This is a genomic window from Streptomyces sp. 3214.6, assembly GCF_900129855.1.
In the GTDB taxonomy this organism is placed as follows: Bacteria; Actinomycetota; Actinomycetes; order Streptomycetales; family Streptomycetaceae; genus Streptomyces; species Streptomyces soliscabiei.
Window position 1 is genome coordinate 2457798 of the sequence record NZ_LT670819.1, and the last position, 57671, is coordinate 2515468.

Genomic DNA, 57671 nt, shown 5'->3' on the forward strand with positions numbered 1-57671 from the left:
CTGGAGATCGAGCTGGCGGTCCTGGAGGAGATGGGGCTCGACCACGACCGTACGCCGGAGTACCCGGCCGACAACGGCCGCACCCGGCTGGTGGACCTCACCGTCCGGCCCTCCAAGCTGGAGGCGCCGATCGACAAGATCCACCCGATGCCGTTCCCCGGCCTGAACATCGACAACGTCCCGTTCTTCGCGGCCATCGCGGCCGTCGCGCAGGGCAAGACCCTCATCCACGACTGGGTCTACGACAACCGCGCGATCTACCTGACGGACCTGAACCGGCTCGGTGGACGGCTCCAACTCCTCGACCCGCACCGGGTGTTGGTCGAAGGCCCGACGCGCTGGCGTGCCGCGGAGATGATGTGCCCGCCGGCCCTGCGTCCGGCGGTGGTCGTCCTGCTGGCGATGATGGCCGCGGAGGGCACATCGGTGCTGCGCAACGTGTACGTCATCAACCGCGGCTACGAGGACCTGGCCGAGCGGCTGAACTCCATCGGGGCGCAGATCGAGATCTTCCGGGACATCTGAAGGTCCTAAGAAAAAGTACCGGAAAACCCCTCCTGACCTGCGCAAATGCAAGGAAGGAGGGAACTCGTAGGTACCTCTGGGACTTTCCTGGGACTTTCCTGGGACTTCTGGCCAACCACAACTGCCGCCGATCGAAGCAAACGGCCCCAGCAGCCGCTGATCCATCCGACCGGAAATCGGCGCTATGAGCGCATCCATGACTGGGTACGTCAGTTGGAGCAGCTCGGGACCCAGCCAGGCCCGGCGTCCCTGACTCGCCCGCCGTCGGCGGGTGACGCGGCAGTGACGCCGGAGTAACGCGAGGTCGGCCACGATCGCGCAATGCGGACAGACAACGGCATGCGCCGATGACCGGGCGTACGGACGCGGTCCGGACTCCCCGCGGCGCGCTGGTCGGGGTCGACCCGGCCAACCCGCTGGCCGGCCTGGTGGTGTTCCAGTACAACCCCGACGAGATGACCCGGCGACTGGTTGCCCGGACACCGGAGGGCGACGAAGGGGCCGGTGGTGCCCGCAGTGAGGCGCTGCGTCTCACCGGGGCCCCGATCGAGACGATCAGCCTGGCGGTCGAGGTGGACGCCACCGACCAGTTGGCGGACGGTGATCCGCAGGCCGTACTCCTCGGTATCCACCCCCAGCTGGCAGCGCTCGAAATGCTGCTCTACCCCAAGAGCTCGGTGGTCCTGGAGAACATGGCGCTGACGGCGGTCGGCACCATCGAACTGGTACCGATGGAGGCACCGCTCACCCTCCTGGTCTGGGGAGCCGGCCGGGTCCTCCCGGTGCGGCTGACCTCCTTCTCGATCACCGAGCAGGCGTACGACGCCCAGCTCAACCCGATCCGGGCCCGGGCGGACCTGGAACTGCGGGTGCTCTCCTACAGCGATCTGTCGGTCACCAGTCCGGGACACCATCTCTTCCTGGCCCACCAGATCGCCAAGGAGGCCATGGCCACGCTCTCCGCCCGGTCGGCGGTGGGCCGGGCCGTGACCGGCGGCATCGGAGGGGTGTTCCGTTGACCGATCCGACCAGCCGGTACGCCTCGTTGGACGTGGTGACGGCCACCGTCCCGGACGGCACCGGCGGCAGCCGCGAGGTCCGCTGCCTGAGCCGCAGGCTGCTCCCCATGCCGGGCAGTGCGCACACCCTCACCGAGCACACGGTCGCCCCCGGGGACCGACCGGACACGATCGCCGCCGCCGCTCTGGGCGACCCCACCCAGTTCTGGCGGATCTGCGACGCCCATCCGGTGATCCATCCGGACGAGCTCACCGCCGCCGACCGGATCGGGACCCGGATCCGCGTCCCGTTCCCCCTGCCGTGACCGCGCCCCTGCCGCCGTACCGGCCCGTGGAAGGAGGGCGAGCATGGCCCTGCTGAGCTCCTACCTCACCGTGCTCCTCGGCCCCACGGTGCCCGTACCCGCGCCGCCACGGCTGGTGGAGAACCTCCAGCAGGTGCAGGTCACCACGTCCGACAGTGCCAGATCCGGATTCCAGCTGGTCATCGCCGCCGGACGCGGCGGGCCGGCGGGTGCGCTCGACCAGCCGCTGCTCACCGGGCGGTATCTGCAGCCGTTCGATCGCGTGGTGCTCGTCCTGACGCTGCACGGCACGCCCACGGTGCTGATGGACGGGGTCATCACCCATCGGGAGCTCACCCCGGGCTCGACCTCGGGTTCCGCCACCTTCACCGTCACCGGGGAGGACCTCGGCGTACTGATGGACCTGGAGGAGCGGACCGCGGAGTATCCGGCGCAGGACGAGGCCGCCATCGCCGCCCGGCTGATCCTGAGGTACGCACGCTATGGGCTGGTGCCCAGAGTAATCCCGCCGCCGGTGACCGACTTGTCGCTCCCGATCGAGCACATCCCGGTCCAGCGGGGCACGGACCTCGCCCAACTCACCGCGATGGCCAGGCGCTTCGGCTATGTCTTCCACATCACCCCGGGCCCGCTACCGCTCACCAGTACCGCCTACTGGGGTCCGCCGACCCGGGTGGGCAGACCGGCACCGGCGCTCTCGGTCGACTTCGGGCCGGCGACCAATGTCGAGCAGCTCGCCTTCAGGTCCGACGCCCTGGCCGCCACCCAGGTCCGCGGGCGGGTCCAGGACCGGCTCACCGACGCGGTGATCCCGGTCCGCAGTGTCGGCAGCACCCGGCCGCCGCTGGCGGCGGAACCCGACTGGCTGGTCAACCGGCATGTGCGCACCACCCTGCTGGACGGGAGCGGTATGACCGCCCCGCAGGCGTTCAGCCAGGCTCAGGGCAGGGCCGAGGCGTCCAACGACGGCTCGCTCACGGTCACCGGCCGACTCGACACCGGGCGCTACGGTGCACTGCTCCCGGCCAGGGGCCTGGTGGGCGTACGGGGGGCGGGCTGGTCGCATGACGGTCTGTACTACGTCAAGCAGGTCACCCACTCGATCGCCCGCGGGCGGCACACCCAGGAGTTCACGCTGACCAGGGAAGGCGCCGGCTCCACGACTCCGGTGGTGCGGCCGTGAAGCACCAGGAGCGAGTGAACGGGTCCGGACCGACCGGACAGGGCAACGGAGGAGCATCATGAGCCAGTACTTCGGCAAGTACCGGGGCAAGGTCAGCAACAACGCCGACCCGATGTTGCGGGGCCGCGTCCAGGTCAGCTGCCCCGATGTGCTCGGCGACGCGGCAGCCCTGTGGGCGATGCCCAGCGTGCCGTACGCCGGGCCGGGCGTCGGTCTGCTCGCCGTCCCCCCGATCGGGGCCGATGTCTGGGTCGAGTTCGAGGGCGGCAACCCGGCTCTGCCGATCTGGGGCGGCTGCTTCTGGGGAAGCGGCCAGGCACCCGGCGCCGGCCCCACCACCAAGGTGTTCAAGACCGACGGACTGAGCCTCACGGTCAACGACCTGCCGGGATCGGGCGGTGTGACCCTGGAGGTGGGACCGCCCGCGGTCTCCACGCCGCTGTCCATCTCCCTGACGGCCGCCGGAATCGAACTGTCCAACGGAGCCGCGAGCGTCAAGCTGACCGCGGCCTCCGTGTCGGTCAACGACGGTGCTCTGGAGGTCATCTGATGCCAGGTCAGCTACTGCATCTCGGCGCGACGGTCATGTGTGCGCACTCCGGCCCCGCGCAGCCCACCAAGACCGAGCCCCGGGTGCTGATCAACGGCATGCCGGCGGTGACAGCGGTGGCACCGTACACGGTCGCGGGCTGCACACTGCTACAACCCCCCGGTCCCTGCCTCACCGCCCAGTGGGTGTCCACCGCCACCCGGGTGCGGATCGGCGGGGCGCCTGCCCTGCTGTCCGACGGGAGGGCCCAGTGCACACCCACCGGCACCCCGCTGACCGTGTCGGCCACCCAGACCAGGGTGAAGGGGACCTGAGGTGAACATCGGCTTCCCCTTCCGGATCGGCCCCGGCGGCAGGACCGCCCTGGTGGACGAGGAGCAGTACATTCGCGACCTGATCGAACAGGTGCTCTTCACCGCCCCCGGCGAACGGGTCAACCGTCCCACCTTCGGCAGCGGCCTCCACCGACTCGTCTTCGAACCCACCGGCGGCGAACTGGCGACCGCGACCCGGCTCATGGCGCACGGTGCGCTCCAGCAGTGGCTGGGCGACCTCGTCGAGGTACAGGCCGTGGACATCACCGCGGAGGAGGCCACCCTCCGGGTGACGGTGCGCTACCGGACCCGCGCCATGGACCGGCCCACCGCCGCTGTGTTCACCCGGAGGCTGCCCCAGTGACGGCAGCCGACGTCCCGAACGACTCCGATCCCCGCCCACCGCGCCCCCTGCCGACCGACTCCGATCCTCGCCCGCCGCGTCCCCTGCCGACCGCACCCGTCTCCACCCCGCCGACCGACTACCTCCAGCGGGACTACGCGGGGCTGCGCCGGTTGCTGCTCGACCGGCTGTCGCTGCTGCTGCCCGGCTGGACCGACCGCGGGCCCGCCGACCCGGCGGTGACCCTCATCGAGCTCTTCGCCTACCTCGGCGACCAACTCGCCTACGCACAGGACGCCGTGGCCACCGAGGCCTACCTCGGCACCGCCCGGCGCCGGGTCTCGGTGCGCCGCCACGCCCGGCTGCTCGACTACCCGATGCACGAAGGCGCCGCGGCCAGGACCTGGCTGGCGGTCCAGGTCGACGGAGCCACGGCCGAGCCGGTGCTGGACAGCGGCACCGAGGTCGCCGCCGAGGACGGCAGCGTGGTCTTCCACACCCTGCACCCGGTCGAACTCCGGGCCGCCCGCAACACCATCGAGATCTACACCGCGGACGAGGAACGCAGCATCCTGCCCGCCGGAGCCACCACCACACTCCTGGTCGGCACCGACACAACGCTCCAACTGCGCGCCGGGGACGTGCTGCTGTTCGAGGAGGTGCTCGGCAGCGCCGGCGACCAGGCAGGCGCCGATCCGGCCCACCGGTGGGCCGTACGTCTCAACGCCGACCCGCTGCCCCAGCAGGACTCCGGCACCGATCTGCTGCGGGTGAGCTGGCACCAGGAGGACGCACCGCCCTTCCCCCTGCGGCTGTGGCGGTTCCCCGGCGAGGGCGACACCACGGTCGGGGCCACCGTGGTCCGCGGCAACGTCGTACTGGCCGAGCACGGCGCTCGGGTCGGTCCCGAACCGCTGACCCCCGCCGAGGTGCCGACCCGGGGCCGGTACCGCCCCCGGCTGGTCCACACCGGGCTGACCCATGCTGTGCCCTACGACCACGGGCAGGCCACCGCACGGCCCGCCACGGACGCACTCACGATCCGCCCCGCCGAGGCGGTGCCCGTGATGGTCAAGCTGCACGACGGCGCCACCTCCTGGACCGTGGTGCCCGATCTGCTCTCCGGCAGCCGCTTCGCACCGGAGTGCACCGTGGAGACCGACGACGACGGCTGGGCCCACCTGCGCTTCGGCGACGGGGTGCATGGCCGCGCCCCCACACCCGGGACCACGTTCACGGCGGTCTACCGGACCGGCGGGGGACGGGCGGGCAACGTCGGCCGCGACACCCTCACCCGGCTGGCGCAACCCCTCCGCGGCGTCACCGTCCGCAACCCGATGCCCGCCCGGGGCGGAGCCGACCCCGAGCCGGTGGAACAGGTGCGGCAGTGGGCACCGCAGGCGTTCCGGGTCCAGCAACGGGCGGTCACCGACGACGACTACGCGCAGGTCGCCGGACAGCATCCGCAGGTCCTGCAGGCGGTCGCCAGCCGGCGCTGGACCGGCTCCTGGTACACCGAGACCGTCACCGTCGACCGCACCGGCGGCCTTACCCCCGACCAGTACTTCCGCCGGCAGGTCGGCAGCCATCTGGAGCGCTACCGGATGGCCGGGGAGGACGTCCGGGTGACCGCTGCCGTCCCGGTGGCGCTGGACATCGTGATCACCGTACGGGTCGCTGTCGGCCACCCCTGCGGCGAGGTCAAACGGGCACTGCAGGACGTCTTCACCGCCGGACAGCGATCCGACGGCACACCCGGCTTCTTCCACCCCGACCGCTTCGCCCTCGGTGCGCCGGTCCACCTCAGCCAGGTGGTGGAGGCAGCCATGGGCGTGCACGGGGTGCTGTGGATCGACCCCGACCGCTTCGGGCGCTGGGGACACCCGCCCGCCGGGGAACTGAGGCAGGGCCGGATCCCGATCGGGCCGCGCGAGGTGGCTCGCTGCCTCAGTGACCCGAACCTGCCGGAGCACGGCCGGATCGACTTCATCATGGAAGGCGGCTCATGAGCACCCCCGTACCCGGCGGGGCTCCCGGGGTGCCCAACTCCCCGGGGCGCCCGGCCCTCTCGTACCGGATCACCACCCACGGGGACACCCTCGCACGGAGCCTGGCCGAGGTGTCGCAACGGCTGCCCGGACTCACCACGCACAGCACGGACGACCCCGCCGTCGCCCTGCTGGACGCCTGGGCCTCGGTCGCCGACATCGTGGCCTTCTACCAGGAGCGGATCGCCAACGAGGGCTTTCTGCGCACCGCCACCGAACGCAGATCGGTGCTGGAACTCGCCCGCTCGATCGGCTACGAGCTGCGGCCCGGATCGGCAGCCTCCGCTTACCTCTCGTTCACCGTGGAGGACACCCCGGGGGCGCCCGGCCACGCCGTCGTCCCCGCAGGCACACCGGTGCAGAGCATCCCCGGCCAGGGAGAACTGCCGCAGACGTTCGAGACCGGGGCGGAACTCCAGGCCGTCGCCGAGCACAACGCGATCCGCCTGCTGCTGCGCCGCCCGCAGCGGGTCAGCAGGGGCACCACCCGGTTCCACCTGGCCGGAACCAACACCGGACTGCGCCCCGGCGACGCTCTGCTGATCCGCTCCGCCGTAGAGCCGCAAGTCTGGCAGTTCCGCATCCTGCACACCGTCGAGCCGCTGCCCACCGACCCGACCGGACGCCCGCCGACCACGGTGGTCGGCTGGGACCAGGGCCTCGACCTGCCGCCCTCCTCGCAGCTCATCAAGGTGCACGCCCTACGGCTGCGGGCCTCGATATTCGGCCACAACGCCCCCGACTGGCGGACCATGCCCGCCCCGGTCCGGGAGAGCTACCTCGCGGCAGCCGGCCAGCCGGTTACGGCCACATTCGACCAGGCCCAGTTCGACCAGGCCCAGTTCGCCCCGGCCACACAGTGGCCCGGCTTCGCTCTCACCGACCCGCCCGAAGGGGAAGACCCGGTGATCGAACTCGATGCCGCTCATCCCGCGCTGCTTCCGGGCTCCTGGCTGGTGCTCCGGGCACCCGGAATGCAGGAGCAGCTGTACCAGGTCGTCAAGGCCGACCAGTCCGCCGCAGCGGACTTCACCCTGACCTCCACCACCACCCGGCTGCAGCTGCGCGGCACCGCCACCGGGACGGTGTCACAGTTCGACCGCCGCGCCACCGTGGTCCACGCCCAGTCCGAGCAACTGGAGCTCGCCGTCGAACCCCTTACGGCCCCGGTGACCGGAAGCACACTTCGGCTCGAACGGCCGGTGACACTGAAACCCGGGGCACCCGTCGTGGTGACCGGCACCACCGACCAGGGTGTCCAGTCCACCGCAGTCCACCTGATCGACGCCGTGACGGACGCCGGCACCTCGATCGTCCTCGACCGGCCCCTGGAGCACCCACTCGACCCGGCCTCGGTCCTGCTGCTCGGCAATGTCGTCGCCGCGACCGCCGGGCAGACCACCGAAGAGGTGCTCGGCAGCGGCGACGGCAGGGCCACCCACCAGCGGTTCACCCTGTTGCACAAGGACCTCACCCATGTCCCCGCGCCGACCGCGAGCGGGGTGCGCGACACCCTGGCCGTCCAGGTCGACGGCGTCACCTGGACCGAGGCCCCCTCCCTGTTCCCCCTCGGCCCGCACGATCGGTCCTATGTGGTGCGGATCCAGGACGACGCCACCGCGACCGTCGTCTTCGGCGACGGTGAACGCGGCGCCCGGCTGCCGTCCGGACAGGAGAACGTTCGCGCCACCTACCGCACCGGCATTGGCCCCCAGGGCAACGTCGGGGCCGGCTCCCTCTCCTTGCTCGTGAAACGGCCACTGGGCATCCGCGCTGTCGACAACCCCCTGGCGGCGACCGGCGGTACGGCCCCCGAGCGGCCGGACGACGTACGAATCCGGGCGCCGCTGACCGTCCGCACCTTCGACCGGGTCGTCTCCCTGGACGACCACGAGGCCTTCGCCCGGAACTTCACCGGGATCGCCAAGGCCAGGGCGACCGTGCTGCGCCCGGCTCCGATGCCCTTCCTCCACCTCACCGTGGCGGCCCCGGACGGTGCCGTCCCCGACGGCACCCTGACGGCCCTGCGGGCCGCCCTCGAAACCGACGGCCTCCCCGGCTGCCGACTCGGCCTGGACACCTACCGAGAGCTGCCCTTCATCCTGGGTATCGCGATCCTGCCCACCCCGGACCGTGAACCGGACACCGTGTCCAGCGCGGTCGAGCACGCCCTGGCACAGCTGTACTCCTTCGAGCGACGCGACTTCGCCCAGCCCGTGACCGCCTCCGAAGCGATCGCCATCGCCCAGCGGGTCCCCGGGGTGGTGGCGGCCAACCTGACCGAACTCCACCTGGCGGGCGGGCCGGTCGCAGTGGCATCCCTGCTGCTCGCCCGCGGAGCCCGCCTCGGCGCCGGGGGCACAGCCGTCCCCGCTGAACTGCTGGTCCTGAAGAGGCTTTCCGTGAAGGTGATGACGTCATGAGCGAGGACCGGCCGGTGTACGACCTGCTGCCCGCCGTGCACCGCAACCGCGACGCCGAACTCGGCCACCCGCTGCGCGCGCTGCTCGAACCGGTCGAGGAGGAACTGCGCAGGCTGCAGGAGGACATCGACGGCCTCTACGACAACTGGTTCGTGGAGACCTGCGCCGAATGGGTGCTGCCCTATCTCGGCGACCTGCTCGGCGTCGAACCCGTGGCCGCATCACCGGACAGAGCAGCGCCCAGACGGGCCTTCATCGCCAACACCCTCCGCCACCGGCGGCGCAAGGGCACCCCCGCCACCCTGGAACAGCTGGCCCAGGACATCACCGGGTTGCCCGCCAAGGTCGTGGAGTACTTCCAACTGCTCGGCACCACCCAGCACGTCAACCATCCACGCCTCGGCAATCTGCGCACCCCCGACCTGCGGGACTCCGGGCGGCTCCAGCTGCTCGGCACCCCCTTCGACCAGGTGGCCCGCACCGCCGACGTCCGCCATGTCGACCACGGGCGCGGCCGGTACAACCTCGGAGCGGTCGGGCTCCATCTGTGGCGGCTCAGCTCCCACCCGTTCACCGACGTCGACGCCCGCGTCGTGGACGCCGCCGCGGGCCGCTGGACCTTCGACCCGGCAGGCCGCGACCTGCCGCTGTTCACCCGGCCGCGCGGCGGCCTAACCCGGCAGACGGAGATTCCGGCGCCACTGCACCGCCTGACGCTCCATCAACACATGGAGCAACTCCTCTCCGGACCCGACCCCGTGTTCCGGATCGACCTGCCCGGATCCCACCGCCTGATCGCCGCCGACCTCAGCGAATGGACCCGGCCGCCCGCAACCACCGACGGCCCCCCATGGGTCGCCGTCGACCCGCTGCTGGGCAGATTCACCCTGCCGCCCGGGATGGAACGGGACCGGGTGCGGGTCGACTTCAACCAGGGGAGCCCCGGCGACATCGGCGCCGGTCCCCACGACCGGCGGGCAACCCTCGGCAGCGCGCTCTCGGCCGCCGGAACACCCTGGCCGGACACCGTCGACTGGCAGATCGGAGTGAGCCGCAACCACGCCCAGGCCCCGTCCGAGCCCTCCGACGGGCGGGTGGTCGCCACCCTCGGCGAGGCCGTGCAGGCCTGGAACACCCGGCCGAATCAGGCACCGGGACAGACCGGGGTCATCGTGGTGATGGACAGCGCCACCTACCACGAGAACCTCACGGGCAAGCGGGCGATCGAGATCCCCCCGGGCAACCGGTTGCTGCTGGTCGCCGCCCACTGGCCGTCCGGCCTCACCCCTCAGCCACCGGACACACCCGCCTCCGCCCCGGGCCCCTTCGCGGCCGCCGGACCCCGGCCGCACCTGGTCGGCTCGCTGGAGGTGGTCGCCCCCCGCGGACGGGCCGCCCGCCCGGGCGAACTGGTCCTGGACGGCCTGTCGGTCGAAGGAGGGCTCACTGCCAGGCCCGGCGAGCTGGACAGCCTGGTGGTGTCCGACTGCACCCTCATCGGTCAACTGCGGGCCACCGACAACCCCCGGCTGACCGTACGACTGATCCGTACCGTCTGCGCCGGGGTGTGGCTGCGCGGCACACTGCACGGCCTCCGCCTGTCGGACAGCATCCTGCAGGCGGCGGTGAACGCTGTGCCCGCAGACGTCGAGATCGAGGCCTGCACGATCCTCGGCGCAACGCGCGCCCGCACCCTGACGGCCAGTGACAGCATCCTGCGCGGCGGCATCAAGGTCCGCGAGCACGGGCAGGGCTATCTGCGGTACAGCTACGCCCCGCTCGAGTCCAACGTCTCCCGGCGCTACCGCTGCCACCCCGCCGACCAGGCGGCCGCTGTCCGGGTGGCCCCGAGCTTCACCTCCGAACGGCCGGGAGCCCCCGGTTTCTGCCGACTGGCTGCGGACTGCCCGAGCGAAATCGCGACAGGCGCGGAGGACGGCGGCGAACTGGGGGCCTTCCACTTTCTGCACCAACCATGGTCGATGGCCGACCTCACCGCGCAGCTCGACCACTATCTCCGCTTCGGTCTGGAAGCGGGTGTCTTCTTCGCCGACCCGACTGACCCGACTGACGCCTTTTTGGAAGGACAGCAATGAAGGGCGACTTCACCCGGCGGACGTTCCGCAGCGGGAACCACTACCGCGGCGTGCTCATGCAGCAGGGCCGGGTGCAGCTCGACGCCGACTGGAACGAGCAGCTGGACATCCAGCTCCACCACGATGAGACCACCGCGCGGGACGCCATCGGCGCCCATGGCGGACCGAAGGGCGCAGCCGGATTCGCGATCACCGACCCCAACGGCGGCGAACCCCGTGACTGCCTTCCGACGGACCTGCTGCTGTCTCCAGGCCGCTACTACGTCGACGGCATACTCTGCGAGAACGACGAGCTGGTGGGGTTGGCGAACCAGCCCGACCCGCCGGAGCTGGAGCTACCAGGGGACGACGGCCGGTACGTCGCCTATCTGGACGTCTGGCGGGAGCACCTCACCGCCCTGGAGCGGCCCGAACTGCGCGAGGTCGCCCTCGGCGGCCCGGACACGGGCACCAGAAGCCGTACGGTGTGGCAGGTTCGCCTGGAGCGGTTGGCCAACCCCGAGGCCACCCCCGACAAAGTCGCCCCACCCTGGAAACCGCGCGACAGTGGATCTTGCGGGCGGCTCCGCGCGCGGGCGCAGCCGCCGGAGGCCGGCCCCACGCCGGGCGTCGTCCCGCCGCACGCGGGCTACCGCCGGGTGGAGAACCAGCTGTACCGGGTGGAGATCCACGAGGGCAGTGACGGCAGCCCGTCCTTTGTATGGTCCCGGGACAACGGCACGGTCGCCGCACGGCTGATCCACGTCTCCGACTCATGGATCACTGTCCACTCCCCCGGCCGGGACGAGGCGCTCGGCTTCTCCAGGGGACAGTGGGTGGAAGTGAACGACCAGGCCCGCACCCGCAGGGGCCTACACGGCGTCCTGGCCCAACTGGGCGAGGTGTCCGGTACCAAGCTGCAGGTTCAATGGGCGGGCTTCCCGGCCGGGCTGCTCGGCTCCGATGCTGTGGTACGCCGTTGGGACTCCCCGGGCGCGGTGCCGATCACCGGCGACTGGATCGAGCTGGAGGACGGCGTACAGGTCCAGTTCGAGCCGGGCGCCTTCCACCGCACCGGCGACTACTGGCTCATCCCGGCCAGGACCGCCGCCGTCTCCCTGACCGACCTCGACTCCGACCTCCCCGGAGACGTCGAATGGCCCCGCGAGGAGGGAGGCGCCCCGATCTTCCAGGGGCCGGACGGCATCGAGCACCACACCGCCGCCATCGCCCTGCTCGACCGCGTCGGCGGTTTGTGGACCCGGGTGTCCGACTACCGTGCGCTGTTCGTTCCACTCGCCGAGGCCAGACCGGATCCCAAGCCGGTGCGCGCACCGGCCCTCCACGTGCAGTACGTCCGCCTGCGGGCGCGCGTCGATCAGGAACTGGGCAACGACACCAACGTCGCCGCGGACGACTTTTTCAACAGCGGTATCGTCGTGGGCCTCGACGGCGTCCCGGCCCCCCTGCCCTCCGGCAGACAATCCGTGCTCACCGTCACCCTCGACCTGCCCTACCCCTTCTCCCCGGCCGAGCGGGACACCTGGAAGTTGCAACCCGGCCAAGTCCTGGGCACCCAGCCGCTCGACCTCGCTGGCGTCTTGAAGATCGACGGTAGCGAATTGGTCTGGAGACCGGACCGTTTTCTTGGCGACTCCCTGGCGACACGCCTGTTCAAGAAGGAGCTGCCCGACCGCCTCCGCTGCCGCCTCACCCTCAACGGCCGCGCCCTCACCGCTGATAACCACCCCGATCGCCTTCTCAACGGCCTCGCCCTCACCCGCCCCCGCCCCGACGGCACCACCGAAGTGATCCTCCCCACCGTCGACGACGTCCGCGGCGCCGACTTCACCTTCTGGTTCTGGATCATCCGACCCCATCTCGAGGGTTCCTTCGACGCCTCGATATTCGACAAGAACGTTTTCAACTAAGGAAATAGCCATGTCCCTCGACAAGAACCTCACGCAAAAGATCCCCGGCGACCCGATCAAGTCCTCCGACTGGAACGCCCTCGCTGCCGAGACGGTCCGCCTCGACGCCGCCACCAAACTCAACAGCCAGTCGATCGGTTTCCAGATGCTGCAGGGGAACAGCTGGGATAACTGGACGGCACCCGGGGATTGGATGCCAGTGATCAATAAGACGCTGGATTTCGACACTCCAACGTCGCTCCTGCTGATCGGACAGGGCCATGGTCACTCGGATAGCCGGGAACTGTCCTTGCGGGTGGCCATCAGGGTCAACGACACGCTCCTGGGGCTGGATAAGGAATCCCGCATCTGGGGCGGGGGTTTCCTTTCACCATTTACCGATACCCAGGACGTCTGGTTTCCGATCACGGCAATCGCGGGGTGCCCGGTACCGAAGGGGAAGAGCAAGGTCGAGCTCGTCATACGATGTGAAGGGCAAGACAACGGCTCGGTGGCACTGAACGCCCCCACCCTCTGGCTGATCCAACTCGGCGCGAGCTGACCGGAGGAAGGCCTGCCATTGCCATGCGCAGATCCCAGGCTCTGCGGCGCGAACACAAGTCGGCCTCGGTGCCCAACAGCCCCGAGGAATCACGCGCCCCCGGGCCGCCCCCTGCCGCCTCGGGGCTCCGGTACTCCTTCGCGAACACGGAGGTTGCCCCCAGAACACAGATCGCTACGGTGGCGCCGCCGACAGGGGCGCCCTCCGGCGGGGCGCCGGGTGGGCTGGGGACGGGGCTGACGCCCGGGACGAAGGTCGTCCGGCTCGACGAGGCCGGGGACTCCACGCACTGGGAGATCGTGGCGACGGACAGATTCGGCCGATACAGGATCAAGAACACGCTCGAGGAGGGCATCACGGGGGGTGTCCCGCAGATCGTCTCCAGCAGCAGCCGTGCCTGGGCCACGGAGGCGAATGCCGCCGCATCACGGTCGGCGTTCCTCGCGGAACAGGCCAAGGAGCAAGCGGAGAAGCAGAAGAACGATGACCTGGCACAGGGCGGGATTTATCTGAGTTCGGGGTACCGGCAGATCAATTCGCTGCTCGCCGCCTTCGAGAAGACGGGATACACGCCTGCGCAGGTACGGGACGCGAATTTCAACTTCTCGGGCCGGGCCAACCTCGTTCTGGAGACCTGGAAGCAGGTGGCCACGGAACGCCGGTACGCGACGCGGGAGGAGACGGAGTCCTGGGACATGCAGGACCTGGACAAGTGGCATGACAAGATCAAGGCCATCCACCGGGTGTGGGACGCCTTCAAAAAAGACCCGGAGATCCCGGGCAACACCGTGGTGCGCGGCGACAGCGAGCAGATCTTCTCGTCGTTTGGCGGGATCCTGGATCCGGCGCGCTACCCGAAAGGCGGGTACTACGACCTCGGGAGGACCATCTCCTGGCCGGGGATCCTGTCCACGACCATGGGTATTGCCACCACGCACAACTTCGTGAAGTCGAAGACCGTGATCTGGAAGTTCGACGTGTCGGAGCAGGGTCATCCGGGCCGGGTGCTGGGCTCGGAGAACCAGGCCGAGGCAGAAGTGACGTTCCCGGTCAGTACCCGGATCAAGATCAAACGGGTGCTGGTGCGGAACGGCCGCTTCGCGCAGGAACTGACCGGCGAGTTCGGCGACAAGGCCAAGGTCATCGTGTTCGCCGACATCCTGGCCCTCGACGAATTCGGCGGCCCGCCGTCCGAGCGGTACCCGCTGCACTCCATCCCCGAGAACGACCCCCTGGACGGCGCCGCGACCGACCTGCCAGGGATCGAGTGACCCGGTGCCAATACGCGGGCCGGCGCGCGGGCGGTTTACGTCGCGCCGCCCGCCGACCTGCCCCTCACGCGCCTGACGGGGTTCCAGGACGTGCCGCTGTCCGGCGTAGGCGACCTGGCCGGCCTGGAGTTGCGGATCGTCGGCCAGACCACCGCCGACGGCGTGCCCGGTACCGTCCGGCTGGATGTCACCCAGGCCGCCCCGACACGCCACGGGGCGGGGCCGCAGCCGCGGTTCACGGTGGAGCGCCTGGACAGCGGCGCGTTCCGCGTCACCGACCCGGCCGGCACCACCCGCTGGGAGTTCAGCGCCGGGGCCCGTCGCCGGAACCGACACCGTGGGCGGGCTGCGCCTCAGTGATCCGTCGGATGCGTTCGAGCGGGCAGCGGAGGCCAACGCCCGGCGCGTGGGGCCGTAGACCGATCAGGCCCGATGGGATCACGCCGCACCACGCCGCACCATGACGCACCATGACGCACCATGACGCAAGGGGGTTGCATGCACGACCACGGGCAGGAACCGAAGGCCAGGGCCGACGCGCGAGGGCCGGTGCGCGACGGGCGGACCGCCGGATCGCAGACGGCCGCGCAGGCGCAGGCCGCGCGTACGGGGGGGACGCTGACCCCGCAGAGCGTCCTGGCCCTGCAACGCGGCATCGGCAACGCGGAGATCGGCCGGCTGCTGGAACTCCAGCGCCACACAGACAACGGCGGCTGCTGCGGCGGCCCGGAACCGGAGGACCGGCACTCGGGGAATGCCCCGATACAGCGCTCCACCGTGCACGACGTGCTGCGTTCCCCGGGAAAGCCCCTGCCCGAGGCGCTGCGCTCGGAGATGGAGGCACGGATGGGCGCGAACTTCCGCGACGTGGTCATCCACGACAACGCGGCCGCCGCCCGCTCCGCCGTCGAGGTGAACGCCGATGCCTACACCGCCAACAAGAACCACATCGTCGTCGGACCCCGCGGCCTCAACAAGCGCACCCTCGCCCACGAACTCACACACGTCGAACAGCAGCGCGCGGGCGCGGTCGCGGGCACCGACAACGGAAACGGCCTGCGCGTGAGCGACCCGTCGGACCGCTTCGAACGCGCGGCGGAGGCGAACGCGGCGCGGGTGATGGCGAGAACCCCTCGGGCTCCTGAGATGCCGGAGACCCATGAGGCCGACCTGGGGCCGGAAGCTGTCTCTGAACCCCATACGAGCTTGCAGCGGTCGTCGGCGTACGGACGGAACGCGGCGTGGTCGGGCACACGAGGGCCCTTCGTGCAGAGGGGCAAGCGCGCGGGCGGGGCCGCCGCGGCCACGGTTGCCGACAAAGCTCGTACCAAGGCGACCAAGCTGAGGGGGACGAAGACCCGGAAGGAGAAGGGCCGGGAGAAGGCCGAGGAGGAGAAGAAAGCGAAGGGCAAAGACCGGTTCGGCGGACAGAGCGTGGACCGCAGGTTCAGGCCAGTCGTGGCTGGCCTCGGATACAGCCGGACCGGTATGTGGACGGACAAGATCACTGTCTCCGGCACCCGCTCGTTCAAGAGAAGCCCGGACGAACAGACGCTTCGACATCTCTCCACACAGCTCTATTGGTATGCGAAGGAACTGCTCGAACAGAAAGACGAGCAGGAATTCCAGGCCATGTATGTGAATGGCGGAATCGTTGTCGCGAGTAACCTCGACAGCTCTGTTCAGGCGGTTTACGACAAATTGAACAGGGAGCTGGACGACTACGTGATGGAATATGCTTCCGCGGAAGACGGTGAAGAGCCGGCCGATCCGTTTGAGCAGATGCTCACGACTACCCAGCATGACGGCGACGTGCGGGCGGAGACCGTCGCCAACAAGTTCGGCAACCTTAAAGCCGGAACACGTCCTGTCCGTGACGGGGCCGAGGAGATGCTCTATTCGATACAGGGGAGCGGCAAGAACAATCTGCTCCAGGCGGACATGAGCGGCATCGCTGCTGTCATCGATTCAGGTGCCATAACGGAGCGGATCGCCTTTCTGTCCGGCGGTAGCAGTTTTCATGCCGAGCAGAAGCTTGTTCTGGCGCTGCAGAAAACGAGCGGCGGGCATTCAGCGTGGATCGCGGGCAAGAAGCGTCCGTGCATGAGCTGCCTCGCGACCCTCACCTATGCCCGTGACCGCGGCGGAATGAGGATCTCCTTCCAGGAGCGACCCGGCGGTTACTTCCTCAAGGGCAACCCGGGGCTGGTGGCGCTCGGAAAGGCACTCGGACACGTCGACGGTCGGATGGAGGCATGGCTCGATTTGTGGACTCTCCATGTCACGTCGCACAAGTCCTTCTCTATTGGCGCGGACAGTGACCGGTCCAACATGCCGTCCGAATACGGGGTCACCCCGAGTCTGAGTTCTTCGGGGATGGACGCCGACTACGGGTCCGGTTCGGACTCTGATGCGGAGGAGACGGCCGCTTCCAGTTCCTCCACTTCCACTTCCTCGTCCTCTTCATCCTCCGCTGCTTCCCGCGCGGCTGCTCGTGCCCGTTTCCGTAAACGCTACAAAGGCCGGATGAAGAAATAAGTCGGGATTATCCGGGCGTCTCATGGGGCGTCTCATGGGGCACCTCGGAAAGCGCCTCGCGAGGTGCCCGATCAGGCACCCCGGACGTCCCTGTTCGTCGCGCGAGTGGCCGTACCTCGCCCGCCGGCCGCGGATGAGACTGCTCGTCTGACCGCAGTCGTCCGAAGAGGAGCGCGAAGATGCCCACGTACATGTCCCCGGGTGTGTATGTGGAGGAGGCCCAGAGTGGCTTCCGCCCGATCGAAGGGGTGGGGACGGCGGTCGCGTCCTTCGTGGGGTTCGCCGAGAAGGGGCCCTTCCACGAGCCGACGCTCGTGACGAACTGGAGCCAGTACGTCCAGACCTTCGGTGAATTCGCCGACGGCACCTACCTGGGCCTGTCCGTGTACGGCTACTTCGCCAACGGAGGGGACAACGCCGAGGGCGACCCGCAGCGGAAAACGCCTGGGGGAACCTTCCGGCGGCAGCGCCAAGCTGCGGCGACGGCGAGAGGGGTGATCGGGGTCACCGGACGAGGCGCGGTGTCGAGCCCGTTCCGCTGGACATGTCGCGCAGAGCTGCCATGATCGCCGGGACGAGAACGTCGTGGTCGCCGGTGAGGAGGGCGGCCACGGCGTCAGGGGTGAGGTCGACGGTGAGAGCGTCGATGTGGATGGTTATGCCGTCGTCCATCCGGTCACCTCGGTGGTGGTGAGGGGGCGTTCGAGCTTGGCGTACTCGGTGCGGGCGGCGGCCAGCAGATGGTGCATGCGGACGGGTTCGCCGGAGTCCGCAGCGAGGTAGGCCGCGGAGAGGGCGATGGTGCTGATCGTGCCGCCGGGGACGGAGAGTTGGGCCAGCGCAGCGGGGTCCAGGCCGTCGGTGGGGGTCTGCGGGGGGAAGGCCCTGCGCCAGATCTCGGCCCGGGCAGAGGCGTCCGGGAAGGGGAAGTGGACGGCGAAGCGCAGCCGCCGCAGGAAGGCCGGGTCGAGGGTGTCCTTGAGGTTGGTGGTGAGGACGGCCAGCCCCCGGTAGGCCTCGATCCGCTGGAGCAGGTAGCCGACCTCGATGTTGGCGTACCTGTCATGGCTGTCCTTGACCTCGCTCCGCTTGCCGAACAACGCATCGGCCTCGTCGAAGAGCAGCACCGCACCGCCCGCCTCGGCGGCGTCGAAGACCCCGCGCAGGTTCTTCTCGGTCTCGCCGATGTACTTGCTCACCACCTGGCTCAGGTCCACCCGGTACAGGTCGAGACGCAACTCCCCGGCGATCACCTCCGCCGCCAGGGTCTTCCCGGTGCCGCTGGGCCCCGAGAACAGCGCCGCGGTGCCGAGCCCACGCCCCGTACGGGCGGCGAAGCCCCAGTCCTCCAGGACGGTGACCCGGTGCCGTACATGGGCGGTCAGCTCATGGAGGACGCGAAGCTGATGGTCGGGCAGGACCAGGTCGGCCCAGCGGGCGCGGGGCTCGATCTGCTGGGCGAGGCCGTCCAGCGAGGGGCGGGCCAGCCGCCGACAGGCATCCCACAGCGCGGCGCCCGTCTCGGGCGCGGCCAGTGCCTCCGCCGCCGCAGTGTCGACCGCTTCCAGGCCCAGATCGAACTGCCCCGCCACACGGTCGATCCAGGCCGAGAGGCCCGCCGCGGCCGGACCGAGGGCCTCGCGCCAGACAGCCCGTACGTCGTCCGCCCGAGCCGGGCCCACCTCCACGCGGGGACCCGAGCCCACGATCGGCTCGCGTGAGATCACGACCGTGGGGACGTCGAGGCGGTCGACCAGGTCGAGGGCGAGGCGAGAGCAGTCCAGGACCGTGTCGTCGACCTCGATGATCCAGGCCGTCCCGTTCAGTACGGTCTCCCGCTCGCACAGTCGCGCCAGCAGGTCCCGTTCCTCCGGGGCCTTGGGGAGGTCGGCAGCCCGTAGGCACACGGGCGAGGCGTGGAATTCCGTGCAGGCCCCGACCGCGGCCGATCTGAGATCCGGGACCGGTCGGCCGTAGAGCAGAACACAACCGGACTCGGCCCGGGACCAGTGGGCCGCCACCTGCTCGCCCGCCTCCCTCAGCGGCACAGGGAGCGGACCCGGCTCGGGGAGTCGCACGGTGAGCGGTTGAATCCTGGGATCCAGGTAGGCAACCCCGGTCAGGGCGTGCAGGATCCGCTCGTCGATCCGCAGGGCGCTGACGGTCGGTGTCTCCGGGTGGGTGAGTTCGACCAGATGCCAGCGCCGCAGCGGCCCCGCCGGAGTGAGCGCGGTCCAGTACGGGTTGGCCAGCTTCGCCAGGCCCAGGCCGAAGGTCGCCCAGGTGCGCTCCGGTGCGTTCTGGGCCTCGGCGCAGGCATGGGCGAAGTCCGTGTCCAGTGCGACGCCGGCGCACATCAGCAGCAGATCCCGCTCGAAGTCCGACAGCTCGAAGCCGTCTTCGATGACTTCGAGCGCCGGGGGCGCGGGCATCGCCTTTCGGAGGTCGTCACGGTGGCGGGTGGCGTCCTCCAGGCCGTCCCCGCCTCTCAGCCGGAGATGGAGCACATCGAGTGCGGCCACCAGATACCGCTGGTTCGCGGTGAGCCAGTCCACGTCGCCTCACGCCTTCCGTGCCCGCACGTCGATCGTGCCCACGTCGATCGTGCGGGTCGCCACCGGTGTGGCAGCCGTCGGCAACTCACGGCCCTCGACCAGGACCGCCGTCGCCTGGTAGGCGATCGACAGCCGGTAGGAGGAGGGGTAGAGCAACGACCACAGCTTGGTCGATTCCTCCAGGTCCATCGGTTGCAGAGTGAAGCGCACGGAGTCCGGTTGATCCGCCAGGTCCGAGTGCTGCTGCCAGTCATTGGGGGGGACCGCTTGCCCCGCGAACTGGCGGATCAGTTCCGGGCTCAGCACCGGCCGTGAGGCGAGCGTGCTCACGGTGAGGCCCAGCAGCCGCTGGGGCTCCAGGGTGGATTCGTCACCGGAGAAGGTCAGCAGATAGTGCAGGTCGAGCGCCTGCCGAGGACGCGCCACGAGTGACCGGCCGTCGGAACCGCGGGTCGGCAGATCGGCCACTGTCCAGGCGCCGTTGGGGGTGACCCGGTACAGGTAGACATTGATCCCTCGAGCCTGCGCATCGGTCGCCGCCAGCGACTGGGGGCGCAGCGTGGTGACCGCGGTGTTCTCCACACCGCCCAAGGAGGGGTCGGCGAGGGCCTCGACCAGGGTCCGGGTGAGTGCGGCGGTCACCATGGCCACCGCGAGGTGGTTGCTCATCGCGGCCCTCCTTCTTCCGTACGGCGGGCCAGATAGTCACCCAGCGACAGCGGTCGGGCCGCACGGTCGGGTTGCGCCCGGCGCGGCGGCCGGGGCCGGGGTTCGGCGGACCGGCCGGGCTCCGGTGTGGTCCGTACCTCGACCCGCCCGATGTTCACCGTCACCCGGGGCGGCTGCGGCGGCTGCTCCGCAGAACGGAACACCGGCGGTATGGCATCACGTACGGCATCCCTGAGCGAACGCTCCCCGGGCACGCGGAGGTCGGCGGCGCGGACCGGGTCGACGGATGACGTCGGCGAGCGCTCCGGTGGCGGGGCGTCGAGTGCGAGTTCTCGCGCGAGGGTCGACGGGACGACCGGAGGGTGGGATGCCGGTGGCAGTGGCACTGGCAGTGGGGCCGGCGCGTCGGCCCCCCGAGGTTCCGGCGCGCGTTGTGTGGGTGGAGGAGGCAGGATCTGCGGGACCGGGGCCGGGACCGGCAACGGGACCGGCGTGGCGGTGGGGGGCAGTTGTGGGCCGATGCTCGTCTCCGGCCGCTCGGGCGACGGCTGGAACGGCGCCCCTTTCACACCAGCAAGGGCATCCCGGGCTACCGCGAGTGGGGGCACCGCTTCCCGTTCCGGGTCAGGCATGCCTGTTGCCACGAATGTCGAGGAGGTGGTGGCCGTGGGAGCAACGTTCACGGATGCCGAAGAGGTGGTGGCGGTGGAAGCAACGTTTACGGATGCCGAAGGGGCACCGACGGTAGGAGCAACGCTCGCGGAAACAGGAGGAGCGCCAACGGTGGAAGCAACGCTCACGGACGCCGAAGAAACGCCAACGGTAGGAGCAGTGCTCGCGGACGCCGAAGCGGCACCAACGGTAGGAGCAACGGAAGCAACGCTTACGGACGCCGAAGGAACGCCAACGATGGAAGCAGTGCTCGCGGACGCCGAAGCGGCACCAACGGTAGGAGCAACGGAAGCAACGCTCACGGACGCCGAAGGGGCACCGACGTTGTAAGCAACGCTCGCGGAAACAGGAGGAGCACCAACGGTGGAAGCAACGCTCACGGACGCCGAAGGAACGCCAACGGTAGGAGCAGCGCTCGCGGACGCCGAAGCGGCACCAACGGTAGGAGCAACGGAAGCAACGCTCACGGACGCCGAAGGGGCACCAACGTTGTAAGCAACGCTCGCGGAAACAGGAGGAGCACCAACGGTGGAAGCAACGCTCACGGACGCCGAAGGAACGCCAACGGTAGGAGCAGTGCTCCCGGAAACAGGAGGGGCAGGACTTGCGGGAGCAGCACTTGTCGGAACAGAAGGGGCTGCGCCGACTCGATCGCCACCCGCAGCAGGAGCAGAAGGCGCGACGGCGGCGAGCCCGTCCCCTGGGTTCTCGCCCTCATCCCAGTCCACAAGTTCGTCCGCCACCGGCTCGAACCGCCCTCTCGGCCGGGGTTCGAGCACAGGGGTGAGCCCGAGGGTCCGCTCCACCAGGTGGGTCAGGAATCCGCTCATCGGCTCACCAGTTCCAGGTACGCGGCGCGCCGCGCCGGAGTGAGGGCCAGCACCTCGGGCTCGGTCCAGCCGTAGGCGGTGGCCAGGACGTGCACCTGGTGCAGCAGGGCGACCGCCTGAGCCTGGACCTCGGCCCACAGCAGGGCGGGTATGTCCAGGGCCGCGGCAGTCTCCGCCCCGCAGTCGGGGCAGCCCGTACGGACGGTCACCGCGCCGCCCGGGGCTGCCTCCTCCATGGCCGCTTCCACCGCGGCGGCGGTCTCCTCGTCGAGGTCCCCGCCGCTGCCGGCCTCGGCCTGTACGCAGCGGGCGAGCAGCAGCCGCCTACCCGCCACCGCGTCACGGCCCCGGAGCAGACGCAGGTCGCCGGTGGTGGGCAGCCGGAACCGCACCCCGGAGCCCGAGACCTCAGCCTCCAGCAGGGCGCCGGGCTCACGCCACGGCGTCCTGGGGAACGCGGTCAGGTCGAGGGGTACGTCGAGCCGTTCACCGCATCCGGTACACCTCACGCACGCCTGAACGACCCCGCCCGTGAACCTGCTGAGGACATCGACGAGGACCGCGTCACGGCTGCCCACGTCCGCCGACTCGGCCTGGTCGCGTGACAGCCCGGTCGCCGAGGCCAGCAGGGTCACAGCTCGGTCGAGCGTGCCCTCCCGCACTCCGCGCTCCCAGGCGGTGATCGTCCAGGCCGGGTCGGGACTGCTCATCAGCCGGTGAAGGTGGGCTCTGTGGGCTCCGGGACGTCCACGTCGCGTTCCCAGCCCTCGTTCTCCAGCTTGATGTGCTGGATCGCGACCGCGTTGGCGTTGGCGTCGAGTTCGGGCAGCGCCTGGTACTCGGACACCCAGCAGCGGAACACCTTGTAGGCGATGGCGAGTTGACCCGCCTCGTTGTAGACCTCGATCACGATGTCCTTGCGGAAGTCCCGCAGCGACAGCTCCGAGGACAGTCCGGCGCCATGCATGTGCACCTTGTTCGCCCACTGTTCGAAGTCCGGGTCGTGGGTGACTCCGCGTTCCAGAGTGATGGCGGCGTAGTCGGTGCGGCCCGGTGACTTGCGGCTGCTGCTGGGGTCCCCGCCGTCCCGGTGCGACACCACTTCCGTGGTGCGGGTGAGGGCACCCACCTTGCTGACGCCGGCGACATAGCGACCGTCCCACCGCACGCGGAACTTGAAGTTCTTGTACGGGTCGAAGCGCTGTGCGTTGACAGTGAACTGGGCCATTCTTGTCCGCTCTCGGTGTCTGTCAGGCCTGGGCCTGGGCGATCTGCTGTATCTGCAGCACCACGAACTCGGCGGGCCGCACCGGCGCGAAGCCGACGAGGATGTTGACCTGGCCTGCGTTCACGTCGTTCGGTGTGGTGGTCTCGCGGTCGCATTTCACGAAGTAGGCGTCTCGCGCGGTGGTGCCCTGGAACGCGCCCTGCCGGAACAGGTTGTGCATGAACGCACCCAGGTTCAGCCTGATCTGCGCCCACAGCGGTTCGTCATTGGGCTCGAACACCACCCACTGGGTGCCGCGGAAGAGGCTCTCCTCGATGTGCAGGGCGAGCCGGCGGACCGGGAGGTACTTGTACTCGTCGCCCAGGTGGTCCGCGCCACGAAGGGTCCGCGCGCCCCACAGCACTGTGCCGGTTCCGGGGAACGTGCGAAGACAGTTGATGCCGTGCGGGTTCAGCATGCCGTTCTCGGCGTCGGTGAGGTTCACCGCGAGGCCGGAGATCCCGGTGAGGGTGGCGTCGACACCGGCGGGGGCCTTCCACACTCCGCGCGTCGCGTCGGTGCGGGCGATCACTCCGGCGATCGCGCCGCAGCCGACGAACGTACCGATCCGGCCCCGGTCGGTCGGATCCGGTTGCTTCAGCCGGGGGAAGTAGAGCACGGAGTTACGGGCCTCCTCGCCGGTGAGCCCGAGACTGGACAAATTGTCCTTTTTGTTGGAAGGTGCGCCGAGCGCGTTGGCGACCTCCATGCCGCTGGGCGGGTCGACGATCAGCACGGCGCGGCGCTTCGCGCAGTAGGTCTGCGCCGCCTGGTAGACGTCGGGGTCGGTGTCCGTGTCCAAGGTCGGCGGCGGGATGCACAGCAGGTTGAACAGATCGACATGGTCCAGCGCGTAGAGCCCTTTGTGCTCCGAGCTCATGCCGTCACCGATGTAGTCGCCGCGTGTCAGAGCACTTCCGTCCGTGCCCCGCTGGACCAGCTCGGCAGGGCTGTTGTCCGGGATGTCGGGCCGGACCGGGGCGGAGCTCGGCGCTACCCGTACCAGTTGCGACTCGGCCAGGAGCACCGCGTTCAGCCGCCGGGAGCTGTCGACCACGGTGACGTTGCGGAAGACTTCCTGCGGGCCCTTGTCACCAAGCCTGACAACCAGGTTGAAGAGGTCCTCCGGGTCCACCCCGAGTTGCTCGGCCACCTCCTGGGCGACGTTCGGAGGTGTGCTGTGATCGACGGTCACCCTCAGGTCGTTTCCCCAGTCTCCTTCGTCCGTAGCCTGCAGGACGAGGGACTCCTGGCTTCCCGGGACTTCCGGAGTTCCTTCGTCCGTAGCCGGCGGGCGCGGGGGCCTCGGTAGTCGCCTGGCCGCCGTCAGTGTCAGTTGGGCCGGTTTGGGCTGGTCGGTCCCGTCCGTGCTCAAAAGCCGGACCACCACCGCCTGCCCGCCACCGTTGGCGAAGAAGTCGCGGACGGCGAAGCTCACCGTGCTGCCCTTGTACAACCCGCCGAAGACGCGCTCGTAGTCGGCCAGGCTGTTGATGGTGGTGGCCTTGTTCACAGGGCCGCGCTGGGTCATGCCGACGAAGGCGGTGACCGAGGTCGCGACGCCGGTGACGGTCCGTACGCCGCTCGGTAGTTCGGTGACGTAGACGCCGGGATAGGAAGTCTGAACCGCCATGCTGCCCCATCTCGGGTCTGTTGAGGGTGTGCCGGGAAATCCGGGAGCAGGCCCGGACGGACGTGACCGTAGTGAGGCCTGCGTCACCACTCCGTCACTGATGCGTCACCGGCCCTGTAACAGTCACGGCAACGACTGTGGAAAATTCAACTGCCCTGTGAGGGACCTGTGATGACGGAGTGTTTGGATGTGTGCGTTGGACACCACCACGATCTAAGGGGCCTTGTGTCATCGCGTGATGCGCCTATGCGCGAATCGGTCAGAAGAGGGCGGATCGAGCTGTTCGACGGTTTCCGGCTCCAGGTGGACGGCACCTGGATCCATCCCGCGAGCAATGGCCAACGACTGCTGGCCTTCCTGAGTCTGCTCGGACCCGGCACGCGGAGCGTCGTCGCCGGGACCCTCTGGGCGAACGTGCCCGAGAACCGAGCGTTGGGCAGCCTCCGGACCACCATGTGGCGGCTCAACCACACCGTACCCGGACTGATCGTGGCGGCGCGGGGTCAGCTGACCCTGGCCGAGTTCGTCACGGTTGACGTGACCGAGTCCGTCGGTACCGCGGGCGCCCGGTTACGCCACCCCGGCGGTACCGGACTGCACTCGCCGGAATTACGGCTGCGCGAGCTCTTGCCCGGCTGGGACGACGATTGGGTGATCTTCGAACGGGATCGGCTGCGGCAGCTCCGCCTGCACCAGCTCGAGGCGGCCGCAGCCGATCTGTGCGCTCTGGGCGACTATGCGATGGCGCTCGACACCGCCCTTGAAGCCGTCCGCAGCGAACCACTGCGGGAGAGCGCACGCCGCGCTGTGATAACGGTTCACCGGGCCGAGGGCAACTTCGCAGAGGCACTGCACGAGTACGAGCGGTTCCGTGCTCTGCTGACCGACCAACTGGGCGTGGAGCCGTCCCTGGACCTCACCGACCTGGTGTTCCGGCGAGAACCTCTCGGGAACCGGACAATGGCGGCCCCGATCTGACGGGGCGGCTTCTCCAGGCCGTTGGAGGAGGTGTGCGCGAAGCCCGCATCTCCTCCAACGGCCGGACTCGGACCCGGCCACACGAGCGAGTTGATCGCCTACGGGCCACTGCTTGCCGACGACAGCACCACCTGGCTGGGCACAGCGGCCCTGCTCCGCGCTCCGAACCCGGCGACCGCCCGCGCGCTCCTCACCTCGGACCGGTATGCCGACGTCGAGGTGCACAACTGGCAGTTCGGCGGGCGCGACTGAACCTGGCGGTTCAGGAAGCGCTCCGGCACGTGAGCACCCCCGTAAGGGCCCGCGTACCGGAGCGGGGGACGTGAAAACCGGCCGGTGAGACCGGCCAGGCCGTGCCCCTGTGTGGCACGGGGCTCAGGAGCTGGGCTCGCCGCTCACGGCCGGGTGGCATCCCTTTCTGCCTCGCAGACGGGACTGGGTGCCTCGGCGTATGACCGTCCCTGCGGCGAATCTCCCTTCGCCCCGGCCTCTCGAACCACCTCTGCGGGACGCGAGCGGACGCCTGGCGTCACTGGAGCCCGGGCTCGCCGTCCAGGGGCTGCATGTGCGGGTCGAACAGGGACTTCCTGGGCGGGCCCTCAGGGCCGTTGTTCAGTACGCATTCCCCGCTGAGGGCCTCGGAGAAGGTGCAGCCGGACTTCGGGTTGCCCCAGCGGCCGGTGTAGTTCAGCCAGGCCCATTCGCCGGTGTAGCTGCCCACGGGCTGCCAGGCGAACACCTTGAGTGCCTGCCGGGTGTCCCAGAGCGTGCCGACGCCGGTGTCGTCGTTGAGGGTGTCGCCATTGGGCAGATTGCGGTAGGTGTGGCGTCGCGCGTCGGGGTACATGCCGTGCGAGCCCTGCGCCGAGTAGACCACCGGCTGATCGCCGATCAGGTCGACCTCTGAGCCGCCGTACGGGAAGGTCTGTCCACCCTCGTGCTGGCCCATGGAGACCCGGTACGGCATGTCGTCCACGAAGCGGACGGTGACGTGCTCCCAGTCGCCGACGTGGTTGCCGAACGTGGAGTAGCCCCCGACACAGCCCCAGCGGGAGAACCATCCGACGCAGACCCGCTTGCCGTTGTTGTACGGGAAGAACGTCCAGTAGTTGATGTCGGTGATGTTGGTCGGGTTGCCGTTGTCGGTGCGGTGTACGACCTCCGCGTAGGCCGGCACCGCGGTCTGACCGGGGCGCTGTCCGGCCAGGAACGGCGGATTGGTGCAGGAGTCGCAGCCCAGCGCTTGGTTGGTCACGAGGAACTGCTGGTTGGGGTTGCCGTTGTCCGCACGGGTCTCGAGGTGGGTGTTGGCCAGGAACGGCTCGACAGCGGCCGGGAAGTAGGACTCGTCCTGCTGAAGCCAGATCCGGGGCGCGTAGCGGCGTGCCAGCGCGTCGTCCGCCGACGAGACCGAGGAAGTGGAAGTCGACCGGGTGGTGTCCTCTGCCGCCCGAGCGGGATGAGGCGACAGCACCGACAGCAGGGCGGCGGCGGAGACCGTCGCCAACAGACCGGCCCCCCAACGCCGTACGGAAGCCGACCGGTCTCTGTCTCTCGGTGAAGCCGTCATCAGTGTCCCCCTCGTGAGAAGTGTGTGAGCTTGTCGGCGCTGAACCCCGGGACGACCTGCCGCATCCGGGCGCGGATGCCCGCCGCTTCCGGAAAGGCCGGGTCGTCGAGGGTCAGCGCGTTGTGCCATCCGACGTATCCGCAGGTGAGCAGGGCGAGTTCGAGATAGCCGGGAAAGGACGGGACGAGCGGGCGCAGCCCCTCCCCGAGGTAGTGGTAGCGGACCTCGTCGCCGGGCGGAGCGTCGGGCTGCTGACAGAAGGCGGCACACGCCTCCGGGCTGAAGAAGTCGAACGGTTTGACCGGCTCGAAGCGGTCTCCGCCGGGGAAGTCGTCGAACCAGATGGTCTCGCGCCAGTCGGAGAAGATCTCGGCCAGCGGAAGGATGTCGATCGAGCCGGAGTCCGTCGGCCGGCCGCCCTGGTCCGGCGGCGTGTAGTCCCAGGCGAGGGTGAATCCGTTGAGCCGGGTGTAGAAGTCCTCGACGCCCTCGGGCAGGCGGTCGTCGGCGAGGGCGCGCGCCTCGGCCAGTTCCGCGGCGGCCACCGGCGGCCTGATCTCGCTCTGCCGGACCGCGACGCCGGGTACGGCGCGCAGTTCCTCGATCCGCGCGGCGACCCGCTCCCGGTAGTTCACGCCCCGTCACCTCCGTGCTCGCACTCGCACTCGTCTTCGTACTCGTCTTTTACTCGTCCTCGTACTCGTTCGCCGCTGTCACTTCTTCCTCACGCGCAGGGGGCGCCGTTCGCTGACGTCCTCCTGGTTCTGCCAGCTCTTGGACCATTTCTCGTAGTCCTGGAGAAGGACGGCATTGACGTTCTTCTGTGTTTTGATGAAGGCGAGCTTGTTCGCGGCCTTGCCCGGGAGCCCCTTCGATGTGATGCGTTCCTTGGCCCAGTTGTCGAGAATTTGCAAGCGCAGAGGCTTGCTGAGCTCCTCGAAGAACTCGGTCAGTTGGTCGGTGGGCATCTCGCTCAGCAGGCTCGATCGCGCTTTCGGACTGTAATACTTGAAGATCGTGTCGTCCGTCTTCGCGAGATCCCTGAGTGGCCCTCCGACCATGTTGACCAAGTCTGGGTGCCTGAACACCAGTTGTCGCTGGTCTTCCACTTTCGGCACCCGCAGCGTGAACAGGGCGTCGACCAGCTGGGTCCGCCCTGCGTCGGCCAGCGGCTCAATGGCGTGCTCGACCAGTTCATGGGAGGCGATTGCCACCGACGTCAGGAAGCTGCCGACGTCGGCGATCTGGCTGTTCGCGTCGTACAGCCAACCGAGCAGGTTCGCCTGGGTGGCCGACGAGAGGTCCCGGTAGAGGTCGGGGTAGGCCCGCAGGATCGCCACCTTCAGGTCTGTGGTCGGGACGAGGGAGAACACCTGGGCCCTGGTCTGGTCGTCCTTCGTGCTCAGGTCGGTCACCAAGGCCGGGGCCGAGCCCGTCCATTGCTGGTACGGGAGTTTCGCCGCTCCCTGCAGCGGATCAACGGGTACGGGAATCCGGCTCTGCCAAGCACCGTCCAGGCCGGGTCTTCCTTTGACCTTCCAGACCATGCTGATGCGGTTCGGGACGACCGACGAGAAATCCGTGTCGTTCGCGGGCGAGACCAGATAATTCACCTCGGTCCTGAGCCGCACGCGGTGGTTGGAGTTGATCAGGTCCTTGACGGGATCCTCCGCCTGTGCGGACATCAAGCTGTTGACCTTGGCCGGTCCGGGTGCCAGGTTCCACTTCCTGTTGCCCAAGCCGCCCAGCCGTCCGTTCCACAGGTGCATGCGCACGGCCCGGTAGGGCGCGTGTGCGGGCATCCCGCCACCCTTCACCAGGCCCGCGTTCCGCAGGTTCGCCCACCCGATCGGCTCCACCGTCGGTTGGTTGTGCCCCTCTCCGAGAGTCCTGCCCCGCAGGTTGTCGACCTCCACGATGTGGGCCCGCCCGCTGTCTTCGGTGACCCTCGGGTCGTCGCCCTGCATGGTGCCGTCCGTCCACCGCTGGATCACCAGGCGCTGCACGGACGGTCTCGCCGGCGTACCTGGGCCGGACCTGAGCAGTGATTTCCCGGATCGAAGACGCGCGACGGTGGGACGAGGGGGTGCGCCGTCAGCTTGCCGTTGCTGCTCCGCCGGATGCACGACTGCGGTGTTTCGCAGGGTGTGCTGCGGGTTCAGGACCGTCTGCGGCGTCAGCGCGTCCGACGCCCGGGCGTCTCCGCTCGTGGGCGCGACCACCTGTCGTACGGCCTGAGACACGGGCGGCGATGTGTCAGCTCGCCTGCCAGGCTCACGTTCGTATGCGCCCACGGGGGCTCCTCCCTCTACCGTTGTCCGACGCGTCCGATCGTGACCCGCCCCACTGACTTACCGGAGCGGCCCACGTGCGGAAAGAACCATGAGGGCAGCCGCCAGGGCAGTGTGTCTAGGAAGTCCAGGAGTGCCTTTCGTCGCGCACCCGCAATTGAGCCGCTGGCAGAGGGACGACGGGGGTCGATGGGTGGCGCGGCCAGTCCGGCGGCAGCAGGGCCCACGAGCCGTGCTCCAGCCACTCCGCGAACCGGACCGGTCGGGCGCCGCCGAGATGGTCCAGGGACAGCGGCACGATCCTGTCGCAGGTCGCCCGCCCGTCCCACCACACCGTGCCCGCCAGCGGCCCGGTCACCGCCAGTAGCGTGGAGAAGCCGCACCCATGCTCCTGCACGACCACGGCACCGGCGGTCTTCAAGTCCTCGAACTCGCCGGCCTCGTCGTCCCAGGCACGCCATGCGTCGGCGTACGCCGCCTCGTCCTCGAACGCCTCGGCCCGCGGCTCCCGCGCGGCCAACTCGTCGTCGGCCTCGTCATAGGAGTCGGGGTGCGGAAAGGGCACGGCCAGCAGAGCCCGCATCGCCTCGTCGTTCCCGGCCCACCACCAGCCGCGTTCGGTCCGCTCGAGCCGGGCCAGTGCCCCACCGGCGCTCACCTCGCGCAGGTAGTCCCGGTATTCCGGGGGAAGGGACACACCCAGTTCCTGCTCGGCCTCGGCTGCTTCGGCCTCGGTGAGGGGTGGCGGGGGTGGTTGCTGCCTCATGGGGCGAGTGTAGGAGTCCGCCGCAACTTGCCTGCCGTGTGCGGGAGTTCGGTCCAATGCGGCTAAGAACTCCTATCGCAAGACCAGGCGGCGGTACATGTCGTGGTCGTTGCCGCGGTCGCCCAGCATCACGTCCGGGCGGCGCCGGGGTCGGCCGCGCTTGCCAGGTCATTCGCCCCGGTCAGCTGCCATCAGCCAGTCATCGTGGCAGGTCAGCGCGTTCACTGGTCTCTGCCGGGACATCTGAGCGCGGGAGCGGTGCGGCGGCGGTCGATGCGGCTTGGCGACACCGGTTGTCCGCTCCGTCCGCCACGTTGGACCCACGACCGGTTCCGGAGTCAACCCCCGAAGGGCTCGACGCGGAGGTATCCCAGCCCCGCCAGGAGGAACGTGTTGTCGGCCTGGATCTTCTGCTTGAGCGCGGGAGGCCGGTCCTGCCCGAGACGCAGACGCATGCGCAGGAGAGGGCCCTGGGCCGTGGGCGAGTCGAGTTCTTGCACGGCCACGTGATGCAGGATCGGGAGGTGCCGGTAGTCGAGGGTGTTCTCGATGATCTCCTGGGCGTAGGTGTGTACGTCCGTACTCCAGGCGGCTGTCGGAACAACTCCGGTCTGAGCGGTGTCGGGGACTTCCCAGGTGAAGAGGAAGCCGTTGCGCTCGCTGATGGTGTGGTGTTGCAGGCGAGCGCGCGGGGGCGGGCCGTCGGGTGTGCGGACGCAGGTGCCGTCGGGGGCGAAGGCGAAGCGATGGAAGGGGCATACCAGGTTCTGGCCCTCCACGGTGCCGCCGGCGCCGAGGTGAGCGCCCAGGTGTGGGCAGTAGGGGTGCGCGCCCCGGGACCTGGGCAGTTCGTCCCTCATCGTCATGGCCGGCAGCGAAACACAGGAAACCCACTGATACTTAGCAGACTGAATAAGATCACTCTTAAGAGGCATCTACCGGCTATGTCAGTAGATGCTCTCGCGAACAACTCTACGATCGGTTGCTCCGAGTAAGCGGTTGGGGGCGGTTCGGCATCAGTACCGGGTCGCTCCCGGAGGCAGGCAGGGGGCGCCGGTGACCGACGACAGCATCGACAGGCCGGGAAATGAAGCGGAAGTCGTCGTCATCGGGGCCGGTCTCTCCGGCGTGGCCGCCGTGATCGCGCTGCGCCGGGCCGGGTTCGACGATGTCGTCGTGCTGGAGAAGTCCAACCGCCTCGGCGGGACTTGGCGCGACAATACGTATCCCGGATGCGGCTGCGACGTACCGTCGGTGCTGTACGAATACTCCTTCGCACCCCACTCGTGGAGCCGGGGCTTCGCCGACCGATCCGAGATTCTCGACTACCTCGACACCACCGCGGCAACACACAGTGTGGACAGGGCGATCCGCTACGACGCGGAAGTGCTGAGCGTCCGCTGGCACCCGGAATCTCACCGCTGGAACCTGCAGACCACGTCGGGTACGTACACTGCACGGGCCGTGATCGTCGCCACCGGCCCTTGGCATCGGCCCCGCCATCCTGACATCCCCGGCCTCGACACCTTCCCCGGCACCGCCTTCCACTCCGCCCGTTGGAACCACGACGTCGACCTGACCGGGCAGCGTGTCGCAGTGGTGGGCACCGGAGCTTCCACCGTCCAGTTCCTGCCCGAGATCCAGCCGAAGGCGACCCATGTCGACGTCTTCCAGAGCACACCGCAGTGGGTGCTTCCGAAACCTGACTACCCCCTCCCTCCGGGTCTCCACCGTTTCTTCGCGCACCACCCGGCAACACGCCGCGCACTACGCGGACTGCACCACTGGACCCAGGAAGCTATCGGCGTACCCCTGCGTCACCCCCACCTGGTGCGGCCCTTGGAGGCCCTCGCCCGCTTCTATCTGCGTACCTCGGTACGGGACCGCGCACTACGGCGGGCCCTTACTCCCGACTACCGTTTCGGCGGCCGCCGCCTGATCACCTCCGGCACCTACTACGCCGCCCTCACCCGGCCCAACGTGCGGCTGCATCCCACCCGCGTGACCGCTGTGGAGGGCTCCGACGTCGTCGGCGCCGACCGCACCCGCACTCGCGCCGACATCATCGTCCTGGCAACCGGATACCACATCGGCGACGTCCCCCTGGCCCCCCGACTACATGGCACCGACGGTGCACTGGCTCAGACCTGGGTCGACAACCGTCGCGCCTACCTGGGTACCAGCGTGAGCGGATACCCCAACCTCTTCCTGCTCATCGGCCCGAATCTGCTCACCGGAACCACCGCCGTCCCCACCATCCTCGAAGCCCAACTCCGCTACATCACCACCGCCCTCAACCACCTGCGCACCAGCGGGGCGTCCGCACTGGATGTCAAACCCGAGGCCGAAGCAGCCCACCAGCAGGCCCTGCACGAGGCGCTGCGCAACACCGTCTACAACACCGCCGGCGGCACCAGCTACTACTTCGGCCTCCCGGGCATCAACACCTTCTGCTGGCCCTGGTCGACCGCCAGGCTCGTCAAACGCCTGCACTCCTTCGACCCGGACGTCTACACCTGGACGCTGCCCCTGCCCGCCCAGGCCGGCGCCGAGCGGGATGGTCTGCCCGCCCACCGGTCGGACTGACCCCAGTGTCTTGGGGCTGGGGGCTGGGGGCTGGGGGCGGGAGGGCGGCTCGGCGGCGGCTGCGCCTGCCTGGCCGGTCCGCGTGCGGCAGCCCCTCCGGCTTCATGGATGACAGGCGGGTGGGGCAGGAGCGTTGCGATCGTGCCTCTTCGCCGCCGCCCGCGTGCTCATGATCGCTCGGCGAGCACGATGACCGCGTCCTTCGCGGTCAATACCAGCGGCTGGGTCCTGGACGGGTTGAGGAAGATCCCGTACGCCGGCGGCTCGTCGCCGCGGCGTGCCAGACGGTAGCCGATGGCTGTCTCTCCTCGTCGGCGTGCCGCCTCGATCGCCGTGGCGAAGTTGGCCTCGGCTCCCGCAACGAGGTAATTGGAGGCCGGTTTGAGGTAGATCTCCGAGCCCTCGGGTTCCAAAAGATCGGTGAATACGGCGTAAAGGTGCCGGTTCTCGGTCAGTTGGGTCAGCAGGAGGCTGACCACCTTGGTGCTGACGATGAAGTCGTCTGCCTTGGTGACCTGGGCGATCTCGCGGTTGGCGTCGTCGTTCATCTCGGTGACGATCGAGTAAGGGTCCCCGAGACGGTCTTCGATGTCGCGGAGGTGGAGGAGCGTCACCAGTGTCCGGTCGTCCGCCGGGCCTGGGCTGATGCTGTCATCCGCGAGGACCACGACGTGCCGGTAGTTGCCCAGGTCCAGCGCCTCCAGTGAGGAACGCCGAGTCGGCTCACAGTGCTTGTGACCCACCGTGAGGTTCTCAAGGCCCTCCGGCAGGCCCCTCGCCGGTGGCCGCGGCGAGGCGATGTCGAGGACCGAGTCCGGCTCCACGAAGCTGTCCAGGAGCCTGACGAGCTTCGCTGCACGGGAGTTGGTGCCGATCAAAAGGGTGCGGTCGGGTTCCGGCGGCCGGCTGAGGGACGAAGCGATCGCTGATTCGACGATGGCCGGCGGGGTCTGGGCCAGCCGGATCACCAGGTCGTCCTCCGCGAGCAGGATCATCTGGTCGCCGGAGCCGATGACGGTGTCCATCGCGGGGTTGATCAATACCTCTCCGTTGCTTCGGCGCAGGCCGACAGGGATTCCGAGGTCATACGCGTGAAGGGCCTCACCGAAGGCCGACCCGACCAGGGCAGGCTCGTCACGCATGTAGAACTCGTTGCGGACGAAACTCAGCACTTCGTTGAAAACGGTGGACAGGCCCGTCTGCCGGTGCGCCTGCGCGACGAGGCGGACGGTGATGTCATCGGCGTCGATGACCAGGGCGTTTTCACCCGCGGCCAGCCGGGCTGCGGGGACGTTCTCCGACTCCTGCACCGCGGCCACGACGGTGGGGCGCGTGCCGCGCCAGGTCCGGCTGTTCAGCAGCAGCAGGATTTTGATGACATTGATGTCGTTGTCGCCACCGCCCGGCGGCAGCACCATGATCGACTTGGCGGTGTCCGGGCTGACCAGCTCCAGGTCCGTCCGCACCAGAGGGCTGCCCGAGCGGCAGATGACCCGGGTGTGGCCGGTGTCGGGGATCCGGGAGCGGATCGCGTCGTCCATGTGGACCTTGTCCTCATCGGCGAGGACGACCACGCATGAACGGCGTTCGCTCTGGTTCGCTTCCACCAGCTCCGCGATCACCGTGAAGACCTGGTCCGACCAGCCCAGCACGATCGTGTGCCCGCGCTCGATCAGCCGTGACCGGCCCTTGCGCAGCTCCTGGATCCGGCGATCCAGACCCGTGGTCAGGACACCGATGAGCGCACTGACAATGAAGATCCCGCCGACGGTCACCGTCAGCATCAGGGCCAGGAACACCGGCCCGCCGGTGTCTGCACCCATCGTGCCCGGATCCAGCGCGCGCAGCAGACTCATCCACGCCACGCCCAGCCAGCCGCCGTTGCGTTCGGATTCGGGGTCGGTGAGCACCACCACCAGGGTCGTGACCAACACGATGAGCACAAACGAGGCAAGCGCGAGCCAACTGATCAGTGCTGACGTTCCCCGGTCCATCGTGCCGTCGAACCAGTACCGAAACCGCTCCCGCAGTCTGCCGCGCCCCACCCCAGCCCCCTCACATTCCCCTTGCCGAGCCCGTTCGGCCCCCTCTTCTCCGAGTTCACGGCCGGTGCAGTGCGTCACGCCGAGCGGCTGGCTGCGCGGTCAGAACCTTCAGCGCCACCACGGGGTGGAACAGCACGGCGCACGTTGTACCAGTGCGCGAAACGCGCCGCGAGCGACTCGCTGTCCGGGTTCCACATCAGGTCGCTGTTGGTGGACTGCCTCCAGGGGACAAGCCCTTGGCGGCCCACCTTCTTCTGGAAACCGGCGGCGAGACCGTCCAGCTGCCCGGACGCACTGCGCCGGGCCCAGACGGGGTTGAACACGCGCGGTCACCAATCCCGCGCAACTACCGCCGATGACAACGGCCCTGCCCCAAGGATGCTCTGCTCCCATGCCATCTCCCCCACGTGACCAGGCCAGCGCCTCCACGCCAAGTCAACGACACCGCTGAACCGCCCGGCCCCGGGCTCGGGAAGCACTCGGGGAGCGCGTTACAGCAGAGGCCGGCTGACAACCAACGCTCGCACATCATCAAGGTGACGTGCTCGTACCCTCCAGACGTCATCCGTGGAGTCACCATCCGTTCATGATTCACTACCATGTGCCACGCAATGACAGCCTCATCGAAGGAGGCCGCGTGGACCGTAGCCGTACCGACCTGAAGATCCGTGCCGTCCTCGCCACGATGGGCGTCACCGTCGTTTTCGCGGGTGCCCCAGCAGCCCAGGCGGCCCCGGCCAAGCCCGCCACTCCACAGGCCGCCGCTGTGGCACCGGCCCCCTGCACCGGCGAGTTCCAGGGCGACAAGCGACTCGGCCCGAAGCACCTGCCGCACAAACGGCAGCAGCCGGTGGGGCCGTTGCTCAACCACTACCACCGCACGGGAAACCTCTCCTCCGCCGAGTTCCTCAAGAAGTACTGGGAGGGGCCGGCCGACACCGGCAGCTGGAAGTACCCGCCCAACGACGGCTTCACCGAGGTCAACGGAACCGTTGACAAGGCCCCCGAACTGCTCGTCGACGGCGAGCGCCTGGACCGCTTCGGCTCCGAGTACGGCTCCTACCTCGCCCCGGCCGGCGACCCGTACGCCAAGCGCGCCCTGCCCCCGCAGAACCTCAACACCCGGGACGCCGCCTTCCCCTGCGACTACCACCTGTACAAGGTGACCAAGCCGTTCGTCGTCTGGCAGGGCTCCATCGCCCCCTGGTTCGCACAGCCAGGCGGCGGCCAGCAGATCAAGCTCGACCCAACGTTCCTCGACCCGGGCCCAAGGCAGCGCCTGAACGTCAACTGGCTCGTAGACCACGGCTATCTGGCCCGCGTCCCCGCGTGAGCCACCGGCAGACACTCGACCGGGCACTCCAAGAAGCCGGAGTGCCCCCCGAGCACTACTGGATCGAGGCCATCCACGAACCCGCGCCCACCCCGCCCGACTTCGTCTACCTGCGCACACTGCCAGACGGCCGCTGGGAGACAGGCGTGTTCGAACGAGGCGTGCACGAGCCCATCGCCACGCACCCCACGGAAGCCGCAGCGTGCGCCCACCTCCGCATCTTGCTCGGTGTCTGACCACCAGCCCCAAGAATGCCCCTGATCCAAGGCCGTGTCCTACGTGGTGAGGCGGACGAGCAAACAAGCGCCGGACGGGGCGGCCACAGTGTCTCGTTGAACCGGGGCATTCATCGACGCGGGCATACCCGACGCGGGGCCGCGACCCCCTCGACGTCGAAGTGACGGGCCTCACAGAGAAGAGAAAACCCGTCGCCCGCGCCGGGCGTCTAGCGGGTGTGAGACGAGTGAGGAAAGCACTGGACGAGCCGGACGAGGAGAGTCTCGTCCGGCTGGTGGCCTATCTGGCGGTGTGGAGGCGGTCCGCCGACGACTGGGCGGGGCCGACGGCGGCAACGGTGTGGGCGGCTACGCCGTACGCGTGCTGGACGGGTACGAGATGGACCCCGACGTGTGGCTCACCCGCTGCTGCATGTCCTGACGGGCTCCGGCGTGGGAACGGACGAGGGCATCCTCACGGCGGCCCGCGCCGTACTCCGCGCCGAGCGCCGGACAGGGCACGTCATCTTGGCCGACCGATGAACCGGTGGAAGGCAGGTAAGAGCCGGTCAGGTCCTGGTCCGGCGTGAGCGTCCTGTTCGGTTCAGTAGCCGATGGCCTCCCGGAGAAGCAGCACGGTGCCTCGCCCCGGGCGAGGTTCCGCGTTGAGGACGAGCAGGCGGTTGACGGCGCTGGGCATCCCGTAGACCGCCTGGGCGCGGGCGTTCTCCAGCGGGAGGGCGTGCTCCTCGACCCGGCGCAGCGCTGTGTTCAGGTCGGGCACCACTTTCTGTGCGCCGACGACCCAGACCGCGTGGGCGGCGCCGCCCGCGTTGGCGGGGAGTTGACTGCCGCTGCCCGAGGCAAGGACGAGCGAGTCGGTCTCGGTGACCGCGGCGACGCTGTTGACGACGAAGTCGGGGCCTGCGACCAGCCTGCGGATCTCGTCGGCGCCGGTGGCACGGTCGATGGCCAGGACGCGCGGCCTGACGGCGTCGTACCGGCCGCCGGCGTTGATGTCCTCGTCGATGCCGGACAGCCGGAGGGTCTCGCTGGCTCCGGTGAGCACGCCGGCGCCCTCGGGAATCAGCTCCTTGACGCGGACGCGCGCGGCCGCCGCGTCGTCGAGGATCTCGACGGCGAAGCCGCCCGCACGCAGCGCGGCGGCTGCCCGCTCCAGTCGTTCGGCCGATGCTGGGTCGGCAAAGGACACGGCCGCAGCCTGGTCGGTTCCGGAGTCCTGTGCCGCGTGGGGCGCCGCGCCCGCCAGCGGGGAGGTGTCGAGGTACCGGACCTCGTACACCCGCTCGGCGAACTTCCAGCCCTCCTCGGTGCGCTGGTAACGGTCGTGGTAGATGGCGTAGTTCAGGCCCTGGCGTCCGTCTAGGGTGCGCGCGAGTTCCTGGATGTAGGCGCGGCCGGTCGCGGTGTCGCCGTCGAGCAGGATGGTGCCGGGGTGGGTGTTCTGCACGAAGAAGTCCCACAGGCTCTGCAGCCGTTCGCCCCCGGCGATGATTTCCTCCCGGCCGACGTGCTCGACCGGGATGTTGGGCATGCTCAGGACGCCGTCCGGTGTGAACAGCGAGGCCAGGCGGGGCCGGTCGCGCATCATCGCCGCGTCGGTGAACTCGCCGCGCAGTGCCTCGATCTCGACGCGGTCCGCGATGGCCTGGAAGTCGTTCATCGAAGGTCCCCTCTCCGTCTTGTCGTCGTCCTCACCGGTACGACGACGCAGCCCGTCGGAATGTGAGGCGCCGCGCCGGCCCGGCCTTCCGCCGGGGGACGACGACGGAAGACGGGGGCCGATGACCACTGGGGCAGCGGGCTGTCGTGGAACGCCTGGCCGGCTGATTGCCCACCCCCCAGAGGAGAACCGCGGGTGGGGCGGCCGGTCAGTCCGCCGGGGGTACCGCCGCGTCGAGGAGGGGGGCGAGTTCGCGGACCACGGTCGTCAGGGCTCGGACGTCGCGTTCGGCGCGGGCCATGAGGATGGCCCCCTCCAGGGCGCTGATCATGAGGGTGGCGAGGGCGCCTGCCCGCTCCTCGGGCACGCCCATGCCGGCCAGGGCCTGGGCCACCGGCCCGGTCCAGGTGGCGAACGCGGCGGCTGCGGCCTCCCGGGTGGAGACGGTGGACTCGGCGCAGTCCACCGTCGCGGCGGCCACAGGGCAGCCGCCCGCGAACCCGGCGGCCTCGTACTCGTCGGTCCACTGCCGCACCATCTCGGCGAACAGTGCGCCGGGCGTCGGCTCGGGCAGCGCAGCGAGAAAGCGCGCCACCCGGTTCCCCGCGTACCGGCCCGCCCAGCTCACCGCCTCGTTGACCAGCTGTTCCTTGCCGCCGGGAAAGTAGTGCTGAAGCGAACCGCGCGGCGCCCTGGCATGGACGGCCACCTCGCGCATGCCGGTGGAGGCGACTCCGTCGCGCCGGATGAGCTGCGCCGCGCTGAAGACCATCCGCTCCCGCGGCCCTCGTTCGGTCACCGCCATTTGTCGACCTCCGCCACCACGTCACGAGTGCTCCGGCTCTCACTCTATGACCGCCGTCATAAAGAGGGCTACTATGACCGCTGTCATAGTCGATCGATGGTGGGTGAGTGCGACGAGCGCGACAAGGGCGACGGCCCCGCCTCGGGCATGAGCCGGACAAGGCGGTGGTGCATCGTGCACGTCGATTCCGGTGGTTCCGGTGGTACGGGTGACACTGGCGATACTGGTGGTATCGGTGGTACTGGTGGTACCGGTGGCCCCTTCGGCTTCCTCCGTTCGCTCGGCTTCGTCGGGCTCGGGGTCATGGGGCAGCCCATGGCCCTCAACCTCGCCCGCGCCGGGACGCCCCTCGTCGTGTGGAACCGCACCCCCAGCCGGTGCGAGCCCCTGCGCGCGGCCGGAGCAGGGATCGCGGAGAGCCCGGCCGAGGTCTTCGACCGGGCCGGGACGGTGCTCCTCATGCTGGCCGACGAGAACGCGATGGACGCGGTGCTGGGGCGCGGCACCCCCGACTTCGCGGCGCGCGTCGCCGGACACACCGTCGTCCACATGGGCACGACCTCGGCCGAGTATTCGGGCAGCCTCCAGGACGACATCCGGGCGGCGGGCGGGAGATACGTGGAGGCTCCGGTCTCCGGGTCCCGCGTGCCGGCCGAGCAGGGCGAGTTGGTGGGCATGCTGGCAGGCGACGACGATGCCGTGGCGGCCGTGCGGCCTCTACTCGTCCCCGTCTGCCGCGAGACGTTCGGCTGCGGTCCGGTCCCGGGCGCGCTGCTGATGAAGTTCTCGGTGAACCTGTTCCTGATCACGCTGGTCACCGGGCTGACCGAGGCGTTCCACTTCGCCGACCGGCACGGGCTCGACCGGCGCCTGCTCCGGGACGTCCTGGACGCGGGCCCGATGGCCAGCGCGGTCTCCCGCGTGAAGGCGACCAAGCTGCTGGCCCGCGACTTCACCGTCCAGGCGGCCGCCGCGGACGTCCTGAAGAACAACCGTCTGATCGCGGAGGCCGCCCGCAAGGCCGACCTGGCCTCCCCGCTCCTCGACGTCTGCCACACCCTCTACGGCGAGACCGTCGACCAAGGCCACGGCGGCGAGGACATGGCAGCCGTGCTGCACGCGCTGGAGACCCGGACCGACAGCGCGGCCTCGTCGCTCAGCCCTCCGTCAGGGTGATGTCCTCTTCCCGTGTCGCGTGGAAGCGGGGCAGGGGCAGGCCGCCCGCGGGGCGGAGTTCCATCAGCGTGGCCTCTACCTGGGCCGCGCCGGGTTCGAGGTCTTTCGGGGTGGCCTTGCCGGTGTTCTTCCAGGTGTGCTCGGCGCCGTCGCACACGGCACGGCTGCCGCCGATGCCATGCCGGACGTCGGCGGATTTCTGGCCGACGGAGGAGCTGACGAAGACGGGTCCCGTGTTGCCGACGCAGCGGTAGGTGCCCGAGAGGGTGACGGTGCCGTCGGCGGCGATACGGCCGACCGGGTCGACGGTGACGGACTCCGACGTATCGGCAGCGGCGGTGGCAGCGGCGGTGGCGGTGGCGGCGAGAGCCGGAACGGCCAGCAGAAGCAGGGCGGCACCGGTGGCCGCGGACAGGGTGGGGCGCAGCGACATGGAAGAACCTCCTGTTGTGGGAGCCTCCACTGGTACCGGGCGGGCGCGCCCGCGGCGGTGATCGTCACTCCTTCGGTGGCGAGTCCGCGCCGGTCGTCGACGAACGGTCGTGGAGTTGTCCTGGTGCTGTCACGCTTTCGGGCACCCTCTGGCGATGACTTCGCACCGGGCGCATGGTCTGTCCATGCGGGCCGACCGGACGGCCGACCCCACCGACGTGGAGGTGCGCCATGTGTTCCCACCAGTTTCCCAGCGCTTCTGCCGAAGCCCATCCCGTGCACGTCGTCGCCGCCCATCCCGAGCAGGGCTGGAACCTGCTCTGCGACGGCACGATCGTCTTCGACGACTGCGGCGAGCTGCTGCCCGACGGCCGGGTCGTGGACCCGCACCGGATGACCGTGACCGTGCCGCCGGCCGCGGAGCGGCTGGCCGTCGCCGCCTGACCCTGATCAGCGCCCCGGCCCGTCGATCGCGGTCCGCGGGCGCCGGTCACCGGTCACCGGTCCAGTACGGCGAACCCGTCCAGTTCGACGAGCGCCTGCTCGTCCCAGAGTCGTACGATTCCGACGACCGCCATCGCCGGATAGTCGCTGCCCGCCAACTCCCGCCAGATACGGCCCAGTTCGGGCGCGCAGTCGCGATACGCGGCGACGTCGGTGACGTAGACCGTGACGCGTGCCAGGTCCGACGCCGTGCCGCCCGCCGCCGCCAACGCGGCCAGCAGATTCGCCAGCGCCCGCGCGAACTGTTCCGGCAGCGACTCCCCCATGACCTTCCCGTCGGCGTCGAGCGCGGTCTGGCCGGCCAGGAACACGATCCGACCGCCGACGGCGACGACGGCGTGGGAGAAGCCGGTGGGCGGGGAGAGTCCGGGTGGATTGACGCGCTCGACGGTCACCGGGCCTCCAGGTCCGCGCGTCCGGCCCGTTCGGCGGCCCGTTCGGCCTGCTCTGTGTACAACTCCCGGGCGATGATGCCGCGTTGGACCTCGCTGGCACCCTCGTAGATCCGCGGTGCGCGCACCTCCCGGTAGAGGTGTTCGAGCAGATGGCCGCGGCGCAGCGCCCGCGCGCCGTGGAGTTGGACGGCCGTGTCGACGACGTACTGTGCGGTCTCGGTGGCGAGCAGCTTGGCCATCGCGGCCCGCTTGGGGACGTCCGGGGCCGCGTCGTCGTACGCCGTCGCCGCCGCGTGGACCATCAGGCGGGCGGCCTCCGTGCGCAGCGCCATCTCGGCGACCTGGTGGGCGACCGTCTGAAGGTCCATCAACTTGCCTCCGAACGCGTCCCGTTGGGAGGTGTGGGAAAGGGTGGCGTCGAGGGCGGCCTGGGCCATGCCGACGGCGAAGGCGCCGACGCTGGCACGGAACAGGTTGAGGGTGCCCATGGCGACCCGGAACCCCCGGTCGGGCTCGCCGAGCACGTCGTCCGCCGTGACCGGGACGGCGTCGAAGCGGAGGGCGCCGATGGGGTGCGGGGAGAGCATGTCGAGGGCGGAGCCGGTGAGGCCGGGACGGTCGGCGGAAACGAGGAAGGCGGTTACGCCACGGGCGCCGGCGCCGGGGGTCGTGCGGGCGAAGACGGTGTAGAAGTCTGCCTCGGGAGCGTTGGAGATCCAGCACTTCTCACCGGTGAGCCGCCAGCCGCCCCCGCCGTCCCGCTCGGCGGCCAGTGCGAGTGCCGCCGCGTCCGAGCCCGCGCCCGGCTCGCTCAGTGCGAACGCGGCCACCGCGCTGCCGTCGGCGACCCGGGGCAGCCAGCGTTCCCGTTGGGCGGGGGTGCCGTGGGCGTGGACCGGGTGCGCGCCGAGTCCTTGCAGCGCGAGCGCGGTCTCCGCCTCGGTGCAGGCGTAGGCGAGGGACTCGCGCATCAGGCAGAGGTCGACGGCGCCGGAGGTGAACAGAGGGGAGAGCAGCCCGAGCCGGCCGAGTTCGGCGACGAGCGGACGGTTGACGCGGCCCGGCTCGCCCTTCTCGGCAAGGGGGCGCAGTCGGTCGGCGGCCAGCGTACGCAGCTCGGCACACCAGGCGGCTTGCGTCGGTTCGAGCGAGAATGCGGACATCTCCTGTCCCCTCTGCCGTACGAGTGCTGTCCGAGCCGTCGGCCCCGGCCGCGTGCGTCGCCTCCGACAGTATCCGACGGTATCGCGTACCGTTGACTGTCGTCACCAAGGCGATACGCTCGATGTGCGAGCCCAGGACGACGCCCGCCCGGGCGCCCAGCCGGACAGACCGTCCATCCAGGCAAGGGGGGCGCACGCCCATGAACGTCTCGGCCCATGTCGACACCTTCGCCCGCGACCATCTCCCGCCGCCCGGCCACTGGCCCGAGCTCCGCTTCGAACTGCCCGAGCTGGGCTACCCCGACCGGGTGAACTGCGCCGCCGAACTGCTCGACCACGCCGCCCCGGAGCGGCCCGTCTTCCACACCCCGGCCGGGCCGTCCTGGACGTACGGCGAGCTGCGCGCCCGGGTCGACCGGATCGCGCATCTGCTCACCGGCGACCTCGGAGTCGTTCCCGGAAACCGCGTACTGCTGCGCGGGCCCACCACGCCGTGGCTCGCCGCCTGCTGGCTGGCGGTGCTCAAGGCGGGCGCGATCGCGGTCACCGTCCTGGCCCAGCAGCGGCCGCACGAGTTGCGCACCATGTGCGGCATCGCCCGGGTGAGGCACGCGCTGTGCGACATCAGGGCCGTCGACGACCTCGCCAAGGCGGAGATACCCGGGCTGCGGATCACGGCCTACGGCGGTGACGCCCCCGACGACCTGTTGAACCGGCCGGCGCCGACCGAGCCGTACCAGGCCGTCGCAACCGCCTCCGACGATGTCGCGCTGATCGCGTTCACCTCCGGCACCACCGGCCGCCCGAAGGGCTGTCTGCACTTCCACCGGGATGTGCTGGCGATCGCCGACACCTTCTCGCGGCATGTGCTGAAACCGCTTCCCGACGATGTCTTCGCCGGCAGTCCCCCACTCGGTTTCACCTTCGGACTCGGCGGGCTGGTCGTCTTCCCGTTGCGGGTCGGCGCCAGTGCGCTGTTGCTGGAACAGGCAAGCCCACGGCACCTGTTGCCGGCGATCACCGAGCACCGGGTGACCGTGCTGTTCACTGCGCCCACCGCCTACCGCGCGATGCTCGACGACCTCGACAGGCACGACGTCTCGTCGCTGCGGCGCTGTGTGTCCGCCGGCGAGAACCTGCCCGCCGCCACCTGGCGAACCTGGCACGAGCGGACGGGGCTGCGGCTGATCAACGGCATCGGCGCCACGGAGCTGCTGCACATCTTCATCTCGGCGGCCGACGAGCGCATCAGGCCCGGCACGACCGGCGTCCCCGTGCCGGGCTGGCACGCGCGCGTGCAGGACGCGGACGGGACGCCCGTGCCCGACGGCGAGCCCGGCCTGCTCGCCGTGCGCGGCCCGGTCGGCTGCCGCTATCTCGCCGACCCGCGGCAACAGCAGTACGTGCGCGACGGCTGGAACGTCACCGGCGACACCTATGTCCGCGAGGCCGACGGCTACTTCCGGTATGTCGCCCGCGCCGACGACATGATCATCTCGGCCGGGTACAACATCGCGGGACCCGAGGTCGAGGAGGCGCTGCTGCGCCATCCGGACGTGGTCGAGACGGCGGTCGTGGGGCGGCCCGACGAGCGCCGGGGGCAGGTGGTCGTCGCGTTCGCCGTCCTGCGGGAGGGCGCCCGGCGCGACACCGAGGCGCTACGCGTCTTTGTGCAACAGGAGCTGGCGCCGTACAAGTGCCCGCGCGAGTTCGTGTTCCTGGACGCGCTGCCGCGCACCGCGACCGGGAAACTGCAGAGATTCAGACTGCGCGCCGAAGACCGAAGCGGTGATGACACCGGTGATGACACCGGTGGTGACCAGCAGTGATGCCGAAGACCTAAGATGATCAACGTGTCCGACCAGCCAGCCCCCCGGTCTCTCATCGTCACGCTCTACGGCGCGTACGGCCGCTTCGCACCGGGCCCGGTGCCCGTCGCCGAGCTGATCCGGCTGCTCGCCGCGGTCGGCGTCGACGCGCCCTCCGTACGCTCCTCGGTGTCCCGGTTGAAACGGCGCGGACTGCTGCTGCCGGCCCGTACCGCGCAGGGCGCGGCCGGGTACGAACTCTCCGACGAGGCACGGCAGTTGCTCGACGACGGCGACCAGCGCATCTACGCCACGGTGCCCCCCGCGGACGAGGGCTGGGTGCTGGCGGTGTTCTCGGTGCCGGAGTCGGAGCGGCAGAAGCGGCATGTGCTGCGGTCGCGGCTCGCGGGTCTGGGCTTCGGCACGGCGGCTCCGGGGGTGTGGATCGCCCCGGCGCGGCTGCACGACGAGACCAGGCACACCCTGCGGCGGCTGCGCCTGGACCCGTATGTCGACCTCTTCCGCGGCGAGCACCTCGGCTTCGCGCCGACCGTCGACGCCGTGGCCCGCTGGTGGGACCTGGCGGCCATCGCCAAGGAGCACGAGACGTTCCTCGACCGCCACGCGCGCGTGCTGGAGGCCTGGCAGCAGCGGCCGGACACCCCGCCGCAGGAGGCCTACCGCGACTACCTCCTGGCCCTGGACTCCTGGCGCCATCTGCCCTACACGGATCCCGGCCTGCCCGCGCGCCTGCTGCCGCAGGGCTGGCCGGGCGCCCGCTCGGCGGCGGTGTTCCAGGCGCTGCACGAGCGGCTGCGGGACGCCGGCGCGGAGTTCGCCGGGGTCCCCGGCGCGGACCATCAGGTTCCCGGGACCCCCGGTGACCTCAACTCGTGAGCGTCAGGCGGGGTTTGGGCGCGTCCGTTCGTCCGGTGCGCGGGGGCCGGCTGCCCGCGCGGTAGGGGGCGGGCCAGTCCGCGCCGGGGCCGGCGTAGCCCTGCTCGGCGGCCGCGTGCAGGGTCCAGTTGGGGTCGTAGAGGTGGGGTCGGGCGAGGGCGCCGAGGTCCATACGGCCTGCCAGGATCAGGGAGTTGACGTCGTCCCAGGAGGAGATCGCGCCGACCGCGATCACCGGGACGCCCGTCTCGTGCCGGATCCGGTCGGCGAACGGTGTCTGGTAGGAGCGTCCGAACTCGGGCCGTTCCTCGGCCACCACCTGTCCGGTCGACACGTCGATCGCGTCGACCCCGTGCGCGGCGAAGGCGCGGGCGATCTCGACGGCGTCGTCAGCCGAAGTGCCGCCGTCGGCCCAGTCGGTGGCGGAGATGCGCACGGTCATCGGGCGGTCCGCCGGCCAGACCTCGCGGACCGCGTCGAAGACCTCCAGTGGGAAGCGCAGCCGCTCGGCGAGCGAGCCTCCGTAGGCGTCCGTGCGGCGGTTGGTCAGCGGGGAGAGGAAGCCGGACAACAGGTAGCCGTGGGCGCAGTGCAGTTCGAGCAGGTCGAAGCCGGAGCGGGCGGCCCGTCCGGCGGCGGCGGCGAACTGCTCGCGCAGATCGGTGAGTTGGGCCCGGCCGAGCGCGCGGGGCGTTTGACTGTCCGGCTTGTAGGGCAGCGGGGAGGCGGCCACGAGCGGCCAGTTGCCGTCGGGCAGGGGTTCGTCCATGCCCTCCCACATCAGCTTCGTCGAGCCCTTGCGTCCGCTGTGGCCGAGCTGGACGCCGATCGCGGCGCCCGGGGCGTGGGTGTGCACGAAGTCGGTGATCCGCCGCCAGGCGTCGGCCTGCCGGCTGGTGTAGAGGCCGGTGCAGCCGGGGGTGATGCGCCCCTGCGGGGACACGCACACCATCTCGGTCATCACCAGAGCGGCCCCGCCGAGGGCGCGGGCGCCGAGGTGGACGAGGTGGAAGTCGCCGGGGACGCCGTCGGTGGCGGAGTACATGTCCATGGGCGAGACGACGACCCGGTTGCGCAGGGTCAGGCCGCGCAGCCGGAACGGGGTGAACATCGGGGGCGTTCCGGGCGGGCAGCCGAACTCCCGCTCCACGGCCTGGGTGAAGTGGGGGTCGCGCAGCCGCAGGTTGTCGTGGGTGACGCGACGGCTGCGGGTGAGGAGGTTGAAGGCGAACCTGCGGGGCGGCTGGTCGAGGTAGAGGCCGAGGTTCTCGAACCACTCCAGGCTGGCGCGGGCGGCCCGCTGGGTGGAGGCGACGACGGGCCTGCGCTCCTCCTCGTACGCGGTCAGCGCCGAGGGCGGATCGGGGTGTTCCGCGAGACAGGCCGCCAGTGCCAGGGCGTCCTCGACGGCGAGCTTGGTGCCGGAGCCGATGGAGAAGTGGGCGGTGTGGGCGGCGTCGCCCAGCAGGACGAGGTTGCCGTGCGACCAGCGCTCGTTGACCACCGTACGGAACGTGGTCCAGGTGGAGTTGTTGGATTTCAGGGGGCGTCCGCCGAGCGCATCCGCGAAGATCTTGGCGCAGCGTTCGACCGATTCCCGCTCGTCGAGTCCGTCGAAACCGGCCGCTCGCCAGACTTCCTCGCGCATCTCGACGATCACGGTCGAGGCGTCGGCCGCATACGGGTAACCGTGCAACTGCATCACGCCGTGCTCGGTCTCGGCGATCTCGAAGCGGAAGGCGTCGAAGGCGAAGCCGGCGGCGAGCCAGATGTAGCGGCAGCGATGGCCTTCCACCTGGGGCCGGAAGACATGGGCGTACGCCTCGCGGGTGGTGCTGTGCACTCCGTCGGCGGCGATGACGAGGTCGTACTCCTCCATCAGCCGGGCGGGGTGCGGTGCCTGCGTGCGGAAACGCAGGTCCACGCCGAGGAACCGGCAGCGCTCGTGCAGGATCTGCAGCAGGCGCTTTCTGCCGAGGGCGGCGAAACCGTGCCCTTGGGAGGTGTGGCGGATGCCTCGGTGGACGATGTCGATGTCGTCCCAGCGGATGAAGTCTCGCTGGAGGGCCGTGTAGACCTGCGGGTCGGCGTGTTCGATGCCGCCCAGGGTTTCGTCGGAGAGGACGACGCCGAAGCCGAAGGTGTCGTCGGGGGCGTCGCGTTCCCAGAGGATTACCTCCCGGGTGGGATCCAGGCGCTTCAGCAGCGCTGCGGCGTACAGACCGCCGGGGCCGCCGCCGATGATCGCGATGCGTCGCGGGCGGCGGGTGGTCGTCGGCGACTGCCGGCCGTTCGTGGCCGGTCGCGGCCCCGCGTCGGCGGCCGCGGATCCACCACGGCCCGGCGTCGCCGGGGACGTTGCCCGCGCGTCGGCTGCCATGTCTACCGACCCTTCCACTTCGGAGGGCGCTTCTCCTTGAACGCGGCGTGGAACTCCGTGTAGTCCTCGCCGTTCATCAAGAGGGCCTGGGTGGCCGCGTCCAGTTCCACCGCCGTCGCCAGCGGCATGTCCAGCTCGGCCGTCAGCAGGGCTTTCGTCTGGGCGTACGCCAGGGCAGGGCCGTCGGCCAGGCGGCGGGCCAGGGTCTGTGCGGCCTCGTCGGCCCGGCCCTCCTCCGTCAGTTCGCTGATCAGGCCGATCCGTTCGGCCTCGGGGGCGCGGACCGGTTCGCCGAGCATGAGCAGGCGGGTGGCGTGGCCGAGGCCGACGACGCGGGGCAGGAGGTAGGCGGCGCCCATGTCGCCGCCGGAGAGTCCGACCCGGGTGAAGAGGAACGCGAAGCGGGCGCTGGGGTCGGCGACCCGGAAGTCCGCGGCCAGGGCGAGGACCGCGCCGGCACCCGCCGCCACTCCGTGCACGGCCGCGATCACCGGGAACGGGCACTCCCGTACGGCCCGCACGACCTGGCCGGTCATCCGGTTGAAGTCGAGGAGCTGGGCGGTGTCCATGCCGAGGGTGGCGCCGATGATCTCGTCGACGTCCCCGCCGGAGCAGAAGCCGCGTCCCTCTCCGGACAGGACCAGGGCGCGGACCGACCGCTCCCGGGACAGTTCGGCGAGCAGGTCGCGCAGGTCGGCGTAGGCGCCGAAGGTGAGGGCGTTGAGTTTCTCGGGACGGGCCAGGGTGACGGTGGCGACGCCGTCGGTGAGCTCGACGCGCAGGTGACGCCAGTCGGAGGTGCGGGCGGCGGAGCCGGTGAAGGGACTCATGAGGCGGCCTCCTCGACAGTCACCTTGAAGTTATCACCCTCTCGTGACTGTCGTCATTAGTACGCGATAGGCCGTAGGGCAGAATCGCCGTGTCACCGCACGACATGTTCCCGTCACACACGTCACCGGTCGTCAATAACGCGGTAACAACGGGATCAGCTGCGCGAGGGGGACCGTTGACCCGGGTAAGCCGCCGGTAGCGGGGCCGAGGGTTCCGTACGGCACCCACCGAGCACCTCTGCCGGAGGCCGCCGTTACCATTCACAAAGTTGAAAGCAGGACCGCCTGATGTCGATCACGGGAACCTGCGCCATGAACGGACTCGCCTTGCACGAACGCCCCGCCGACTCCGCCGCCTCCTGGCGAATCGCACTGCCGCACTCCGCCGCGGCCGTGCCGGTGGCCCGCGCACTGGTCCGTACGGCGCTGGCCGAGCTGAAGCACGGGGCGGACAGCGACACCGCGGAGCTGCTCACCGCCGAGCTGGTGGCGAACGCCGTGGAGCACACCGCCGGGGACGCCCCGATAGAGCTGGTGGTGGAGCTGCAGCCGACCGGCTGCCAGGTCGAGGTGCACGACCCCGACCCGGTTCCGCCCGGCGATCTCACCCGCCCCTCCGGCGAGGAGCCCGACCCCTGGCAGGAGCACGGGCGGGGGCTGCTGCTGATCCGCGCCCTCAGCTCGTCCTGCGGACACCGGCCCACGGACCAGGGCAAGGCCGTGTGGTTCAGGCTGGCCGCGGTCCCGCAGCAGTGGCGTCCGCGTCCGGCGTGACGCCGCAGCCCCGCACGACGTAGGGCCAGGTCAGGCCAGGGTTGCCACGAGTACGGCCTTGATGGTGTGCAGCCGGTTCTCCGCCTCGTCGAAGACGACCGAGTACTCCGACTCGAAGACCTCGTCGGTGACCTCCAGCGAGTCGAGGCCGTGACTGTCGTATATGTCCTGGCCGACCTTGGTGCCCAGGTCGTGGAAGGCGGGCAGGCAGTGCAGGAACCTGACGTCCGGGTTGCCGGTGGCACGCAGGACGTCCATGGTCACGGCATACGGGGCGAGGGCGGTGATCCGCTCGTCCCAGACCTCCTTGGGCTCACCCATGGAGACCCATACGTCGGTGGCGACGAAGTCGGCGCCCGCCACGCCCTCGGCGAGGTCCTCGGTGAGCAGGATCGTGGCGCCCGAGGCCTCGGCGAGCTCGCGGGCCCGGCCGACGACCTCGTCACCGGGCCAGTACGCCTTGGGCGCGACGATACGGACGTCCATACCGAGCAGCGCCCCGGTGACCAGGTAGGAGTTGCCCATGTTGAAGCGGGCGTCACCGAGATAGGCGAAGGCGATCTCGTTCAGCGGCTTGCTGCTGTGCTCGGTCATGGTGAGCACGTCGGCGAGCATCTGGGTGGGATGCCAGTCGTCGGTGAGGCCGTTGTAGACGGGAACGCCCGCGTGGGCGGCGAGCTCCTCCACCTTCCGCTGGCTGTCGCCGCGGTACTCGATGCCGTCGTACATCCGGCCCAGGACGCGCGCGGTGTCCTTCACCGACTCCTTGTGACCGATCTGCGAGCCGGCGGGGTCGAGGTACGTGGTCGACGCGCCCTGGTCGGCGGCGGCGACCTCGAACGCGCAACGGGTCCGCGTCGACGTCTTCTCGAAGACCAGCGCGATGTTCTTCCCGCGCAGGTGCTGCGGCTCGGTCCCGGCCTTCTTGGCGGCCTTCAACTCGGCGGCCAGCTCGATCAGGCCGCGGAACTCCTGCGCCGTGAAGTCCAGCTCCTTGAGGAAGTGGCGGCCGGCGAGGGCGGTCGGGACAGTCGCCATGGGGGCGCTCCAGAGGTACGAGAACAGGACCATGGAAGTCTATACGATGATTAGCATTTCTATACAGCCTTCTCCGTCCTATACAGCCACCTCGGTCCTATTCGGCCACCTCGGTCCTACACGGCCGCCCGTTCGACCGGACAGCTCATACAGCGCGGCCCGCCCCTCCCCCGGCCCAGCTCACTGCCCGGGATCTCTATCACTTCGATGCCCTGTTTCCGCAGATGGGTGTTGGTGGTGACGTTGCGCTCGTAGGCGATGACGACGCCCGGTTCCACGGCGAGGACATTGCAGCCGTCGTCCCACTGCTCGCGTTCGGCCGCGTGGACGTCCTGGGTGGCGGTGAGCACCCGGATCTCACTGAGGCCGAGGGCGGCGGCGATCGCGCGGTGCATGTGCTCCGGGGGGTGGTCGGTGACCTTCAACTCCTTCTCGCCGACGCCCGGTTCGATGGTGTACGAGCGGAGCATGCCGAGGCCCGCGTACTGGGTGAAGATGTCGCCGTCGACCATCGTCATCACCGTGTCGAGGTGCATGAAAGCGCGCCGCTTCGGCATGTCGAGGGCAACGATGGTCTCGGCCGAGCCCGCGGCGAACAGCTTGTGGGCGAGCATCTCGACGGCCTGCGGGGTGGTGCGCTCGCTCATGCCGATCAGCACGGCGCCGTTGCCGATGACGAGGACGTCGCCGCCCTCGATGGTGGACGGGTAGTCGGACTGCCCCTCGGACCAGACGCGGAACGTTTCGCCACGGAAGAGTGGATGGTGCCGGTAGATCGCCTCGAAGTGGACGGTCTCGCGCTGCCGGGCCGGCCAGCGCATGGCGTTGATGGCGACGCCGTCGTAGATCCAGGCGGAGGTGTCGCGGGTGAAGAGGTGGTTGGGGAGGGGGTCGAGGAGGAAGTCGTCGAGGTCCATCACATGGAAGCGCACGGACGCCGGTTCGGAATGCGCTTCCAGGAACTCCCGCTTGGTCATGCCGCCGACGAGGGCCTCCGCCAGCTCCGGGGCGGGCAGGGTGTCGAAGGCGGCGCGCAGGTGATCGGTGGCGAGCACCCCGTACTCCTTCTCGTCGAAGACGCGGTCCAGGACGAGCGCTCTGGCCGCCGGGATCCCCAGGGCCTCGGTGAGCAGGTCACCGAAGAGGTGCACGGCGACGCCGCGGTCGCGCAGCACATCGGCGAAGCCGTCGTGCTCGGCGCGCGCCCGGCGCACCCAGAGCACGTCGTCGAAGAGCAGGGTGTCCTTGTTGCTGGGGGTGAGCCTTTTGAGCTCGAGATCCGGCCGGTGCAGGATGACGCGGCGCAGCCGCCCGGCCTCGGAGTCGACATGGAATCCCATGTCTCCATCCTGACCATCGGGGACCGTCTTCACCCGCTGCCCGACCGTTTCCGTAGCCGCTTTGTTTTCGTCCTCTTGACGACAACCCTCCCTCGCGGCTATCGTCTGATTATCGTCGCAGTGACGACAATTGCGGGAGCGAGGGGGATCACCCATGGCCGACATCACCCGGCGGCTGGGCTGGCGTCATCTGCGGGGCGGCCCCACGGCACACGTCCGCCACCACCGCTCGGGCAAGCTGGTGCACGACGGACCGGGGCTCAGCTTCTGGTTCCGCTCGCTGAGCGCCGCGCTCTCCGAAGTGCCGGTCGACGACCGCGAGTTGGCCATGACCTTCCACGCCCGTACGGTCGACTTCCAGGATGTGGCGGTGCAGGCGACGGTGACCTACCGGGTCAGCGATCCGGCCGTGGCCGCCGCCCGACTCGACTTCTCCATCGACCCGGACACCGGCGCGTGGCGCGGCGCGCCCCTGGAGCAGCTCGGCACGCTTCTGACGGAGACGGCGCAACAGCACGCGCTGGACGTCCTCGCGCGTACGTCACTGTCGTCGGCGCTGGTGGACGGTGTGACGGCGGTGCGGGAGCGGGTCGCGGCGGGGTTGGCTGCGGAGCCGCGGCTGCCGGCCACGGGCATCGAGATCGTGGCCGTCCGGGTCGTCGCACTGCGCCCGGAGCCGGAGGTGGAGCGTGCGCTGCGGACCCCGGCGCGCGAGCTGATCCAGCAGGAGGCCGACCGGGCGACGTACGAGCGGCGGGCGGTGGCCGTCGAGCGGGAACGGACGATCGCCGAGAACGAACTGGCCAGCAGGATCGAACTCGCCCGCCGCGAGGAGCAGTTGGTCGAGCAGCGCGGTACGAACACCCGCCGGGAGGCGGAGGAGAACGCGGCCGCGGACAAGGTACGCGCGGAGGCGGAGGCGACGCGCACGGTGCGGCTCGCGGAGGCGGAGGCGGCTCGGTCGGTGCAGTTGGCCCGTGCCGAGGCCGAGGCGGCGCGCGAGGTCGGCGAGGCGCGGGCCCAGGCCCAGGCGGCCTGGCTGCGGGTGCACGGCGACGTCGATGTGGCGACCCTGCACGCGCTCACCGGGACGCGGCTGGCGGAGAACCTGCCGCACATCGACAGCGTGACGATCTCGCCGGACGTACTGACCGGGCTGCTGTCCAGGCTCGGCGCGGGAGAACGGGAATGAGTCTCGCCCCGCGGGCCGTGCTGGTCCACCGCACCACGGAGTACGAGGAGTTGGTGGCCCGCCATGGCACGCACGGCCAGGCCGCCTTCTTCCTCTCCTCGCGGGGCCGGGAGATCGAGGAGGTCGCCGACCGCCACCGCCGCACCCGGCGGGCGCTGGCGGAGGTGACGGCCGCGATCCCCCTGACGTGGCGTCAAACACGGGTCGAGCGAGCCGACTTGGACCGCTTCCTGTTCGCCCCCGAGGACGTGGTGGTCGTGGTCGGACAGGACGGTCTGGTGGCGAACGTCGCCAAGTACCTCGCCGGGCAGCCCGTGGTGGGCATCGACACGGACCCCGGCCGCAATCCGGGCGTCCTGGTCCGTCACCGCCCGGAGGACTCCCGGACGCTCCTGCCTTGCGTGCTCGCGGCCGGGACCGGCACGGCCGAGCTGACCATGGTCGAGGCGGTCGCCGACGACACGCAACGGCTGCTGGCCCTCAACGAGATCTACCTGGGCGCCGCAGGCCACCAGACCGCCCGCTACCGCCTGGGCCTCGACGACGACGGGGGTGCCGTCGAGGCCCAGGCCTCCTCCGGGGTGCTGGTGGGCACGGGAACGGGGGCGACCGGCTGGATCCGGTCGGTGTGGCAGGAACGGGACGGCGGCGGTCGCCTACGGCTGCCGGGCCCCACGGAGGACCGCCTGGTGTGGTTCGTACGGGAGGCGTGGCCGTCCCCCGCGACCGGCACCTCCCTGGTCGCCGGCGAACTCGCGGCCGGCGGCCGGCTGACCCTCACCGTCGAGTCGGAACGCCTCATCGCCTTCGGTGACGGCATCGAGAGCGACGCGGTGGAGCTGACGTGGGGGCAGCGGGTGCGGGTCGGGGTGTGCGGGCAACGGTTGCGGTTGGTGGGGTGAGGGTGACGGCCCCGCTCACAACCGGGGGTCCACCGGCTCCGACTCCAGGGCCAGGACCCCGAACACCGCCTCATGGACGCGCCACAGGGGCTCGCCCTCGGCCAGGCGGTCCAGGGACTCCAGACCGAGGACGTACTCACGGATCGCCAGCGACCGCTTGTGGTTGAGGAACCGGCCGCGCAGCCGGGTGAGGTTGTCGGGGCGGGTGTACTCCGGGCCGTAGATGATCCGGAGGTACTCGCGGCCGCGGCATTTGATGCCGGGCTGGACCAGGCGGCCCTCCTCGTCGCGGGCGAGCGCCGCGAGCGGCTTGACGACCATGCCCTCGCCACCCCGGCCCGTCATCTCCAGCCACCAGTCGACGCCGGCCCGGACCGACTCGGGGTCGGCCGGGTCCACGTACAGGCGGCGGGTGGTCTGGAGCAGACCCGTGGTGTCGTGTTCCACCAGGCGGTCGAGAAGCGACAGTTGTTCGTCGTGGGGCAGCGCCGCGAGGCTGCGGCCCTGGACCGCGAGGATCTGGAACGGGGCGAGGCGGACGCCGTCCAGGCCGTCCGTCGGCCAGCAGTAGCGGCGGTACGCCTGCGTGAACGCGGCCGCGTCCGAGGCTCGTTCCCGCTGCCGGGACAGCAGGTCCGTGACGTCGACACCTCGTGCCGCCGCGCTTTCCAGGGCGGCCAGCGCACCCGGGAAGACGGCGCCCGACGCGGCGCCCACGGCCGCGTACTGCGAGCGCAGGAGGCCGGTGGCCTTCAGCGACCACGGCATCAGTTCAGCGTCCAGCAGGAGCCAGTCAGTGTCCAGCTCCGACCACAGGCCCGCCTCGTCCACGGCGGTGCGCACCCGGCCGAGGATCTCCTCCGTGACCGCACCGTCGTCGAAGAACGGGCGGCCCGTGCGGGTGTAGAGGGATCCGGTGGGACCGCCCACCCCGAAACGCCTACGTGCTGTCTCCGCGTCGCGGCACACCAGAACCACCGCCCTGGAGCCCATGTGCTTCTCCTCGCACACGACCCGGGCGACGCCGTCCCGCGCGTACTGCGCGAACGCCTCCGCCGGGTGCTCCAGATAGCCCTCGATGTGCGACGTCGCCGTGGGCGCCATCGTCGGCGGGAGGTAGGGCAGCAGACGCGGGTCGACGGCGAAACGGCTCATGACCTCCAGGGCCGCGGCCGCGTTCTCCTCACGGATCGAGACTCGACTGTGCCCGTCGTAACGGGTTTCGACGACACGCCGGCCGTTGACGTCGGCCAGGTCCAGGGGCCGGCCGTCGTGTCCGCCGGGTGCCTCCGACCGCAGCGGCTTGGTCGGCTCGTACCAGACCTGCTGCGCCGGTACGTCGACCAGCTCGCGCTCCGGCCACCGCAGCGCGGTGAGCTTGCCGCCGAAGACCGCGCCGGTGTCCAGGCAGATGGTGTTGTTCAGCCAGGTGGCCTCCGGGACGGGCGTGTGGCCGTAGACGACGGCCGCCCGGCCCCGGTAGTCCTCCGCCCACGGGTAGCGCACCGGCAGGCCGAACTCGTCGGTCTCACCGGTGGTGTCGCCGTACAGGGCGTGCGAGCGGACACGGCCGGAGGTACGGCCGTGGTACTTCTCCGGCAGACCGGCGTGGCAGACCACCAGCCGGCCGCCGTCGAGGACGTAGTGGCTGACCAGCCCGTCGATGAACTCCCGTACCTCGGCGCGGAACTCCTCGCTCTCCGTCTCCATCTGCTCGATGGTCTCGGCGAGTCCGTGGGTGTGCTGGACCTTGCGGCCCTTCAGGTAACGGCCGTACTTGTTCTCGTGGTTGCCGGGCACACACAGGGCGTTGCCCGAGGTGACCATCGACATGACGCGACGCAGCACCGCCGGGCTGTCCGGGCCTCGGTCGACCAGGTCGCCGACGAAGACGGCCTGACGTCCATCCGGGTGGACACCGTCGAGGTAGCCCAACTTGCCCAGCAGCGACTCCAGTTCGGCGGCGCAGCCGTGGATGTCGCCGATGATGTCGAAGGGTCCGGTGAGGTGGGTCAGGTCGTTGAAACGCTTCTCGGTGACGACCGAGGCGTTCTCGACGTCCTCGACGCCCCGCAGGACGTGCACCTTGCGGAAGCCCTCGCGCTCCAGGTGGCGCAGGGAACGGCGCAGTTCGCGGGTGTGACGCTGGATGACCCGGCGGGGCATGTCGGCGCGGTCGACGCGAGCCGCGTTGCGTTCGGCGCACACCTCCTCCGGGACATCCAGCACGATGGCGATGGGCAGCACGTCGTACTGCTTGGCCAGGTCGATCAGTTGGCGGCGGGCGTCCTGCTGCACGCTCGTCGCGTCGACCACCGTGCGGCGGCCGGCCGCCAGCCGCTTGCCCGCGATGTAGTGCAGGACGTCGAAGGCGTCGCGGGTCGCGCCCTGGTCGTTCTCGTCGTCGGAGACGAGGCCGCGGCAGAAGTCGGAGGAGATGATCTCGGTGGGCCTGAAGTGGCGGCGGGCGAAGGTGGACTTGCCGGACCCGGACGCGCCGATCAGCACGACCAGGGAGAGGTCGGTGACGGGCAGCACTCGGCCCCGCTTCGTGGAAACCTGCGTCTCGGTCATGCTGCCTTCGCCTCCTTCTCGTTCCTGATCACGAACACGGCCATCTGCGTGGGCGGCCCCACCTCGGGGTCGTCCGGGCCCACGGGCACGAACTCGACGTCGTAGCCGTGCCGTTCGGCGACCGTGGCCGCCCAGGCGTGGAACTCCTCGCGGGTCCACTCGAAGCGGTGGTCGCCGTGCCGGACATGGCCGGCCGGGAGGGTCTCCCAGCGCACGTTGTACTCGACGTTCGGGGTCGTCACGAGGACGGTCCGCGGGCGCGCGGCGCCGAACACCGCGTACTCCAGGGCGGGCAGCCGGGGCAGGTCGAGGTGCTCGATGACCTCGCTGAGCACGGCGGCGTCGTACCCCTTGAGCCGTTTGTCGGTGTAGGCCAAGGACCCCTGGACGAGCTGCACCCGTGAGGCCTGCCGCTCCCCCATGCGGTCCAGCTTCAGCCGCCGGGACGCGATGGTGAGCGCGCGCATCGACACGTCGACGCCCACGATCTCGGTGAACCGCGGGTCCTTGAGCAGCGCCTGCACCAACTGCCCCTGTCCGCACCCGAGATCGAGCACGCGCGCGGCGCCGGACGCCTGGAGCGCGGCGACGATCGCGTCCCTGCGCTGCACGGCGAGCGGGGTGGGCTTCTGCTCCTCCTCGGTCTCGACCTCGACGGCGTTGTCGATCTCCTCGACCTCGCTGTCGTCGGCCTCGGCGAGCCTGACCAGCTCCAGCCGCTCCATCGCCTGCCGGGTCAGTGACCAGCGGCGGGACAGGTAACGGCTTGTGATCAGTTTCTGCTGGGGGTGGTCGGCCAGCCAGCCCTCGCCGGCGCGCAGCAGCTTGTCGACCTCGTCCGGGGCGACCCAGTAGTGCTTGGCGTCGTCGAGGACGGGCAGCAGGACGTACAGGTGGCGCAGGGCCTCGGCGAGCGTGAGCGTCTCCGCTTCCAGGACGAGGCTCACGTACCGCGAGTCGCCCCAGTCCGGGAACTCCGGGTCGAGGGCCACCGGTTCGACGCCCACCGTCCAGCCGAGCGGCTCGAAGAGGTTACGGACGAGATCGGGGCCGCCACGGGCGGGCAGCGCGGGCACCTCGACTCGCAACGGCCGTGCCTGCCCGGGCAGTTCGGGCTTCGCGGCGCACACCCCGCGCATCGCGCTGGAGAACACGCCGCTCAGCGCGACCGCGAGCAGCGAGGAGGCCGCGTACGGGCGGTCGTTGACGTACTGGGCGAGGGCCGCGTCGGGAGCGCCGCCGCGCCCCTTGCCCTTGCCGCGCCTCACGAGCGCCACGGCATCCACCTCCAGCAGCAGCGC

At 70.0% G+C, this 57671-nt stretch carries 52 protein-coding genes and 2 pseudogenes (2 of these 54 cut by a window edge); 30 read left to right on the forward strand and 24 right to left on the reverse strand.

All coding sequences use genetic code 11. The features are described 5' to 3' along the window. The 16 genes and pseudogenes from B5557_RS10950 to B5557_RS43625 form a co-directional block, all read left to right on the forward strand. Positions 1-525, forward strand: partial view of a helix-turn-helix domain-containing protein gene (locus tag B5557_RS10950; protein ID WP_079658942.1) — the end only. The gene continues 1005 nt to the left of window position 1, outside the view; the window shows 525 of its 1530 coding nt (coding positions 1006-1530); its start codon lies off the left edge, out of view; the stop codon is at positions 523-525. Between the two features lie 347 nt (positions 526-872). Beyond that, entirely contained in the window at positions 873-1544 is a 672-nt protein-coding gene (locus tag B5557_RS10955) for a hypothetical protein (protein ID WP_079658943.1), read from the forward strand. Beyond that, positions 1541-1849, forward strand: coding sequence for a hypothetical protein (locus tag B5557_RS10960; RefSeq protein ID WP_079658944.1), 309 nt, complete (start codon positions 1541-1543; stop codon positions 1847-1849). Before B5557_RS10955 ends, B5557_RS10960 begins: the two co-directional genes overlap by 4 nt. A gap of 43 nt (positions 1850-1892) precedes the next feature. Next, entirely contained in the window at positions 1893-3032 is a 1140-nt protein-coding gene (locus B5557_RS10965; RefSeq protein WP_079658945.1) for a phage late control D family protein, read from the forward strand. A 58-nt stretch (positions 3033-3090) separates the two neighbouring features. After that, positions 3091-3582: a phage baseplate assembly protein V gene (locus B5557_RS10970; protein WP_079658946.1), complete on the forward strand. Its 492-nt coding sequence runs from the start codon at positions 3091-3093 to the stop codon at positions 3580-3582. Further along, a complete protein-coding gene (locus tag B5557_RS10975) occupies positions 3582-3896 on the forward strand; it encodes a hypothetical protein (RefSeq protein WP_079658947.1) in 315 nt (104 codons plus the stop codon). Before B5557_RS10970 ends, B5557_RS10975 begins: the two co-directional genes overlap by 1 nt. A gap of 1 nt (position 3897) precedes the next feature. Continuing rightward, positions 3898-4260, forward strand: a complete 363-nt coding sequence (locus tag B5557_RS10980) for a GPW/gp25 family protein (protein ID WP_079658948.1) — start codon at positions 3898-3900, stop codon at positions 4258-4260. Further along, complete coding sequence (locus tag B5557_RS10985; RefSeq protein ID WP_079658949.1) at positions 4257-6248, forward strand: baseplate J/gp47 family protein; 1992 nt, start codon at positions 4257-4259, stop codon at positions 6246-6248. Before B5557_RS10980 ends, B5557_RS10985 begins: the two co-directional genes overlap by 4 nt. Next, complete coding sequence (locus tag B5557_RS10990; RefSeq protein ID WP_079658950.1) at positions 6245-8710, forward strand: putative baseplate assembly protein; 2466 nt, start codon at positions 6245-6247, stop codon at positions 8708-8710. The genes B5557_RS10985 and B5557_RS10990 overlap by 4 nt, the downstream gene beginning before the upstream one ends. Further along, entirely contained in the window at positions 8707-10806 is a 2100-nt protein-coding gene (locus tag B5557_RS10995; protein WP_079658951.1) for a phage tail protein, read from the forward strand. Before B5557_RS10990 ends, B5557_RS10995 begins: the two co-directional genes overlap by 4 nt. Then, entirely contained in the window at positions 10803-12716 is a 1914-nt protein-coding gene (locus B5557_RS11000; protein ID WP_079658952.1) for a DUF6519 domain-containing protein, read from the forward strand. Before B5557_RS10995 ends, B5557_RS11000 begins: the two co-directional genes overlap by 4 nt. A 10-nt stretch (positions 12717-12726) precedes the next feature. Then, complete coding sequence (locus B5557_RS11005; RefSeq protein WP_079658953.1) at positions 12727-13257, forward strand: hypothetical protein; 531 nt, start codon at positions 12727-12729, stop codon at positions 13255-13257. A gap of 23 nt (positions 13258-13280) precedes the next feature. Next, a complete protein-coding gene (locus tag B5557_RS11010) occupies positions 13281-14528 on the forward strand; it encodes a hypothetical protein (protein ID WP_143688164.1) in 1248 nt (415 codons plus the stop codon). A 90-nt stretch (positions 14529-14618) separates the two neighbouring features. Beyond that, the gene (locus B5557_RS44090; RefSeq protein WP_162499662.1) at positions 14619-14888 is read left to right on the forward strand and encodes a hypothetical protein; all 270 of its coding nucleotides are present in this window, start codon (positions 14619-14621) and stop codon (positions 14886-14888) included. Between the two features lie 138 nt (positions 14889-15026). Continuing rightward, positions 15027-17066, forward strand: a complete 2040-nt coding sequence (locus B5557_RS11020) for an eCIS core domain-containing protein (RefSeq protein WP_079664713.1) — start codon at positions 15027-15029, stop codon at positions 17064-17066. A 179-nt stretch (positions 17067-17245) separates the two neighbouring features. Then, a pseudogene (locus tag B5557_RS43625) lies at positions 17246-17485 on the forward strand (phage tail sheath family protein); the annotation flags it as partial. An 85-nt stretch (positions 17486-17570) separates the two neighbouring features. Here B5557_RS43625 and B5557_RS43630 read toward each other — a convergent pair. Genes B5557_RS43630 through B5557_RS11035 form a run of 3 tightly spaced genes read right to left on the reverse strand, consistent with a single transcriptional unit; the run spans position 17571 to position 20290 of the window. Further along, positions 17571-17738, reverse strand: a complete 168-nt coding sequence (locus B5557_RS43630; protein WP_159424367.1) for a hypothetical protein — start codon at positions 17736-17738, stop codon at positions 17571-17573. Then, complete coding sequence (locus B5557_RS45000; RefSeq protein WP_079658957.1) at positions 17723-19621, reverse strand: ATP-binding protein; 1899 nt, start codon at positions 19619-19621, stop codon at positions 17723-17725. The genes B5557_RS43630 and B5557_RS45000 overlap by 16 nt, the downstream gene beginning before the upstream one ends. 6 nt (positions 19622-19627) lie before the next feature. Further along, on the reverse strand, positions 19628-20290 hold the full coding sequence (locus tag B5557_RS11035; RefSeq protein WP_079658958.1) for a DUF4255 domain-containing protein: 663 nt from the start codon (positions 20288-20290) through the stop codon (positions 19628-19630). 630 nt (positions 20291-20920) lie between these two features. Here B5557_RS11035 and B5557_RS43635 point away from each other — a divergent pair. Further along, positions 20921-21292, forward strand: coding sequence for a hypothetical protein (locus tag B5557_RS43635; protein ID WP_159424368.1), 372 nt, complete (start codon positions 20921-20923; stop codon positions 21290-21292). Between the two features lie 496 nt (positions 21293-21788). Here the strand turns inward: B5557_RS43635 and B5557_RS11040 are convergent, their stop codons facing one another. From B5557_RS11040 to B5557_RS11050, 3 genes are read right to left on the reverse strand one after another with little or no spacing between them, the layout of a single operon-like run. Further along, positions 21789-22502, reverse strand: coding sequence for a hypothetical protein (locus B5557_RS11040; RefSeq protein ID WP_079658959.1), 714 nt, complete (start codon positions 22500-22502; stop codon positions 21789-21791). Next, positions 22502-23020 carry a phage tail protein gene (locus B5557_RS11045; RefSeq protein ID WP_079658960.1) on the reverse strand — a complete coding sequence of 173 codons (519 nt, stop codon included), beginning with the start codon at positions 23018-23020 and terminating at the stop codon, positions 22502-22504. The genes B5557_RS11040 and B5557_RS11045 overlap by 1 nt, the downstream gene beginning before the upstream one ends. A gap of 22 nt (positions 23021-23042) precedes the next feature. After that, complete coding sequence (locus tag B5557_RS11050) at positions 23043-24692, reverse strand: phage tail sheath family protein (protein ID WP_079658961.1); 1650 nt, start codon at positions 24690-24692, stop codon at positions 23043-23045. A 246-nt stretch (positions 24693-24938) separates the two neighbouring features. Between B5557_RS11050 and B5557_RS11055 the strand changes: the two genes are divergently transcribed. Next, positions 24939-25670 (forward strand): AfsR/SARP family transcriptional regulator, encoded by a 732-nt coding sequence (locus B5557_RS11055; protein ID WP_159424369.1) that lies wholly within the window; start codon positions 24939-24941, stop codon positions 25668-25670. 72 nt (positions 25671-25742) lie between these two features. Then, a pseudogene (locus B5557_RS11060) lies at positions 25743-25922 on the forward strand (YciI family protein); the annotation flags it as partial. Positions 25923-26199: 277 nt separating this feature from the next. Here B5557_RS11060 and B5557_RS11065 read toward each other — a convergent pair. The 5 genes from B5557_RS11065 to B5557_RS46225 all read right to left on the reverse strand — a co-directional run bounded on the left by B5557_RS11065 (position 26200) and on the right by B5557_RS46225 (position 31232). Then, positions 26200-27177, reverse strand: coding sequence for a Vps62-related protein (locus tag B5557_RS11065; protein WP_197697297.1), 978 nt, complete (start codon positions 27175-27177; stop codon positions 26200-26202). 62 nt (positions 27178-27239) lie between these two features. Beyond that, positions 27240-27875, reverse strand: a complete 636-nt coding sequence (locus B5557_RS44480) for a hypothetical protein (RefSeq protein ID WP_197697298.1) — start codon at positions 27873-27875, stop codon at positions 27240-27242. Positions 27876-27953: 78 nt separating this feature from the next. Then, the gene (locus B5557_RS11070; protein ID WP_079658965.1) at positions 27954-29246 is read right to left on the reverse strand and encodes a hypothetical protein; all 1293 of its coding nucleotides are present in this window, start codon (positions 29244-29246) and stop codon (positions 27954-27956) included. Between the two features lie 403 nt (positions 29247-29649). After that, entirely contained in the window at positions 29650-30297 is a 648-nt protein-coding gene (locus B5557_RS11075) for an SMI1/KNR4 family protein (RefSeq protein ID WP_197697299.1), read from the reverse strand. A gap of 338 nt (positions 30298-30635) precedes the next feature. Continuing rightward, positions 30636-31232 (reverse strand): Rieske 2Fe-2S domain-containing protein, encoded by a 597-nt coding sequence (locus B5557_RS46225; protein WP_079658966.1) that lies wholly within the window; start codon positions 31230-31232, stop codon positions 30636-30638. Between the two features lie 121 nt (positions 31233-31353). Here B5557_RS46225 and B5557_RS11085 point away from each other — a divergent pair, with 121 nt between their 5' ends. Continuing rightward, a complete protein-coding gene (locus tag B5557_RS11085) occupies positions 31354-32883 on the forward strand; it encodes a flavin-containing monooxygenase (protein ID WP_231976330.1) in 1530 nt (509 codons plus the stop codon). Between the two features lie 167 nt (positions 32884-33050). Here B5557_RS11085 and B5557_RS11090 read toward each other — a convergent pair whose 3' ends face one another. After that, a complete protein-coding gene (locus B5557_RS11090; protein WP_231976331.1) occupies positions 33051-34928 on the reverse strand; it encodes a CASTOR/POLLUX-related putative ion channel in 1878 nt (625 codons plus the stop codon). A 74-nt stretch (positions 34929-35002) separates the two neighbouring features. After that, on the reverse strand, positions 35003-35251 hold the full coding sequence (locus tag B5557_RS43640) for a hypothetical protein (protein ID WP_143688167.1): 249 nt from the start codon (positions 35249-35251) through the stop codon (positions 35003-35005). Between the two features lie 362 nt (positions 35252-35613). On the opposite strand from B5557_RS43640, the gene B5557_RS11095 reads away from it, so the two are divergent. From B5557_RS11095 to B5557_RS45685, 3 genes are all read left to right on the forward strand, one after another. Then, positions 35614-36261 (forward strand): TNT domain-containing protein, encoded by a 648-nt coding sequence (locus B5557_RS11095; RefSeq protein ID WP_107472709.1) that lies wholly within the window; start codon positions 35614-35616, stop codon positions 36259-36261. Then, positions 36258-36497 carry a hypothetical protein gene (locus B5557_RS11100; RefSeq protein WP_079658969.1) on the forward strand — a complete coding sequence of 80 codons (240 nt, stop codon included), beginning with the start codon at positions 36258-36260 and terminating at the stop codon, positions 36495-36497. Before B5557_RS11095 ends, B5557_RS11100 begins: the two co-directional genes overlap by 4 nt. Positions 36498-36789: 292 nt before the next feature. Next, entirely contained in the window at positions 36790-36918 is a 129-nt protein-coding gene (locus B5557_RS45685; RefSeq protein WP_269460210.1) for a hypothetical protein, read from the forward strand. 162 nt (positions 36919-37080) lie between these two features. Here the strand turns inward: B5557_RS45685 and B5557_RS11110 are convergent, their stop codons facing one another. Further along, entirely contained in the window at positions 37081-38160 is a 1080-nt protein-coding gene (locus tag B5557_RS11110) for a nuclear transport factor 2 family protein (RefSeq protein WP_079658970.1), read from the reverse strand. 208 nt (positions 38161-38368) lie between these two features. Further along, positions 38369-38965 carry a TetR/AcrR family transcriptional regulator gene (locus B5557_RS11115; RefSeq protein ID WP_079658971.1) on the reverse strand — a complete coding sequence of 199 codons (597 nt, stop codon included), beginning with the start codon at positions 38963-38965 and terminating at the stop codon, positions 38369-38371. Positions 38966-39196: 231 nt separating this feature from the next. Between B5557_RS11115 and B5557_RS11120 the strand changes: the two genes are divergently transcribed. Continuing rightward, positions 39197-40141, forward strand: a complete 945-nt coding sequence (locus B5557_RS11120; protein WP_269460221.1) for an NAD(P)-dependent oxidoreductase — start codon at positions 39197-39199, stop codon at positions 40139-40141. Here B5557_RS11120 and B5557_RS11125 read toward each other — a convergent pair. Beyond that, a complete protein-coding gene (locus B5557_RS11125) occupies positions 40122-40574 on the reverse strand; it encodes a DUF6299 family protein (protein WP_079658972.1) in 453 nt (150 codons plus the stop codon). The two genes, B5557_RS11120 and B5557_RS11125, sit on opposite strands and share 20 nt — an antisense overlap. A 230-nt stretch (positions 40575-40804) precedes the next feature. On the opposite strand from B5557_RS11125, the gene B5557_RS11130 reads away from it, so the two are divergent. Then, on the forward strand, positions 40805-41017 hold the full coding sequence (locus tag B5557_RS11130) for a DUF5999 family protein (RefSeq protein WP_079658973.1): 213 nt from the start codon (positions 40805-40807) through the stop codon (positions 41015-41017). A 53-nt stretch (positions 41018-41070) separates the two neighbouring features. On the opposite strand, the gene B5557_RS11135 is transcribed toward B5557_RS11130, so the two are convergent. Both B5557_RS11135 and B5557_RS11140 read right to left on the reverse strand, forming a co-directional pair. Beyond that, positions 41071-41472 (reverse strand): RidA family protein, encoded by a 402-nt coding sequence (locus B5557_RS11135; RefSeq protein ID WP_079658974.1) that lies wholly within the window; start codon positions 41470-41472, stop codon positions 41071-41073. Next, positions 41469-42635 carry an acyl-CoA dehydrogenase family protein gene (locus B5557_RS11140; RefSeq protein WP_079658975.1) on the reverse strand — a complete coding sequence of 389 codons (1167 nt, stop codon included), beginning with the start codon at positions 42633-42635 and terminating at the stop codon, positions 41469-41471. Before B5557_RS11140 ends, B5557_RS11135 begins: the two co-directional genes overlap by 4 nt. 200 nt (positions 42636-42835) lie before the next feature. On the opposite strand from B5557_RS11140, the gene B5557_RS11145 reads away from it, so the two are divergent. Next, positions 42836-44464: an AMP-binding protein gene (locus B5557_RS11145; RefSeq protein ID WP_079658976.1), complete on the forward strand. Its 1629-nt coding sequence runs from the start codon at positions 42836-42838 to the stop codon at positions 44462-44464. Positions 44465-44479: 15 nt separating this feature from the next. Then, positions 44480-45340 carry a PaaX family transcriptional regulator gene (locus tag B5557_RS11150; protein WP_079658977.1) on the forward strand — a complete coding sequence of 287 codons (861 nt, stop codon included), beginning with the start codon at positions 44480-44482 and terminating at the stop codon, positions 45338-45340. On the opposite strand, the gene B5557_RS11155 is transcribed toward B5557_RS11150, so the two are convergent. Continuing rightward, positions 45330-47720: a bifunctional salicylyl-CoA 5-hydroxylase/oxidoreductase gene (locus tag B5557_RS11155; protein WP_231976333.1), complete on the reverse strand. Its 2391-nt coding sequence runs from the start codon at positions 47718-47720 to the stop codon at positions 45330-45332. The two genes, B5557_RS11150 and B5557_RS11155, sit on opposite strands and share 11 nt — an antisense overlap. A 2-nt stretch (positions 47721-47722) precedes the next feature. Continuing rightward, positions 47723-48550 carry an enoyl-CoA hydratase family protein gene (locus tag B5557_RS11160; RefSeq protein ID WP_079658978.1) on the reverse strand — a complete coding sequence of 276 codons (828 nt, stop codon included), beginning with the start codon at positions 48548-48550 and terminating at the stop codon, positions 47723-47725. A 312-nt stretch (positions 48551-48862) separates the two neighbouring features. Between B5557_RS11160 and B5557_RS11165 the strand changes: the two genes are divergently transcribed. After that, positions 48863-49324, forward strand: coding sequence for an ATP-binding protein (locus tag B5557_RS11165; RefSeq protein ID WP_079664717.1), 462 nt, complete (start codon positions 48863-48865; stop codon positions 49322-49324). A 30-nt stretch (positions 49325-49354) separates the two neighbouring features. On the opposite strand, the gene argF is transcribed toward B5557_RS11165, so the two are convergent. Together argF and B5557_RS11175 are read right to left on the reverse strand one after the other, a co-directional pair. After that, entirely contained in the window at positions 49355-50362 is a 1008-nt protein-coding gene (gene argF, locus B5557_RS11170) for an ornithine carbamoyltransferase (protein ID WP_079664718.1), read from the reverse strand. A gap of 116 nt (positions 50363-50478) precedes the next feature. Then, the gene (locus B5557_RS11175) at positions 50479-51702 is read right to left on the reverse strand and encodes an arginine deiminase (RefSeq protein WP_079658979.1); all 1224 of its coding nucleotides are present in this window, start codon (positions 51700-51702) and stop codon (positions 50479-50481) included. 154 nt (positions 51703-51856) lie between these two features. On the opposite strand from B5557_RS11175, the gene B5557_RS11180 reads away from it, so the two are divergent. After that, positions 51857-52894 carry an SPFH domain-containing protein gene (locus B5557_RS11180; RefSeq protein ID WP_079658980.1) on the forward strand — a complete coding sequence of 346 codons (1038 nt, stop codon included), beginning with the start codon at positions 51857-51859 and terminating at the stop codon, positions 52892-52894. Further along, positions 52891-53796, forward strand: coding sequence for an NAD(+)/NADH kinase (locus tag B5557_RS11185; RefSeq protein ID WP_079658981.1), 906 nt, complete (start codon positions 52891-52893; stop codon positions 53794-53796). The genes B5557_RS11180 and B5557_RS11185 overlap by 4 nt, the downstream gene beginning before the upstream one ends. A gap of 15 nt (positions 53797-53811) precedes the next feature. Here the strand turns inward: B5557_RS11185 and B5557_RS11190 are convergent, their stop codons facing one another. Together B5557_RS11190 and B5557_RS11195 are read right to left on the reverse strand one after the other, a co-directional pair. Continuing rightward, complete coding sequence (locus B5557_RS11190) at positions 53812-56370, reverse strand: polynucleotide kinase-phosphatase (RefSeq protein WP_079658982.1); 2559 nt, start codon at positions 56368-56370, stop codon at positions 53812-53814. Continuing rightward, a protein-coding gene (locus B5557_RS11195; protein WP_079658983.1) for a 3' terminal RNA ribose 2'-O-methyltransferase Hen1 crosses the window boundary here: on the reverse strand, positions 56367-57671 show its 3' portion. The gene runs 159 nt beyond the window's last position; 1305 of the gene's 1464 nt are visible here — the last part of the coding sequence; its start codon lies beyond the right edge, outside the window; it ends in the stop codon at positions 56367-56369. Before B5557_RS11195 ends, B5557_RS11190 begins: the two co-directional genes overlap by 4 nt.

Bases quoted from the DNA above. Each gene is read 5' to 3' on its own strand.
- B5557_RS10955 (WP_079658943.1), top strand. From the start codon at position 873: ATGACCGGGCGTACGGACGCGGTCCGGACTCCCCGCGGCGCGCTGGTC.
- B5557_RS10965 (WP_079658945.1), top strand. From the start codon at position 1,893: ATGGCCCTGCTGAGCTCCTACCTCACCGTGCTCCTCGGCCCCACGGTG.
- B5557_RS10970 (WP_079658946.1), top strand. From the start codon at position 3,091: ATGAGCCAGTACTTCGGCAAGTACCGGGGCAAGGTCAGCAACAACGCC.
- B5557_RS10975 (WP_079658947.1), top strand. From the start codon at position 3,582: ATGCCAGGTCAGCTACTGCATCTCGGCGCGACGGTCATGTGTGCGCAC.
- B5557_RS10990 (WP_079658950.1), top strand. From the start codon at position 6,245: ATGAGCACCCCCGTACCCGGCGGGGCTCCCGGGGTGCCCAACTCCCCG.
- B5557_RS10995 (WP_079658951.1), top strand. From the start codon at position 8,707: ATGAGCGAGGACCGGCCGGTGTACGACCTGCTGCCCGCCGTGCACCGC.
- B5557_RS11000 (WP_079658952.1), top strand. From the start codon at position 10,803: ATGAAGGGCGACTTCACCCGGCGGACGTTCCGCAGCGGGAACCACTAC.
- B5557_RS11005 (WP_079658953.1), top strand. From the start codon at position 12,727: ATGTCCCTCGACAAGAACCTCACGCAAAAGATCCCCGGCGACCCGATC.
- B5557_RS11010 (WP_143688164.1), top strand. From the start codon at position 13,281: ATGCGCAGATCCCAGGCTCTGCGGCGCGAACACAAGTCGGCCTCGGTG.
- B5557_RS11020 (WP_079664713.1), top strand. From the start codon at position 15,027: ATGCACGACCACGGGCAGGAACCGAAGGCCAGGGCCGACGCGCGAGGG.
- B5557_RS43630 (WP_159424367.1), bottom strand. From the start codon at position 17,738: ATGGACGACGGCATAACCATCCACATCGACGCTCTCACCGTCGACCTC.
- B5557_RS11035 (WP_079658958.1), bottom strand. From the start codon at position 20,290: ATGAGCAACCACCTCGCGGTGGCCATGGTGACCGCCGCACTCACCCGG.
- B5557_RS43635 (WP_159424368.1), top strand. From the start codon at position 20,921: ATGCCTGTTGCCACGAATGTCGAGGAGGTGGTGGCCGTGGGAGCAACG.
- B5557_RS11040 (WP_079658959.1), bottom strand. From the start codon at position 22,502: ATGAGCAGTCCCGACCCGGCCTGGACGATCACCGCCTGGGAGCGCGGA.
- B5557_RS11045 (WP_079658960.1), bottom strand. From the start codon at position 23,020: ATGGCCCAGTTCACTGTCAACGCACAGCGCTTCGACCCGTACAAGAAC.
- B5557_RS11050 (WP_079658961.1), bottom strand. From the start codon at position 24,692: ATGGCGGTTCAGACTTCCTATCCCGGCGTCTACGTCACCGAACTACCG.
- B5557_RS11055 (WP_159424369.1), top strand. From the start codon at position 24,939: ATGCGCGAATCGGTCAGAAGAGGGCGGATCGAGCTGTTCGACGGTTTC.
- B5557_RS11075 (WP_197697299.1), bottom strand. From the start codon at position 30,297: ATGAGGCAGCAACCACCCCCGCCACCCCTCACCGAGGCCGAAGCAGCC.
- B5557_RS46225 (WP_079658966.1), bottom strand. From the start codon at position 31,232: ATGCCTCTTAAGAGTGATCTTATTCAGTCTGCTAAGTATCAGTGGGTT.
- B5557_RS11095 (WP_107472709.1), top strand. From the start codon at position 35,614: ATGGGCGTCACCGTCGTTTTCGCGGGTGCCCCAGCAGCCCAGGCGGCC.
- B5557_RS11110 (WP_079658970.1), bottom strand. From the start codon at position 38,160: ATGAACGACTTCCAGGCCATCGCGGACCGCGTCGAGATCGAGGCACTG.
- B5557_RS11115 (WP_079658971.1), bottom strand. From the start codon at position 38,965: ATGGCGGTGACCGAACGAGGGCCGCGGGAGCGGATGGTCTTCAGCGCG.
- B5557_RS11125 (WP_079658972.1), bottom strand. From the start codon at position 40,574: ATGTCGCTGCGCCCCACCCTGTCCGCGGCCACCGGTGCCGCCCTGCTT.
- B5557_RS11130 (WP_079658973.1), top strand. From the start codon at position 40,805: ATGTGTTCCCACCAGTTTCCCAGCGCTTCTGCCGAAGCCCATCCCGTG.
- B5557_RS11140 (WP_079658975.1), bottom strand. From the start codon at position 42,635: ATGTCCGCATTCTCGCTCGAACCGACGCAAGCCGCCTGGTGTGCCGAG.
- B5557_RS11145 (WP_079658976.1), top strand. From the start codon at position 42,836: ATGAACGTCTCGGCCCATGTCGACACCTTCGCCCGCGACCATCTCCCG.
- B5557_RS11150 (WP_079658977.1), top strand. From the start codon at position 44,480: ATGATCAACGTGTCCGACCAGCCAGCCCCCCGGTCTCTCATCGTCACG.
- B5557_RS11155 (WP_231976333.1), bottom strand. From the start codon at position 47,720: ATGGCAGCCGACGCGCGGGCAACGTCCCCGGCGACGCCGGGCCGTGGT.
- B5557_RS11160 (WP_079658978.1), bottom strand. From the start codon at position 48,550: ATGAGTCCCTTCACCGGCTCCGCCGCCCGCACCTCCGACTGGCGTCAC.
- B5557_RS11165 (WP_079664717.1), top strand. From the start codon at position 48,863: ATGAACGGACTCGCCTTGCACGAACGCCCCGCCGACTCCGCCGCCTCC.
- argF (WP_079664718.1), bottom strand. From the start codon at position 50,362: ATGGCGACTGTCCCGACCGCCCTCGCCGGCCGCCACTTCCTCAAGGAG.
- B5557_RS11175 (WP_079658979.1), bottom strand. From the start codon at position 51,702: ATGGGATTCCATGTCGACTCCGAGGCCGGGCGGCTGCGCCGCGTCATC.
- B5557_RS11180 (WP_079658980.1), top strand. From the start codon at position 51,857: ATGGCCGACATCACCCGGCGGCTGGGCTGGCGTCATCTGCGGGGCGGC.
- B5557_RS11185 (WP_079658981.1), top strand. From the start codon at position 52,891: ATGAGTCTCGCCCCGCGGGCCGTGCTGGTCCACCGCACCACGGAGTAC.
- B5557_RS11190 (WP_079658982.1), bottom strand. From the start codon at position 56,370: ATGACCGAGACGCAGGTTTCCACGAAGCGGGGCCGAGTGCTGCCCGTC.